This window comes from Aquificaceae bacterium (assembly GCA_037481935.1).
Classification (GTDB): domain Bacteria; phylum Aquificota; class Aquificia; order Aquificales; family Aquificaceae; genus Pampinifervens.
The window spans coordinates 1-53,374 of the sequence record JBBFKQ010000009.1 but is presented as its reverse complement, the minus strand read 5'-3'; the positions used below and the strand labels follow the sequence as shown (position 1 = coordinate 53,374).

At 48.7% G+C, this 53,374-nt stretch carries 68 protein-coding genes and 2 tRNA genes (1 of these 70 cut by a window edge); 46 read left to right on the top strand and 24 right to left on the bottom strand.

Annotation, left to right across the window (positions count from 1 at the left end; genetic code table 11):
• The 9 genes in view from WHS43_08410 to WHS43_08370 are tightly spaced (at most 17 nt apart) and all read left to right on the top strand, a layout consistent with a single transcriptional unit that may run on beyond the window.
• Nucleotides 1-833, top strand: partial view of a hypothetical protein gene (locus WHS43_08410; protein ID MEJ5339659.1) — the 3' portion only. 679 nt of this gene lie to the left of the window's left edge; the window shows 833 of its 1,512 coding nt (coding positions 680-1,512); the start codon falls outside the window, past its left edge; the stop codon is at nt 831-833.
• 17 nt (nt 834-850) lie between these two features.
• On the top strand, nt 851-3,013 hold the full coding sequence (locus WHS43_08405) for a BadF/BadG/BcrA/BcrD ATPase family protein (protein MEJ5339658.1): 2,163 nt from the start codon (nt 851-853) through the stop codon (nt 3,011-3,013).
• Nucleotide 3,014: 1 nt separating this feature from the next.
• The gene (locus WHS43_08400) at nt 3,015-4,106 is read left to right on the top strand and encodes an acyl-CoA dehydratase activase-related protein (protein ID MEJ5339657.1); all 1,092 of its coding nucleotides are present in this window, start codon (nt 3,015-3,017) and stop codon (nt 4,104-4,106) included.
• Between the two features lie 12 nt (nt 4,107-4,118).
• Nucleotides 4,119-5,456: a cation:proton antiporter gene (locus WHS43_08395; GenBank protein ID MEJ5339656.1), complete on the top strand. Its 1,338-nt coding sequence runs from the start codon at nt 4,119-4,121 to the stop codon at nt 5,454-5,456.
• Nucleotides 5,440-5,778, top strand: coding sequence for an NAD(P)-binding protein (locus tag WHS43_08390; GenBank protein MEJ5339655.1), 339 nt, complete (start codon nt 5,440-5,442; stop codon nt 5,776-5,778). The genes WHS43_08395 and WHS43_08390 overlap by 17 nt, the downstream gene beginning before the upstream one ends.
• Nucleotides 5,759-6,415 (top strand): DUF202 domain-containing protein, encoded by a 657-nt coding sequence (locus WHS43_08385; GenBank protein MEJ5339654.1) that lies wholly within the window; start codon nt 5,759-5,761, stop codon nt 6,413-6,415. The genes WHS43_08390 and WHS43_08385 overlap by 20 nt, the downstream gene beginning before the upstream one ends.
• Nucleotides 6,416-6,431: 16 nt before the next feature.
• Entirely contained in the window at nt 6,432-8,138 is a 1,707-nt protein-coding gene (locus tag WHS43_08380) for an FAD-dependent oxidoreductase (protein MEJ5339653.1), read from the top strand.
• Nucleotides 8,138-8,782: a site-2 protease family protein gene (locus WHS43_08375; GenBank protein ID MEJ5339652.1), complete on the top strand. Its 645-nt coding sequence runs from the start codon at nt 8,138-8,140 to the stop codon at nt 8,780-8,782. The genes WHS43_08380 and WHS43_08375 overlap by 1 nt, the downstream gene beginning before the upstream one ends.
• The gene (locus WHS43_08370; GenBank protein MEJ5339651.1) at nt 8,779-9,207 is read left to right on the top strand and encodes a hypothetical protein; all 429 of its coding nucleotides are present in this window, start codon (nt 8,779-8,781) and stop codon (nt 9,205-9,207) included. Before WHS43_08375 ends, WHS43_08370 begins: the two co-directional genes overlap by 4 nt.
• Here the strand turns inward: WHS43_08370 and WHS43_08365 are convergent.
• From WHS43_08365 to miaB, 3 genes are all read right to left on the bottom strand, one after another.
• A complete protein-coding gene (locus tag WHS43_08365; protein ID MEJ5339650.1) occupies nt 9,199-9,681 on the bottom strand; it encodes a bifunctional nuclease family protein in 483 nt (160 codons plus the stop codon). The two genes, WHS43_08370 and WHS43_08365, sit on opposite strands and share 9 nt — an antisense overlap.
• Nucleotides 9,682-9,758: 77 nt before the next feature.
• Nucleotides 9,759-10,124: a DUF29 family protein gene (locus WHS43_08360; protein ID MEJ5339649.1), complete on the bottom strand. Its 366-nt coding sequence runs from the start codon at nt 10,122-10,124 to the stop codon at nt 9,759-9,761.
• Between the two features lie 9 nt (nt 10,125-10,133).
• A complete protein-coding gene (gene miaB / locus WHS43_08355) occupies nt 10,134-11,444 on the bottom strand; it encodes a tRNA (N6-isopentenyl adenosine(37)-C2)-methylthiotransferase MiaB (protein ID MEJ5339648.1) in 1,311 nt (436 codons plus the stop codon).
• Between the two features lie 19 nt (nt 11,445-11,463).
• Between miaB and WHS43_08350 the strand changes: the two genes are divergently transcribed.
• From WHS43_08350 to WHS43_08325, 6 genes are read left to right on the top strand one after another with little or no spacing between them, the layout of a single operon-like run.
• Entirely contained in the window at nt 11,464-12,321 is an 858-nt protein-coding gene (locus WHS43_08350) for a KaiC domain-containing protein (protein ID MEJ5339647.1), read from the top strand.
• Nucleotides 12,318-13,043, top strand: coding sequence for a PP2C family serine/threonine-protein phosphatase (locus WHS43_08345; GenBank protein MEJ5339646.1), 726 nt, complete (start codon nt 12,318-12,320; stop codon nt 13,041-13,043). The genes WHS43_08350 and WHS43_08345 overlap by 4 nt, the downstream gene beginning before the upstream one ends.
• 1 nt (nt 13,044) lies before the next feature.
• On the top strand, nt 13,045-14,301 hold the full coding sequence (gene ahcY / locus WHS43_08340) for an adenosylhomocysteinase (protein ID MEJ5339645.1): 1,257 nt from the start codon (nt 13,045-13,047) through the stop codon (nt 14,299-14,301).
• A 33-nt stretch (nt 14,302-14,334) separates the two neighbouring features.
• A complete protein-coding gene (rpmB, locus tag WHS43_08335) occupies nt 14,335-14,538 on the top strand; it encodes a 50S ribosomal protein L28 (GenBank protein MEJ5339644.1) in 204 nt (67 codons plus the stop codon).
• Nucleotides 14,538-15,701, top strand: a complete 1,164-nt coding sequence (gene aroC, locus WHS43_08330) for a chorismate synthase (GenBank protein ID MEJ5339643.1) — start codon at nt 14,538-14,540, stop codon at nt 15,699-15,701. The genes rpmB and aroC overlap by 1 nt, the downstream gene beginning before the upstream one ends.
• Entirely contained in the window at nt 15,685-16,422 is a 738-nt protein-coding gene (locus WHS43_08325; protein MEJ5339642.1) for an MlaE family lipid ABC transporter permease subunit, read from the top strand. The genes aroC and WHS43_08325 overlap by 17 nt, the downstream gene beginning before the upstream one ends.
• Nucleotides 16,423-16,506: 84 nt before the next feature.
• On the opposite strand, the gene WHS43_08320 is transcribed toward WHS43_08325, so the two are convergent.
• Entirely contained in the window at nt 16,507-16,851 is a 345-nt protein-coding gene (locus WHS43_08320; protein MEJ5339641.1) for a hypothetical protein, read from the bottom strand.
• Between the two features lie 41 nt (nt 16,852-16,892).
• On the opposite strand from WHS43_08320, the gene WHS43_08315 reads away from it, so the two are divergent.
• The gene (locus tag WHS43_08315; protein ID MEJ5339640.1) at nt 16,893-17,711 is read left to right on the top strand and encodes a polyprenyl synthetase family protein; all 819 of its coding nucleotides are present in this window, start codon (nt 16,893-16,895) and stop codon (nt 17,709-17,711) included.
• On the opposite strand, the gene WHS43_08310 is transcribed toward WHS43_08315, so the two are convergent.
• The 9 genes from WHS43_08310 to WHS43_08270 form a co-directional block, all read right to left on the bottom strand.
• Nucleotides 17,672-17,762: transfer RNA gene (locus WHS43_08310), tRNA-Ser, on the bottom strand. The genes WHS43_08315 and WHS43_08310 overlap by 40 nt on opposite strands.
• A 14-nt stretch (nt 17,763-17,776) precedes the next feature.
• Nucleotides 17,777-18,253: an SsrA-binding protein SmpB gene (gene smpB / locus WHS43_08305; protein ID MEJ5339639.1), complete on the bottom strand. Its 477-nt coding sequence runs from the start codon at nt 18,251-18,253 to the stop codon at nt 17,777-17,779.
• A gap of 4 nt (nt 18,254-18,257) precedes the next feature.
• Complete coding sequence (locus WHS43_08300) at nt 18,258-18,737, bottom strand: tetratricopeptide repeat protein (GenBank protein ID MEJ5339638.1); 480 nt, start codon at nt 18,735-18,737, stop codon at nt 18,258-18,260.
• 51 nt (nt 18,738-18,788) lie between these two features.
• Nucleotides 18,789-19,580: a DUF72 domain-containing protein gene (locus tag WHS43_08295; GenBank protein MEJ5339637.1), complete on the bottom strand. Its 792-nt coding sequence runs from the start codon at nt 19,578-19,580 to the stop codon at nt 18,789-18,791.
• Entirely contained in the window at nt 19,577-21,088 is a 1,512-nt protein-coding gene (gene atpA, locus WHS43_08290; protein ID MEJ5339636.1) for a F0F1 ATP synthase subunit alpha, read from the bottom strand. The genes WHS43_08295 and atpA overlap by 4 nt, the downstream gene beginning before the upstream one ends.
• An 11-nt stretch (nt 21,089-21,099) precedes the next feature.
• A complete protein-coding gene (locus WHS43_08285; protein MEJ5339635.1) occupies nt 21,100-21,615 on the bottom strand; it encodes an archaemetzincin family Zn-dependent metalloprotease in 516 nt (171 codons plus the stop codon).
• Nucleotides 21,602-22,573, bottom strand: coding sequence for an endolytic transglycosylase MltG (gene mltG / locus WHS43_08280; GenBank protein MEJ5339634.1), 972 nt, complete (start codon nt 22,571-22,573; stop codon nt 21,602-21,604). Before mltG ends, WHS43_08285 begins: the two co-directional genes overlap by 14 nt.
• Nucleotides 22,570-22,974, bottom strand: a complete 405-nt coding sequence (gene ruvX / locus WHS43_08275) for a Holliday junction resolvase RuvX (GenBank protein MEJ5339633.1) — start codon at nt 22,972-22,974, stop codon at nt 22,570-22,572. Before ruvX ends, mltG begins: the two co-directional genes overlap by 4 nt.
• Nucleotides 22,971-23,156: a DUF2892 domain-containing protein gene (locus tag WHS43_08270; protein ID MEJ5339632.1), complete on the bottom strand. Its 186-nt coding sequence runs from the start codon at nt 23,154-23,156 to the stop codon at nt 22,971-22,973. The genes ruvX and WHS43_08270 overlap by 4 nt, the downstream gene beginning before the upstream one ends.
• Before the next feature lie 71 nt (nt 23,157-23,227).
• Between WHS43_08270 and WHS43_08265 the strand changes: the two genes are divergently transcribed.
• Nucleotides 23,228-23,968 (top strand): SAM-dependent chlorinase/fluorinase, encoded by a 741-nt coding sequence (locus tag WHS43_08265; GenBank protein ID MEJ5339631.1) that lies wholly within the window; start codon nt 23,228-23,230, stop codon nt 23,966-23,968.
• Between the two features lie 20 nt (nt 23,969-23,988).
• Entirely contained in the window at nt 23,989-24,255 is a 267-nt protein-coding gene (locus tag WHS43_08260; protein MEJ5339630.1) for a hypothetical protein, read from the top strand.
• Here the strand turns inward: WHS43_08260 and WHS43_08255 are convergent.
• The 3 genes from WHS43_08255 to WHS43_08245 are packed head-to-tail and all read right to left on the bottom strand — an operon-like array spanning nt 24,248 to nt 25,810.
• The gene (locus WHS43_08255) at nt 24,248-24,991 is read right to left on the bottom strand and encodes an ABC transporter ATP-binding protein (protein MEJ5339629.1); all 744 of its coding nucleotides are present in this window, start codon (nt 24,989-24,991) and stop codon (nt 24,248-24,250) included. The genes WHS43_08260 and WHS43_08255 overlap by 8 nt on opposite strands.
• On the bottom strand, nt 24,984-25,484 hold the full coding sequence (locus WHS43_08250; GenBank protein ID MEJ5339628.1) for an HIT domain-containing protein: 501 nt from the start codon (nt 25,482-25,484) through the stop codon (nt 24,984-24,986). Before WHS43_08250 ends, WHS43_08255 begins: the two co-directional genes overlap by 8 nt.
• Nucleotides 25,481-25,810: a thioredoxin gene (locus WHS43_08245; GenBank protein ID MEJ5339627.1), complete on the bottom strand. Its 330-nt coding sequence runs from the start codon at nt 25,808-25,810 to the stop codon at nt 25,481-25,483. Before WHS43_08245 ends, WHS43_08250 begins: the two co-directional genes overlap by 4 nt.
• Before the next feature lie 68 nt (nt 25,811-25,878).
• On the opposite strand from WHS43_08245, the gene WHS43_08240 reads away from it, so the two are divergent.
• The 26 genes from WHS43_08240 (at nt 25,879) to WHS43_08115 (ending at nt 43,381) form a co-directional block, all read left to right on the top strand.
• Complete coding sequence (locus WHS43_08240) at nt 25,879-26,742, top strand: class I tRNA ligase family protein (protein MEJ5339626.1); 864 nt, start codon at nt 25,879-25,881, stop codon at nt 26,740-26,742.
• A gap of 1 nt (nt 26,743) precedes the next feature.
• Nucleotides 26,744-26,959 (top strand): hypothetical protein, encoded by a 216-nt coding sequence (locus WHS43_08235; protein MEJ5339625.1) that lies wholly within the window; start codon nt 26,744-26,746, stop codon nt 26,957-26,959.
• 79 nt (nt 26,960-27,038) lie between these two features.
• Nucleotides 27,039-27,752, top strand: coding sequence for a carbon monoxide dehydrogenase beta subunit family protein (locus WHS43_08230; GenBank protein ID MEJ5339624.1), 714 nt, complete (start codon nt 27,039-27,041; stop codon nt 27,750-27,752).
• Between the two features lie 16 nt (nt 27,753-27,768).
• Entirely contained in the window at nt 27,769-28,938 is a 1,170-nt protein-coding gene (locus tag WHS43_08225; GenBank protein ID MEJ5339623.1) for a transketolase C-terminal domain-containing protein, read from the top strand.
• A gap of 21 nt (nt 28,939-28,959) precedes the next feature.
• Complete coding sequence (locus WHS43_08220) at nt 28,960-29,826, top strand: thiamine pyrophosphate-dependent enzyme (GenBank protein MEJ5339622.1); 867 nt, start codon at nt 28,960-28,962, stop codon at nt 29,824-29,826.
• Nucleotides 29,823-30,506, top strand: coding sequence for a 2-oxoacid:acceptor oxidoreductase family protein (locus WHS43_08215; GenBank protein MEJ5339621.1), 684 nt, complete (start codon nt 29,823-29,825; stop codon nt 30,504-30,506). Before WHS43_08220 ends, WHS43_08215 begins: the two co-directional genes overlap by 4 nt.
• Before the next feature lie 27 nt (nt 30,507-30,533).
• Nucleotides 30,534-30,758: a ferredoxin oxidoreductase gene (locus WHS43_08210; protein ID MEJ5339620.1), complete on the top strand. Its 225-nt coding sequence runs from the start codon at nt 30,534-30,536 to the stop codon at nt 30,756-30,758.
• Nucleotides 30,759-30,769: 11 nt separating this feature from the next.
• Nucleotides 30,770-31,066 (top strand): hypothetical protein, encoded by a 297-nt coding sequence (locus WHS43_08205; protein MEJ5339619.1) that lies wholly within the window; start codon nt 30,770-30,772, stop codon nt 31,064-31,066.
• A 1-nt stretch (nt 31,067) separates the two neighbouring features.
• Complete coding sequence (locus tag WHS43_08200) at nt 31,068-31,946, top strand: GTP-binding protein (GenBank protein MEJ5339618.1); 879 nt, start codon at nt 31,068-31,070, stop codon at nt 31,944-31,946.
• Nucleotides 31,947-31,964: 18 nt separating this feature from the next.
• Nucleotides 31,965-32,936: a sodium-dependent bicarbonate transport family permease gene (locus WHS43_08195; protein ID MEJ5339617.1), complete on the top strand. Its 972-nt coding sequence runs from the start codon at nt 31,965-31,967 to the stop codon at nt 32,934-32,936.
• Between the two features lie 13 nt (nt 32,937-32,949).
• Entirely contained in the window at nt 32,950-33,234 is a 285-nt protein-coding gene (locus WHS43_08190; GenBank protein MEJ5339616.1) for a P-II family nitrogen regulator, read from the top strand.
• A 98-nt stretch (nt 33,235-33,332) separates the two neighbouring features.
• On the top strand, nt 33,333-33,569 hold the full coding sequence (locus WHS43_08185) for a sulfurtransferase TusA family protein (protein MEJ5339615.1): 237 nt from the start codon (nt 33,333-33,335) through the stop codon (nt 33,567-33,569).
• A 12-nt stretch (nt 33,570-33,581) separates the two neighbouring features.
• Entirely contained in the window at nt 33,582-34,115 is a 534-nt protein-coding gene (locus WHS43_08180; protein ID MEJ5339614.1) for a DsrE/DsrF/DrsH-like family protein, read from the top strand.
• An 11-nt stretch (nt 34,116-34,126) separates the two neighbouring features.
• A complete protein-coding gene (locus WHS43_08175; GenBank protein MEJ5339613.1) occupies nt 34,127-34,543 on the top strand; it encodes a DsrE family protein in 417 nt (138 codons plus the stop codon).
• A 134-nt stretch (nt 34,544-34,677) separates the two neighbouring features.
• The gene (locus tag WHS43_08170; protein MEJ5339612.1) at nt 34,678-35,406 is read left to right on the top strand and encodes a 4Fe-4S dicluster domain-containing protein; all 729 of its coding nucleotides are present in this window, start codon (nt 34,678-34,680) and stop codon (nt 35,404-35,406) included.
• A gap of 48 nt (nt 35,407-35,454) precedes the next feature.
• Nucleotides 35,455-36,807 (top strand): heterodisulfide reductase-related iron-sulfur binding cluster, encoded by a 1,353-nt coding sequence (locus tag WHS43_08165; protein ID MEJ5339611.1) that lies wholly within the window; start codon nt 35,455-35,457, stop codon nt 36,805-36,807.
• A 50-nt stretch (nt 36,808-36,857) separates the two neighbouring features.
• Nucleotides 36,858-37,916, top strand: coding sequence for an FAD-dependent oxidoreductase (locus tag WHS43_08160; protein MEJ5339610.1), 1,059 nt, complete (start codon nt 36,858-36,860; stop codon nt 37,914-37,916).
• On the top strand, nt 37,913-38,647 hold the full coding sequence (locus WHS43_08155) for a hypothetical protein (protein ID MEJ5339609.1): 735 nt from the start codon (nt 37,913-37,915) through the stop codon (nt 38,645-38,647). The genes WHS43_08160 and WHS43_08155 overlap by 4 nt, the downstream gene beginning before the upstream one ends.
• 2 nt (nt 38,648-38,649) lie before the next feature.
• Entirely contained in the window at nt 38,650-39,408 is a 759-nt protein-coding gene (locus WHS43_08150; GenBank protein MEJ5339608.1) for a 4Fe-4S dicluster domain-containing protein, read from the top strand.
• A gap of 11 nt (nt 39,409-39,419) precedes the next feature.
• The gene (locus WHS43_08145) at nt 39,420-40,379 is read left to right on the top strand and encodes a CoB--CoM heterodisulfide reductase iron-sulfur subunit B family protein (protein ID MEJ5339607.1); all 960 of its coding nucleotides are present in this window, start codon (nt 39,420-39,422) and stop codon (nt 40,377-40,379) included.
• 9 nt (nt 40,380-40,388) lie between these two features.
• Nucleotides 40,389-40,868, top strand: coding sequence for a glycine cleavage system protein H (locus WHS43_08140; protein MEJ5339606.1), 480 nt, complete (start codon nt 40,389-40,391; stop codon nt 40,866-40,868).
• Nucleotides 40,868-41,125 carry a thioredoxin family protein gene (locus WHS43_08135; protein ID MEJ5339605.1) on the top strand — a complete coding sequence of 86 codons (258 nt, stop codon included), beginning with the start codon at nt 40,868-40,870 and terminating at the stop codon, nt 41,123-41,125. The genes WHS43_08140 and WHS43_08135 overlap by 1 nt, the downstream gene beginning before the upstream one ends.
• Nucleotides 41,122-41,511 carry a DsrE family protein gene (locus tag WHS43_08130; protein ID MEJ5339604.1) on the top strand — a complete coding sequence of 130 codons (390 nt, stop codon included), beginning with the start codon at nt 41,122-41,124 and terminating at the stop codon, nt 41,509-41,511. Before WHS43_08135 ends, WHS43_08130 begins: the two co-directional genes overlap by 4 nt.
• Nucleotides 41,512-41,535: 24 nt before the next feature.
• Nucleotides 41,536-41,982: a glycine cleavage system protein H gene (locus WHS43_08125; protein ID MEJ5339603.1), complete on the top strand. Its 447-nt coding sequence runs from the start codon at nt 41,536-41,538 to the stop codon at nt 41,980-41,982.
• Nucleotides 41,982-42,992, top strand: a complete 1,011-nt coding sequence (locus tag WHS43_08120; GenBank protein MEJ5339602.1) for a radical SAM protein — start codon at nt 41,982-41,984, stop codon at nt 42,990-42,992. The genes WHS43_08125 and WHS43_08120 overlap by 1 nt, the downstream gene beginning before the upstream one ends.
• A gap of 11 nt (nt 42,993-43,003) precedes the next feature.
• A complete protein-coding gene (locus WHS43_08115) occupies nt 43,004-43,381 on the top strand; it encodes a DUF2203 domain-containing protein (protein ID MEJ5339601.1) in 378 nt (125 codons plus the stop codon).
• On the opposite strand, the gene dcd is transcribed toward WHS43_08115, so the two are convergent.
• Both dcd and WHS43_08105 read right to left on the bottom strand, forming a co-directional pair.
• Nucleotides 43,372-43,941 (bottom strand): dCTP deaminase, encoded by a 570-nt coding sequence (dcd, locus tag WHS43_08110; GenBank protein MEJ5339600.1) that lies wholly within the window; start codon nt 43,939-43,941, stop codon nt 43,372-43,374. The two genes, WHS43_08115 and dcd, sit on opposite strands and share 10 nt — an antisense overlap.
• Nucleotides 43,915-43,997: transfer RNA gene (locus WHS43_08105), tRNA-Leu, on the bottom strand. The genes dcd and WHS43_08105 overlap by 27 nt, the downstream gene beginning before the upstream one ends.
• 35 nt (nt 43,998-44,032) lie before the next feature.
• Here WHS43_08105 and thrC point away from each other — a divergent pair.
• Nucleotides 44,033-45,091 carry a threonine synthase gene (thrC, locus tag WHS43_08100; protein ID MEJ5339599.1) on the top strand — a complete coding sequence of 353 codons (1,059 nt, stop codon included), beginning with the start codon at nt 44,033-44,035 and terminating at the stop codon, nt 45,089-45,091.
• Nucleotides 45,088-45,735, top strand: coding sequence for an L-threonylcarbamoyladenylate synthase (locus WHS43_08095; protein ID MEJ5339598.1), 648 nt, complete (start codon nt 45,088-45,090; stop codon nt 45,733-45,735). The genes thrC and WHS43_08095 overlap by 4 nt, the downstream gene beginning before the upstream one ends.
• Here the strand turns inward: WHS43_08095 and secA are convergent.
• From secA to WHS43_08065, 6 genes are all read right to left on the bottom strand, one after another.
• Nucleotides 45,701-48,502 (bottom strand): preprotein translocase subunit SecA, encoded by a 2,802-nt coding sequence (gene secA, locus WHS43_08090; protein MEJ5339597.1) that lies wholly within the window; start codon nt 48,500-48,502, stop codon nt 45,701-45,703. The two genes, WHS43_08095 and secA, sit on opposite strands and share 35 nt — an antisense overlap.
• 101 nt (nt 48,503-48,603) lie before the next feature.
• Nucleotides 48,604-50,676 (bottom strand): ferrous iron transport protein B, encoded by a 2,073-nt coding sequence (gene feoB, locus WHS43_08085; protein ID MEJ5339596.1) that lies wholly within the window; start codon nt 50,674-50,676, stop codon nt 48,604-48,606.
• Nucleotides 50,673-50,885, bottom strand: coding sequence for a FeoA family protein (locus tag WHS43_08080; GenBank protein ID MEJ5339595.1), 213 nt, complete (start codon nt 50,883-50,885; stop codon nt 50,673-50,675). The genes feoB and WHS43_08080 overlap by 4 nt, the downstream gene beginning before the upstream one ends.
• Nucleotides 50,886-50,954: 69 nt before the next feature.
• Complete coding sequence (rph, locus tag WHS43_08075; GenBank protein MEJ5339594.1) at nt 50,955-51,716, bottom strand: ribonuclease PH; 762 nt, start codon at nt 51,714-51,716, stop codon at nt 50,955-50,957.
• Nucleotides 51,713-53,134: a F0F1 ATP synthase subunit beta gene (atpD, locus tag WHS43_08070; GenBank protein MEJ5339593.1), complete on the bottom strand. Its 1,422-nt coding sequence runs from the start codon at nt 53,132-53,134 to the stop codon at nt 51,713-51,715. The genes rph and atpD overlap by 4 nt, the downstream gene beginning before the upstream one ends.
• A 41-nt stretch (nt 53,135-53,175) precedes the next feature.
• Nucleotides 53,176-53,374: M48 family metallopeptidase (locus WHS43_08065; GenBank protein ID MEJ5339592.1), on the bottom strand; the 199-nt coding region annotated here is incomplete at its 5' end.

Below are 53,374 nucleotides of genomic sequence, written 5' to 3'. Positions count from 1 at the left end.
ATTTCGTGGATGCCCTGAAAGAAGTGAGAAGGCTATGGGATGAGGTTGAAGTGGACAGGCTGAGAGTAAAGCCAAGGGTGAAGATAACAGGTGAATTCTGGCTGCAGACCCACGAAGGGGATGGCAACTATAACATGAAAAGATGGCTTGAAAAGGAAGGGGCGGAGGTCATACCTCCACCTGTGGCAGTATGGATGGACTATCTGATAAACATGGAACTTTTCAAACTGGAAGACGCAAAGGGCTTTGTGAAAAAGTATTATCTTAAAAAGTTTGCAGTAGAAAGCATAGCAAGGCTTTACAGAATGGTCTACAACAAGCTCAGAAAAGCCCTGAACAACATACCGAACCCCATGCCAGACCAGAGAAAGCTCAAAGACCTTGCAAGGCCTTACTTCCACTACAGACTCACAGGTGGTGAGGGTCACATGCTTATCGGCAAAGCCCTTTATGCTTACAAAAATAAACAGGCGCACATGATATGTGAGCTTTCCCCTTACGGATGTCTTCCCAACACCATGTCTGTTGGCGCAATGGCAAAGGTGCTCGGAGATTATCCGGACCTTCTTTATGCACCCATTGAAGTAAAGGGTGATGCAGAGGTGCATGCCTACTCAAGGTGTCAGATGATACTCACCGAGGCAAAGAGAAGGGCAAAGGAGGAATTTGAACAGGTGCTGGAAAAGACTGGTCTGACAGTAGAGGAAATAAGGAATTTTGAGGAAGACCATCCGGAGCTAAGGAAAGCAACCTACAGAGTGCCCCACTACGGCTATGCAGGCACTGCCAGCAACTACGCGATGCATGTGGCAAAGCTGATGGGAAAGATATAGTTCTAAGGAGGTAAGGCATGCTTTTGCTTGGAATAGATGTGGGTAGCACCACTTGCAAGTATGTGCTGACTGACAAAGAAGGCAACATACTTGACAGAGCCTATGAGAGGCACAACACAAAGCAGGCTGAAAAGGTTCTTGAGTTCCTGCTCAGACTTGAGGGGAGTTTTGGTTTAAAACCCGGGAGGGACAGGGTCTATATTACCGGTTCAGGTGGTGGCTTTTTAGGAGAGCTCATGGGTGCCCGCTTTGTGCAGGAGGTGGTTGCGGTTGCCACCGCGGTGGAAAGGCTCCATCCTGATGTGAGGTTTGTAAGCGAGATAGGTGGGGAGGATATGAAGACCATATTCATAAAGGAACAGGAGGGAAAGAAGAACAGACAGGTTTACATGCAGAATGTGTGTGCGGGTGGAACGGGAACTTTTGTAGAAAAGTCTGCCAGAAAGCTGGGCATTCAGCCTGAAGTCCTATCACAGATGGGCTACGAGGGTTATACCCTTCACAGGATAAGCTCCAAGTGCGGCATATTTGCGGAGGCGGATGTGAACTCTCTCGTCAAGGCAGGCGTTCCCACAGAAGAGATAATAGCCTCCCTTTTTGAAGCAGTTGTTTACCAGAATCTTTCCCAGCTTACCAAGGGGAACACACCTCTTCCAAAGGTTCTTCTGCTGGGAGGTCCAAACCTATTTTTCAGAGGTCTTCAGGAGGCATGGAGGGTGCATCTTCAAAAGCTGTGGAAGGAAAGAGGTGTGGGAGACTTCAGCAGGGAGGAGATGGAAGAGCTTGTTTTTGTGCCCGAAAATTCCCTCTATTATGCTGCTCTGGGATGTATTTTTACAGCTCTTGAGGAGGAAGGAGAAGTTTATAGAGGCAAGGAAAAACTTCTCTGGTGGGTAGAAGAGGGCCAGTATGAACAAAAGCTCAAGGAGGGCAAAGGAGGGCTTGCCTCCTCTGCAGAGGAGCTTCTCGAGTTCAAGAAAAAATATTCCTATGTGGTGGAGAACAAGATTGTGCCAAAGCGGGTGGAGGAAGTCATAATAGGCTGTGACTTTGGCTCTACCACTGCAAAGGCGGTCTGTATCACACCTGAGAAGGAGATAGTCTTTTCCTGCTATAGCCTGAGTAAAGGAAACCCCATAGAGGATGCAAAGGAGATATTCAGACAGATAAAGGAATATCTTGGTAGTGGCAGGGTGCTTGCCCTTGGACTTACGGGATACGGTAAAGACCTTTTAAAGGATGTGCTGGGTGCGGATGTGGCAGTGGTGGAGACGGTTGCACATGCCACTGCAGGGCTTCACTTCTTCCCAGATGCAGACTGCATATGCGATGTGGGTGGGGTTGATGTGAAAATCATGCTCCTGCGTAATGGTTCTGTTGTGGATTTCAGGCTCAACTCCCAGTGCTCTTCTGGAAACGGTGCCTTCCTGCAGGGCGTGGCGGAGAGGTTCAGCATTCCCCTTTCAGAGATAGCGGACAGGGCCTTTTCTGCAAAGGCCATGCCTGGCTTTACCATGGGATGCGGTGTATTCCTTCAGAGCGATATAGTAAATCAGCAGAGGAAGGGTTGGAAGGCGGAGGAAATTCTGGCAGGACTCTGTTATGTGCTTCCCCTGAACGTGTGGGTCTACGCGGGCAACATAAACAATCTGGCGCATGTTGGTAGAAAGTTTATCCTTCAGGGCGGCACACACAGAAACCTTGCAGTGGTAAAATCCCAGATAGACTTTATAAAGTCAAAGGTGCCAGAAGCGGAAGTCTATGTGCATCCCTACTCCGGTGAGGCGGGAGCCATAGGCGCAGCCCTTGTTGCCCTTGAATATTACCAGAAACATGGAAATACCTCCTTCAGAGGCTTTGACAAGGTAGAAAAACTCACATACAGGGCAAGCACATCAAAGGAGACAGTTTGCAACTGGTGTCCTGTTAACTGCCAGAGGAGCTTTATAGATGTCTACATCGGTGAGGGTGAGGGAAGACCATGGAGCAAAGTGCCACTTCAGCCCGGCTGGGTAAGGCTCATAGTCAACAACGCTTGCCCCAAAGGGCTAGTGGAGGACGAAAGAGAGCTCAAAGTAGTAAAGGAAAAAATGGAGAGGGTAAAAAATGAGTTTCCTAACATCGCTGACCTTGTTAAGAAGGAGGCCTTCAGGGTTCCGAGAGGACAGAAAGTCCATTAAGGTGGGTATTCCCAGATTTCTCAATGTCTGGGGAACCCATCAGTTCTGGGTGGGCTTTTTCAACGCCTTAGGTGTGGGTAAGATAGTTTTCAGCTCTGAAACCTCAGAGGAACAATACAGGGAATACGGCAAGGGCAGGATAACCATGGACTCCTGCTACCCGGTGAAAGCTCTGGCTGGACATATGGGCGAGCTTCTTCACAGGGACATAAACCTTCTCTTTGTCCCCATGATTTACTCTCTGCCTTCCTTTCTAAAGGGCCATGTGGTTGATACTCTATCCTGCACGCGCGTTATGATGAGCGTGGAGAACCTCAAGGCTGGTTTTCTGAGGGAAAAGGATGAGTTTTCCCAGAGAGGTATAAAGTTTGTCTCACCCTTTGTTCCCTTTGCGGAGCCTGAAATTCTTCCCAAGTATCTCTGGGAATCCCTCAAAGAATATATACCAGGGCTGTCCCTCGAAGAGACGGCAAAGGCTGTGAAAGAGGGTTTTAAAGCTCTCGATACCTTTGAGGGAAAAATGAGGGAGAAGAGCCTTGAGATAATGAAATGGTGCGTGAAAAACAAAAGGCCTGCTCTTCTTGTGCTTGCCAGACCATATCACATGGACCCTGGAATAGGGCATGAAATAGACGGAGAGTTCCAGCCCTACGGATATCCAGTGCTTTGGTACAACTACCTCCCCCTCCATGACTGGCTTCTTGACTGGCTTTTTGGAGACGAGATAAGGGCAGGCATTATAAAAAGCCCCTTTGACATCTCTGACGTATGGACATCCTCATACAGCTCCAACACCAACGAGATAATATGGGGTGCCAAGTTTGCCGCCAGGTTTCCCTGGATTACCGGGGTTATAAGACTCTCAAGCTACGAGTGCGGTATGGACCAGCCCACTTTCACACCCGTTCAGAAAATAGTGGAAAGTTCTGGAACCCTCTTTTTCAAGTTTGGTGAGCTGGACGAGACCAAACCAGCAGGTAGCGTAAAGATAAGGGTGGAGACAATAGTTTACTATCTGGAGAAGTATTCTCAGGAGATAGTAAGGAAAAAGCTTATCAGGCTTAAGCCTGTCCCCTCAGAACTTCTGACCTAAAATAAATATAGGATGCCCTCTCTTTTAACCAGCACCTACTTTGAATTTGCCTTCATCCTTCTTCTGGCTGTCGTCCTGGGTATTCATGGTCTGATACTTCGCCAGCCACTTATCATTACCTACATTGTCCTCGGTATTCTTCTCGGTCCTTCTGGTCTTGGACTTGTCAGGGCGCAGGATACGGTGGACATACTGGCTCAGGTGGGCGTGGCTGTGCTTCTTTTTCTCGTGGGGCTTGAGCTGAACCCACAGTATGTAAAAAGGCTCGGAGGTGTGGCAGTAGCTACGGGCTTAGGGCAGATAGTATTTACAAGCGTTTTAGGGTTTTTTATTATACTCCTTCTTGGTAAAGACTGGGTAACATCACTTTACCTTGCCATAGCCCTTACCTTTTCTTCTACCGTCATAATCGTCAAGCTACTTTCTGACAAAAAAGAAGTAGATACTCTTCACGGCAGAATAGCCATAGGCTTCCTTATAGTTCAGGACATAGCAGTCATAATAGCTCTTGTTGTTATGAGTGCCTTTGGCACTGGCTCGGGAGATGAGAGTATAACAGGCATATTGCTTATGGTAATTCTAAAGCTTTCTGGTCTTGCCCTTTTTGTGTATGTTTTCATGAAATACATAGCAGATAGACTTCTCAGACTCATGGCGGGCTCGCTGGAGCTACTGCTTCTTTTTGCCATCGCATGGTCTGTGAGCCTTGCAGCAGTTGGAGAGTATTTAGAACTTTCCAAGGAACTGGGAGCTTTTCTTGCGGGTTTTTCCCTGTCTGCAACCCACTTCAGGGATGCAATAAGTGCAAGACTTACCCCCATAAGGGATTTTCTACTCCTCTTCTTCTTCATAGACCTTGGCACCAAGTTTGACCTTTCTGTTATACGCGCAGACTGGCACATAGCTCTTATCCTTTCCCTCTTTGTCCTCCTAGGAAACCCCCTTATAGTTATGGTCATCATGGGGCTTATGGGATACAGAAAAAAGACGGGCTTTCTGGCAGGGCTCACGGTTGCACAGTTAAGCGTGTTTTCTATAATCTTTGTAGCCATGGGTATGTCTCTCGGGCACGTGGGCATGGATGCCCTCAGTATAACCACCATGGTGGGACTAATCACCATTGCCCTCTCCACATACATGATACTCTATTCTCAAAGGCTCTATAGGTGGCTTGAGCCCTTTCTTCATGTTTTTGAGAAGAGAACACCTCATGGGGAGCTCAGGTTTGAAAAGCTATTTTCTGAGGAGAGACCTGTGGATGTTATCATATTTGGTCTTGGAAGACTGGGGGCGGAGCTTCTGGAACACTGCAGAAACATGGGCATAAAGCGCTATTGGTCTGGACTATAATCCATCAAGGGTAGCAGAGCTCAGAGAAAAGGGGCTTCCTGCCTACTTTGGGTCTGCAGAGGATAGAGAGGCGGTGGCAGAACTTCCTATCCACAGAGCGGCTCTGGTAGTCATAACTGTGCCTTCCTTGGAAGACATAAAAGCTCTTGTCAGTATTCTCCGGGAGATAGGATACGATGCCAAGATAATGGCAGTGGCTCGTTCACAGAAGGATGCTGTGGAGCTAGAAAGGCTTGGCATATACCGTGTTATAAATCCTTATTATTTTGCCTTTGAGGAAATAGTAAAAGAGTTTGTAAGCCATGCTGGTGCTAAAGGGTAAACTGCCCTCTGCAAAGGATGCACGCATTTACATGTCTATAGAAAGAACATATCTGGGATACATGAGGCTTGCCCTTTATACACTCTCCTTTGGCGTTGTGCTCAGAAAACTGGAAACGATTGCGCTTTTCACGCAGAAAATACACGTTTCCGTGCTACTTGATTGGGTAGCTATAGTATCAGCAGTTGCGGGTGTGCTCCTTATAGTTGCAGGTATGCTGAGCTTCTACTTCGACATAGAATACATAGAAGGAGGTATTTCTGTGCATCCAAAAGAGGTTACGGACCCGAGAATCTACATGGCGGCTGAGAGGACCTTTCTTGCATGGGTAAGAACAGCCATAGCTCTTATCGTCTTTGGCTTCGTTATAGAAAAGTTTGAGTTCTTTCTGCTTCAGCTTGAAAAGGTATTCAATATCCACCTTGCACAGGAGCATCACAGTCTGGTGGGCATAGGTGTTTTCGTTATTGTTGTAGGTCTGCTAACCCTTATACTGGGAACTCTAAACTTCTACAGAACCATAAGGCAGGTTGACAGGGGCTTTTACAGAACTCACACATGGCTTTACAAAGCCTATGGACTGGTTATATTTATAGCCTGTCTTGTGCTCACCTTCTATGTGCTGAGGATAATATAGGTTAAAATTTAAAGCCATGAGAAGCTACCATGTTGTTGTTGTTGGTGCAGGCGGAGCCGGGCTTCGCACTGCCATAGAGTGTGCAAGAGACCCCTCCATAAGGGTTGCTGTAGTCTCCAAGGTCTACCCCACGCGCTCCCATACGGGCGCAGCACAGGGAGGGCTGAACGCAGCTCTTGGCAATGCAATCCCTCAGGACAGTCCGGAAGCCCACGCCTTTGACACTATAAAGGGCTCAGACTTCCTCGCAGACCAGGATGCTGTCTACTTTATGTGCAGAAATGCCCCGGATGTGGTCTACGAGCTTGACCGCTGGGGTGTTCCCTTTTCAAGGATGGAGGATGGCAGGATTGCCCAGAGACCCTTCGGTGGAGCTTCCTTTCCCAGAACTGTATACTCTGCAGACAGAACTGGGCATGTGCTTCTGCATACCCTCTTTGAACAGGCTCTTGCAAGGGAGAACATAGACTTCTTTAATGAGTTTTTCCTTCTTGACCTTATCCACAACGGGCAGAGGGTAAAGGGTGTTTCCCTTTATGATATAAAGAACGGAGAGGTGGTGAACTTAAGAGCCAAGGCTGTGGTCCTTGCCACAGGAGGCTTTGCACGCATATACTGGCAGAGGAGCACCAACGCCATAGGCAACACGGGAGATGGTGTGGCGGTTGCCCTGCTCAACGGTATGCCGCTAAAGGACATAGAGTTTATCCAGTTCCACCCCACAGGTCTTGCAAAAACTGGCATACTTCTTTCAGAGGCCTGTAGAGGAGAGGGTGGATATCTCATAAACAAACTGGGTGAACGCTTTATGGCAAGGTATGCTCCGGAAAAGATGGAGCTTGCTCCAAGGGATATGGTCTCGAGGGCGATTGAGTATGAGATAAAGGAGGGAAGAGGTTTTGGAGAAGGCACCTCTGCCTATGTGCTCCTTGACCTGAGGCACCTCGGAGAGGAAAAGATTAAGGAGAGGCTTCCTCAGGTGCGTCAGCTTGCCATAGACTTTGAGGGTGTGGACCCAGTTTACGACCCTGTGCCCATAAGACCTACCGCCCACTACTGCATGGGTGGAATTCACGTGGAGAACTACATGACCTCTTCTACACCCCTTGAGGGGCTATATGCAGTGGGTGAATGCGCCTGTGTGTCAGTGCACGGTGCCAACAGGCTGGGCGGCAATTCCCTTATAGAGCTTCTTGTCTTTGGCAAGTTCTGCGGAATATCCGCAAGAGAGTACGCAAGGCAGGTAGATTTCCCTGAACTATCGCCCGGTGAAGAGTCAAAGGGCAGGGAGTTCATAGAAAACCTTATGAAAAGGGAGGGCTATGAGAGGCTTGCGGATGTGAGAAAAAGGATGGGTGAGGTTACCTGGGGGAAGATGGGTATATTCAGGGATGAGAAGTCTCTGACCTCTGCCTACGAGGAGCTTTCCGAGCTTCTTGAACGCTGGGAAAGGATTCCAGTGGTTGATAAAAGCAAAGTTTTCAACACAAATCTTATAGAACTCCTTGAACTCAGAAACATGCTTCACCTCGGGAGGGCAGTTGCCTATTGTGCCCTTCAAAGAAGAGAGTCACGGGGCGGGCACTACAGAGAGGACTATCCTGAAAGGGACGATGAGAACTTTCTAAAGCACACCCTTGTGTGGCAGGAGGGCGATGAGCTGAAGATAGACTACATGGAAGTAAAAATAACCCACCACCAGCCAGCGGAGAGGAAGTATTGATGGACTTACAGACTGCAGTGGTGGCTCTGCCAGCACTTATGATGGCGGTTATACTCCATGAATACGCTCATGGTTGGGTTGCCTACAGGATGGGGGACCCAACCGCCAAGGAGTTTGGCAGGCTTACCCTTAACCCCATACCTCATATAGACCTTCTTGGCACCATAATCCTCCCCGGCATGCTCATGCTCATAGGCTCGCCCATACTCTTCGGCTGGGCAAAGCCAGTTCCCATAAACCCCCTCAGGTTCAGAGACCTGAGAGTGGGAACCTTCTTTGTCTCCATAGCGGGCATTGTGATGAACATCTGGCTGGCTCTTGTCTTTGCCCTTCTCTACAGGTTGATAAGGGATGGTTATCTAAACTTTATGGGTGATGCGGTTCTTATTCCCCTTGCCCTTTTCTCCGCTCATGCGGTCCTCATAAACCTTGTGCTTGCCTTTTTTAACGCCATACCCATACCACCTCTTGATGGGAGCAGGGCAGTTATGAGCTTTTTCTCCGTAAGATACTGGGAGCTCTTTTACAGGTTTGAAATGTATGGCTTTCTTATAATAACTCTTCTTCTCTTCACGGGCGTGCTGGGAAGGGTCATATTTCCTCCCATTCTTTTCCTCTGGAACTATCTTTTAGGTAGAATATGAGGTCATGGGTTTACTACATAGAGCTTACTGGATACTACCGGGAAGGGAGCAGGGAAAGTGTATCTGCGGTCTATGTGGTGGCTCTGCCAGAAGATAAACCCCTGAACCCGGTTGATATGGAATGCTACGCTTCTGAGTATGCACCTGCAAAGCTGGCAATAGAGCATGGTATGGCTTATGCTGTGGGCTTTGATGAAAGAATAGAAAACCTTCAGACCTACGACCTCATGGGCTACCGGGAGGATATGGAGCTTTACATCTTTAGAGAAGGTCTGAGCTTTCAGGAGGGTCTTGAAAGGGTCTACAGGCTGTTATACGAAAACCTGAAGAAGGATGGGCTTGTAGGTGTGGAGCCCATCGTAGACGTGGGAAGCCCCCCAAGAGAGCTCATGGTAGAGTGTCTGAAGAGAGCTATCTCAGCTTAGCCCCTTCTCAAAGTCTTCGGGTTTTATGTTCTCAAGCCATTCTTTGAGTTTTTCCTTTTCCTCTTCCTCCTCAGGCTTTGGCACTTTGGATTTTTCCAGCACTTCCTCCTCCACAAACAATGGAGCATCAAACCTGAGGGCAAGGTTTATGGCGTCGCTTGGCCTTGAGTCTATAACTATTAGGTTGTTACCCTGTATGAGATGAAGCTCTGCGTAGTATGTGCTGTCTTTCAGGTCGTTTATTACCACCTTTTCCAGCCTTGCTCCCATGTTCTCAATTATATTCTTGGTAAGCTCGTAAGTCATTGGCCTTGGAGGTTCCACATTCTGAAGCTGACGCACTATGCTGTCCGCCTCAAATATACCAATCCATATGGGAAGCAAAACCTCCTCGTTATCTTTTGCCTTCAGCACCACTATGGGCATCTGAGATACAGGGTCAAGGGTAACTCCATGCACCACCATCTCAATCATGGCAGACCTCCATTTATAAATTTATTCTTCACGCCTCTCTACAGCAACCTCAGTTAGTTCAGTTTTCCACATCCACTTTAGCCTTTGTGCCTTATTTCCTTCCTCAGGTCTCTTGTCATCGTCTCCTCATAAGTGTAAGGGCCTTTTTCAGGAATAATAGCTATGAGGTCATCTCTATCTATGTCCCTTAGCCATATTCCTATTCTGTCCACCGCATCTTTCCATGCAATTGACAAGTATTCGGGCAATTTCTTCTTCAGGCTCGGGTATCTCCTGAAGAGACTGTTTATCTCTGCTCTGGCTTCCTCTAAGCTTCTTATCCAGCTCAGCCCACCCTTTTCTTCACCAGCCTGAGTATATCTTCGGAGATTGTCCCATTTATACATGTATTCCAGAGTCCTTGCAAGCTGGCTTATGCAGGCGTTGAGGTCTGACCTTGCCATACCTTGTGCCTATCCTATTACCTCCACAGGCTCACATTCCATGCTGAAGGGCCTTGAACTTATGACTCTGACCTTTACGGTCTTTCCGAGAATCTCCTCAGAACCCGGTAGAGTAGCCCACCTGTTGGTTCTTGTTCTCCCTGTTAGTCTGCCATCCTCGTAGCCTTCAATAAGCACTTCCTGCTCTGTCCCCTCATAGGATTTTGCAATATCAGAAAGTATCCTTTTCTGAAGCTCCAGAAGCCTTGACATCCTCTGAGTTTTTATCTCATCGGATACCTGTCCTTTCATGGAGTATGCTGGAGTGTCAGGCCTTGGAGAGTATTTGAAGGAGAAAACCTGTTCAAACCTTACCTTTTCCAGCACATCAAGGGTCTCTTCAAAGTCCTCTTCAGTTTCTGTGGGAAATCCCACTATGATATCGGTGGAAAAGGTTATACCCTTTACATAATGCTTGAGCATGTCAATTTTTTCAAGGTATTCTTCCTTCGTGTAGCCTCTGTCCATGAGCTTGAGAATCCTTGTGGAGCCCGCCTGCACAGGCAGGTGTATGTGCTCGCACACCTGTGGGATTTCTCCCATGGCTCTTGCTATGTTTTCTTTCAGGTCTTTTGGATGTCCAGTGGTAAACCTTATTCTTTCAACGCCCGGCACCTCTGCCACCCTGTAGAGGAGCTCCTCAAAGGGAACTCCAAGGTCTTGACCCCAGGCGGTCACGTTCTGACCAAGAAGGTGAATTTCTTTCACTCCATCTTTCACCAAGGAGCTGACTTCTAAAAGAATGCTATCCAGACTCCTTGACCTCTGTCTTCCTCTTGTCTTTGGCACAACGCAGTAGGTGCAGTTCTTATCGCACCCCTTCATCACAGTCACATATGCACAGAACTGGTTATCTCTGACTGTATCATATTCCCAGAGCCTGTCCTCGTCCTCTGGGGGATTTTCCAGAATAGCTATGGCTCTGTATCCAGCCTGTGCCTGCTGGATGAGCTCTGGTAGCTGATGCATGTTGAAGCTGGAGAACATCAAGTCCACCACAGGAGCCTTCTGCACTAGCTCCTCCCCCATCCTCTGGGCAAGGCATCCGCACACGCCTATAAGAGCTTTTGGGTTTTTCTCCTTTATCTTCCTGTATTCTCCGAGGTGAGAGTAGACCTTCTGGTCTGGCTTTTCCCTTATGGTGCACGTGTTTATAAGGATTATGTCCGCATCTTCCCAGCTCAGGGCCGGCTCGTAGCCCATAGTCTGCAGGATACCTCTGAGCCTTTCCGAGTCGTTGAAGTTCATCTGGCATCCAAAGGTTTTTATAAAGTATTTCATGGTGTTAAAATTTAGTCCAATGGAAGAAAGAAAGCCAGAGGTGGTGGAAGAAAGCATCTGGGTTGCAGGTGAGGCTGTAAAGAAAGCTCCCAAGCTCTATGGAGTGCCCACGGGCGTTGAGGGGCTTGATGAGCTTTTCTTCACCTCAGAACTTCATGATGGAAAGCCTGTGAAGAAGCCCCTTGGGGGCATACCTGCCTACTCGGTCACCAACATAACAGGAGTCTCCGATACGGGAAAGAGCCTGATGGCAGAACAGTATACGGTAATGCAGGCAAGCAGAGGAGAGCCGGTAGCCTTCATAACTGTGGAGGCACCAGCGCATTTCACCATCGCTGGTATAAATGAAAGGGCAAAAGCCATGGGTATTGATTTTGAGCGGGTAGAAGACCGCATAATCCTCATAGATGCAGCAAGTCACAGCAGGCTCAGAGAAAACATTCCCGACCTTCTTGCCACACTTGCCCATGTGATAAAAACTTACAGGGTAAAGCATACGGTTATAGATTCTGTGACAGGACTTTATGAAGCCAGAGAGATGCAGGCAAGGGTTGTGGTGCGTCAGCTATTTAACTTTATGAAAAAGTGGTATCAGACTGCCCTCTTTATTTCTCAGAAAAGGAGCGGGCATGAGGAGCTTACCGCTGAGGCAGCTGGGGGCTACGCCATAAGCCACATAGTGGATTGCTCCATGGTGCTTTCCAAGGACATAGTCCTCTCGCAGGCACAGTCAAAACTTTACAGAAAGCCTATAGGAGAGATAGTCAGGTTCTTCCGCATAGATGGATGCAGGCTGTGTGGACACGATACCAGAACCCACTTTATGGAGATAACTGAGCTGGGGCTTGTCAAAATTGGACCCCCACTCAGTGGATGAGGCTAAAGGTCTGCTATTTTACACACAGGGGATACAGGTCCAAAAACGAAGATGCCCTGCTCATTGATGGGCTTGTCCTTCAGGAAGAGCTTATGGAAGAGGTTGAATGCATTTCTTTTTTTGGTGGTGGACTCTTTGCCGTGGCTGACGGACTTGGTGGACACAGAGGTGGGGAGTTGGCAAGTAAAATGCTTCTTGAAAGGCTTGCGGAAAGGAAACCGCAGAGCAGGGGCGAGCTTTTTGACACCCTGAGAACTGCGAGGGACAGGCTTGAAGACTTTGCAAGGGGGAGCCCTATCTACTATGGACTCGGCGCTGCAGTGGCCGGGCTAATAATTCTTGAAGAGAAGGCTCTTGTCTTCAACGTGGGGGACTGCAGAGTTTACGGTATTGAGGTGGACAGAGTCATCAGGCTCACACAGGACCATACAGAGGCAGAGGAGCTCGTCAAAGCTGGCTTCCTTGACCCTCGGAGAGCAAAGCACGACCCCAGAAGGAACTTTCTCACATCTGCTATAATAGGAAGCCCAGACTTTAAAGATTTTGAGGTTTTTACGAAGGAGGTGTATGATTACAGACACTATCTCATATGCTCAGATGGTGTCTGGGAGCCTCTGGAAGAAGAAGAGCTCCTGTTGCCACCAGACAACATGGTAGAAGCGCTTCTGCAGAAGGGTGGCGATGACAACATGAGCTTTATAAACATACGAGTGGAGGTATAAAATGGACTACCATGTGAAGGACCTGAGCCTTGCTGAGCTCGGGAAAAACAGGATTGAATGGGCGGAGAAAGATATGCCCGTTCTCAGGAGCATAAGGGAGAGCTTTTCAGAGGAAAAGCCCTTTAGGGGTGTCCGCATATCTGCCTGCCTTCATGTGACCACAGAGACCGCCAACCTCCTCATAACCCTCAGGGAAGGTGGAGCGGAAGTATATCTGACTGCCTCAAACCCACTTTCCACCCAGGATGATGTGGCCGCAGCTCTCGTGAAATTTTTTGACATCCCCGTCTTTGCCATAAAGGGGGAAGACACAGAAACCTATTACATGCACCTTCGGGAGGTTATAAGTAGAGAGCCTCACATAGTTATAGATGACGGTGCAGACCTTATATCCACCCTTCACAGAGAGTTTCCAGAGCTTTCAAAGAAGGTCTACGGAGGCATGGAGGAGACTACAACTGGTGTAATAAGGCTAAGAGCCATGGCTCAGCAGGGAGTGCTTGAGTTTCCCATAATAGCGGTAAACGATGCCTACACAAAGCACATGTTTGACAACCGCTATGGTACAGGACAGTCCACCATAGACGCCATAATGAGGGCAACCAACAGGCTGATCGCAGGTTCTTACTTTGTGGTGGCAGGCTACGGCTGGTGTGGGAAGGGGGTAGCCCAGAGGGCGAGGGGCATGGGTGCAACGGTCATAGTCTGCGAGGTGGACCCCATAAAAGCCCTTGAGGCAAAGATGGATGGCTTTCTGGTGATGCCCATGTCTGAAGCCTGCAGGCTGGGAGACTTTTTTGTAACTGTGACGGGCAACACCTCTGTAATAAGAGAAGAACACTTTGAAAAGATGAAGGACGGAGCCATAGTTTCCAACGCCGGACACTTTAACGTGGAAATAGACATACAGGCTCTGGAGGAGCTGAGCATGGGCAAGAGGGAAATAAGACCCTTTGTGGAAGAATACACTCTCAAGGACGGTAGAAGGGTATACCTTCTTGCCCAGGGCAGGCTTGTAAACCTTGCCAGTGCAGAGGGACATCCGGCGTCGGTCATGGACATGAGCTTTGCCAATCAGGCACTTTCTGCGGAGTATATCCTTAAAAACCACCAGAACCTTAACAGAGACGTTTACAGAGTCCCCGAAGAAATAGATAGAAAGGTGGCAGAGCTCAAGCTCAGGAGTATGGGCGTTGAGATAGACAGGCTGACAGAGGAGCAGGTCAGATACCTGTCCTCCTGGGAATTTGGCACTTAGTTTATAATATTGTCCTTTCAAAGGAGGTTTACTATGGCAAGCTGTTATGTTTGCGGAAAAACCACAAAGTTTGGTAAGAGTGTGACCTTCTCTGCGGAGCAGAACTCAAGAACCTTCAAGCCAAACCTTCAGAGGGTAAGAGTGGTGCTCCCGGATGGCTCTGTGAAGAGAGTCTACGTATGCGCCAAGTGCCTTAAGGCAGGTAAGGTCGTCAAAGCAGTTGTCGTCAGAGGCTGATGCCCATTAGATTTCTGACTGCAGGTGAATCACACGGTAGGGGGTTAGTCTGCATTCTTGAGGGCATCCCTGCCAATCTTTCCCTTTCTTCTGAATACATAAACAGAGAGCTTCAGAGAAGGCAGAGAGGCTATGGCAGGGGTGGGAGGATGAAGATAGAAAGCGACAGAGTTGAGTTTCTTTCAGGTCTGCGCTTTGGCAAAACTCTGGGAAGCCCAATATCTATGGTCATATGGAACAGGGACTGGGAAAACTGGTCTGAAAAGATGGCATACGAGGGTGAGCCTCCGGAGAGCGTGGTTCCTTTCACCAGACCCAGACCGGGGCATGCAGACCTTGTGGGGGGTATAAAATACAACCAGAGGGACCTCAGAAACATACTGGAAAGAGCCTCCGCAAGGGAAACTGCAGCAAGGGTTGCGGTGGGAGCGGTATGCAAGAGGTTTCTTGAGGAATTTGGCATAAAGATAGGAAGCTATGTGGTGTGCGTAGGGGGGCTAAAGCCGGAGATTAAAGAAGAAGAGCTTCTGAAGAGGCATGAGCTTGCGGAGAGCTCTGAGGTGCGTTTTCCAGACCCATCAAAGGATGAGGATTTCAGAAGGTTGATTGATAAGGCAAGAGAAAGGGGGGAGAGCCTCGGAGGCATCTTTGAGGTCTTTGCGGTGGGTGTGCCACCTGGCCTTGGAAGCCACGTACAGTGGGACAAGAGGCTTGACGGCAGAATAGCACAGGCTATGATGAGCATACAGGCTATAAAGGGTGTGGAAATAGGTGGTGGTTTTGAGCTGGCGGAGAGGTTTGGCTCTGAGGTTCACGATGAGATTGGTTGGTCAGAGGACAGAGGATACTTCCGGTATACCAACAACCTCGGCGGGACAGAAGGGGGAATAACGAACGGCATGCCCCTTGTGGTTCGCTGTGCCATGAAGCCCATACCAACCCTCACAAAACCTCTCAGGAGCGTGGACATAGGGACAAAGGAGGGGGTAAAGGCTGGAAAGGAAAGAAGCGACGTGGTGGCAGTTCCTGCCGCCTCCGTGGTGGGAGAAGCCATGCTTGCCATAGTGCTGGCGGATGCTCTCCTTGAAAAACTGGGTGGTGACTTCATGGAAGAGCTGAAGGAGAGGTTTGAGAGGTATCTCCAGCATGTCAAAAGTTTTTGAAGAGGTGGGAAGGGCTACGCTTCTTACCCTCTGGGGGCTGTACTTTATCTTCAGAAAACCTCCAAGGCTTAGACACTTCATAAAACAGCTTGCTTACCTTGCCTCTGAGACTGTGCCAGTAGTTGTTATAACTTCTCTCTTCTCTGGCGGCGTCATAGCCCTTCAGACCTACAGCACCTTTCATCGCTTTAACGCAGAGTTCCTAATAGGTGCGGTGGTTGCCATATCCATGGGAAGAGAGCTGGGACCTGTGCTCGCCTCTCTGATGGTGGTGGCAAGGGTGGGTTCTGCAATGACCGCCAACATAGGCACCATGAGAATTACCGAACAGATAGACGCCCTTGAGGTGATGGGTATAAACCCAAGGAGCTATCTTATCTCCCCGAGGCTCTTTGCCGGCATTGTGGGAGTTCCCATGCTGGTGGTAATTGCGGACCTTTCGGGTATATTCGGGGGGTGGTTTGTGGCGGTAAAGCTCTTTGGAGTGAACGAGTATCTCTTCTGGGAGAAGATGAAGGACCTGGCAGAGCTCTATGACTTTATAGGCGGTCTCTACAAGGCGGTCTTTTTTGGTTTTATCATCTCTGCAGTCAGTTGCTACTTTGGCTACTACACAAAGGGTGGCACAGAAGGTGTTGGAAGGGCAACCACAAACAGTGTGGTAACCTCTTCTATGCTGATACTTGTATCTGACTATTTTCTGACTGCCCTTATATTCTGAAGCCTGCAGATAGGGAGAGGCAGGTTTGCACTCACATAACCTTAAGAAGGGAAACACACTGAGAAGGGATTATTACGAGAGCAACTATTTTTCTCTACTCCTGTCAATCAGTAAATTCACCAGCATATTCATAAGTGTGTCAAACCTCTGGTTCAGGTGTCTTATTTCTGCCTTTAGCTCCTCGTAGTGTCTTTCTTCCTTCTCCTCAATCCTGTGGATTTGCGAAAGCAACTCGTCCCTTACGCTTATTATCAGAGTGAAAAGCTCCTGCTTGTCCTTTTCCTGCTTCTCCTCAAGGCGGAAAATGTGGCCAAGAAGCTCCTGCTTGTCCTTTTCCTGCTTCTCCAGTATTGCAGAAGTTCTTTCATCCACTATGTTGTAAATAAGTTCAAGAGTTATCTTCTTTACGGTGCTTTTTATCCACTCCATTGCTTATTCACCTCTTATAATTTTATTCCGTAAAGCTTGAGATGAAAAGCCTTGCTCTTTGGAAAGCAAACATAGAAAGCAGACTCAGAGAGCTTCTCAGACCCTTTGAACCTCTGATTTTTTACGAAGCCATGTCCTATTACCTCTTTCAGGAAGGGAAACGCATAAGACCCCTCTTCCTGTGTGCAGTCTGCGACGCACTCGGAGGAAACATAGAAGATGCCATTACCGTGGGCTGTGCTGTAGAGATGGTTCACAACTACTCCCTTATCCACGACGACCTTCCCGCTCTTGACAACGACAGCGTAAGAAGGGGTAAACCTACCTGTCATGTGGTTTTCGGTGAGGACCTTGCCATTCTGGCAGGAGATGCCCTTCTTACCCTTGCCTTTGAGGTGTTATCCAGAAAGGAAAATTTCTACAGCCTTGGGGAAGGTGAGCTTTTGCTCCTGGTCAGAGAGCTTGCAAAGGATTCGGGCTTTGAAGGTATGGTGGGCGGGCAGGTGATGGATATAAGAAAACTTTCCTCTCAGGAAGAGATAAGCCTCAAAAAAACTGCAAGACTCTTTTCTTTCTCTTTCAAGGCTGGTGGTGTAGTGGCAAAAAGGTCAGACCTTCTCCAGAAACTCCATGAGCTGGGGCTAAAGGTGGGATTGCTCTTTCAGATGGTGGATGACTGGAAGGATAAGGACGGTTTTTACTACCTGCACGGGGAAGCTCTGTGGGAAAGGATAGAGCTTCTGGGAGAGCAGTGCATACGTGTGGCTGAGCATGTGGGCGTGGAGACTGGAGAGTTTCTGAAACTCTTAGAGCTTGTTCTTGGCGGAGGGGGAGGGATTCGAACCCCCGGTGGGCTGTGAACCCACTGGTGATTTCAAATCACCCGCCTTCGTCCACTCGGCCACCCCTCCTGAAGGGATAAATATTATAGCTTTATCTTTCCTTCCTTCAACTCCCTTCTTAGCTGTCTCTCAAGGTCTCTCTGTCGGAGTTCCTCTCTCCTGTCGTAAGACTTTTTACCTCTGGCGAGGGCTATCTCCACCTTTGCCTTCCCATTCTTGAAGTAAATCCTGAGCGGTATAAGAGTATAGCCCTTTTCCTTTACCTTTCCCATAAGCCTGAGTATTTCCCTTTTGTGAAGCAGGAGTTTTCTGTTTCTCAGTGGGTCAGGGGGCTTTATGGTAGCGTAGCGATAAGGGGCTATGTAAAGGTTGTAGAGCCAGGCTTCTCCATCCTGAATCCTCACAAAACTGTCTTTAAAGGATACAGTCTGCCTGTTTCTCAGAGCCTTTACCTCAGGACCTTCAAGAACTATGCCGGCTTCGTAGGTTTCCAGTATTTCATACTCTGCCTTTGCCTCCTTATTATAGGCCACTGTAAGCTCTCCCCTTTGCTTTGCCATACTATCAGTTTAACATAGCCAGTATCTGGTGTCTGAGCACATGGGCTGGTCTGTAGTCTGGTGCTACCCTTACTGCGTTTTCCGCCTCCAGCAGGGCATCCTTAAACTGTCCCTTCATCAGATAAATCCTTGCAAGGTTCATATGGGGATACTGCCTTGGCTCATACCTTGGTGCGATTATGGCTCTTCTGAGCCACGGGATTGCCTCATCCAGCCTTCCCATAGCCATAAGGTATGAACCTATGTCGTTGTATGGATTTCCAAACTCCGGGTCTATCTCTATAGCCTTCAGGCACAGGTCTATGGCAGTCTCAAGTTCTCCAAGCATGCTGTAGGCCCAGCCCATGTAGGTGTATGCTTCTGCAGTAGGCTGAATATCTATGGACTGCTGATATAACTCGATTGCCTGCTGTATATTCCCGGCCATATGCTCCTGAAGAGCCTTCTCTAAAAGCTCCTTTGCGTCCCTGCTTATTTCCCTCATGGTAGAATTAAATATAGGCCTGTTAAAAAATTTGACAAGACAGGACTAAAATCACTCCCATTCCCTTTCTCTCAGAGAACTCTGGAGGTTTCTGGGTATCTCTACCCTCAGACCAAAGAGCAGTTTGAGCTGAAGGGCATTGAGCACCGCCTGAGCCCTTACTGTGTTGTTGAAGAAGATATAGGTGTCCCTTTCCCCCAGTTTTTTAACCTTTTCCTTTATCTTCTTAAGCTCATCAAGGGAATAGGTGTAGTCGTATAGATGTTCAGGGTCTCTCCCGTGAAGTCTCACGTAGTTTATGGCACCCACACCAACCCATGGACCCACCAGAAACCTGCCTCCCTTCGGTGCGTCAGAGTTAACCAGAGAAAATCCAAGCTCTTCAACAAGTTGGTAAAAGTCCGCTTTTCTAAAGCTCCTGTTTCTGACCTCAAGGACCTTCTGCACACCTCTGAAATCTTCCGAAAGCCTTCTCAGGTAATGAAGATTCTCCTCTCTATAGCCAAAGCTTTCTGGGAACTGAAAGAGAATGGCTATGAACCTGTCTTCTTCAAAGATAGGCTCTATGGCGTGGAGAAACTTCTTAACGTCATCCTGAGTGTAGTTTTTAAAATGGGTAAAGCTTCTGTGGGCCTTGAAGGCAAACCTGAGGCTTGATGTTCTTGAAAGCATACTTCTTACCGTTCCCCTGCTGGGGAAGGCATAGAAGGATGAGTTTATCTCAACCACTTCAAAATACTGGGCGTAAAACCTTATGTAATCCTCCCTTTTTAAAAGGGGAGGGTAGAACCCTCCCACCCAGTCTCTGTAAAAAAAGCCACTACAGCCTATGTATACCCTCAAGGAATGAACTTGGACTTGAAGTCCTTAAGGGCTTCCTCTATTTTTGCCTTGAGCTGGTCATCAAGAGCTTTCTTTTCCCTTATCTCCTTGAGAAGCTCTGCTCTCTCTCTGTCAAGGTAGGTGTATAGCTCCTTTTCAAACTTTCTTACAGATTCGACCGGAAGGTCATCAAGGTATCCGTTGGTGCCTGCGTATATGGCTATTATCTGCTTTTCTACGGGTATGGGGCTGTAGGGCTCCTGTTTGAGAAGCTCCACAAGCCTGAGACCTCTGTTTATGGTCTGCTGGGTTGCCTTGTCAAGCTCTGAGGCGAATTGAACGAAAGCCTCAAGCTCTCTAAACTGAGCGAGGTCAAGTCTGAGTGTTCCGGCCACCTGCTTCATCGCCTTTATCTGAGCTGCACCTCCAACCCTTGAAACAGAAAGACCCACGTTTATGGCAGGTCTTATGCCCTTGTTAAAGAGGTCTGGCTCAAGGTAAATCTGACCGTCTGTTATGGATATGACGTTGGTGGGAATGTATGCTGCCACGTCGCCAGCCTTTGTCTCTATAACTGGAAGGGCAGTAAGAGAACCAGCACCCATCTCGTCGTTGAGCTTGGCAGCACGCTCTAAAAGCCTTGAATGCAGGTAGAAGACGTCTCCCGGATATGCCTCCCTTCCAGGTGGCCTTCTCATCAGGAGAGAGAGCTGTCTGTATGCCTCTGCGTGCTTGGAAAGGTCATCGTAGATGATTAGGGCATGCTTGCCGTTGTCCCTGAAATACTCCCCAATGGTGCATCCCACAAAGGGAGCAAGGTATTGAAGTGAAGCTGGGTCTGTGGCGGATGCCACTACCACGCATGTGTATTCCATGGCACCACTTCTCTCAAGAAGCTCTATGATTCTTGCTGTAGTTGACCTTTTCTGACCAATTGCCACATATATGCAGTAGACGTCCGTGTCCTTCTGGTTAAGTATGGTGTCTATACATATGGTTGTTCTTCCCGTTGACCTGTCGCCAATGATGAGCTCCCTCTGACCCCTTCCTATGGGTATCATGGCGTCTATTGCCTTTATGCCCGTCTGGAGTGGCTCATGAACGGACTTTCTCTTTACAACTCCCGGGGCTATCTTCTCCACAGGAGAGCGGTATTCATACTTTATAGGTCCCTTACCATCAAGGGGATTTCCTAGAGGGTCAATAACTCTACCTATGAGCCCCTCGCCCACCGGAGCATCAAGTATCCTCCCCGTTCTTCTAACTATAGAACCTTCCCTTATACCGCTCTCGCTACCAAGGACTATGATACCCACGTTGTCCTCTTCAAGGTTAAAGGCCAGGCCCATGGTTCCGCCTTCAAACTCCACAAGCTCGTTAGCCATAACATTGTCAAGTCCGTAAGCCCTCGCCACACCATCACCCACGTAGTAAACAACACCAACCTCTTCCATCTTTGCCGATGCTTCAAAACCCTTTATCTGTTCCTTCAGGAGCCCAAGAGCTTCTTCGTAGGTTATGGTTGCCATAACAAACCTCCTTATGGTTTTGGAAGTATTTTACTACAATTTTCACAGAAAAACCTGCTCTTAGCGTCAACCTCCCACAGACTATTGGAAAAGCTCATGACACATTTCCTGTCCTTACAGTGCATCAGACCAAAGGTATGACCGAGCTCGTGGTTTACCTCTTTAAAGACCCTATCAAAGAAGAGTCTTTCTTCCTTGCTCTGAAGTCTAAAGGTGTTCACCAGAGCACAACTTCCTCCCAGCTGGGCAAGGCCAAATATAAAGTTCAGTCCCTCTTCATACACGTCAAAGGGGATAAGGGCTATAAGCTTTAGCATATCACGATAATAAACCCTTGATAAAAAACCCAGAAGTGTGCCACCGTGATACTGTCCCCTCTGAGGATTGTAGCCAAGCCTCGGTGGGATTGTAAGGTGAGAAAAGCGGACTTCGAAGCCGAACACTTCTCTTATGTTCTTCGCAACTGCCAGTATGAGCCTCTTTTCAACGCCGAAGCCGGCAAGATATATATACCTACCTCCTTGCACTTCTGTATTCCCTCACTCTTCTGTTGTGTTCCTGAAGGGTTCTGCTGAAATGGTGTCCACCCAAGCCGTCGGCCACAAAGTATAGGTAATCAACCCTTTCGGGTTCAAGAGCAGCCTTCAGAGATTCAAGCCCGGGGTTGCATATGGGTGAGGGCGGAAGACCAAAGTAAACATAGGTGTTGTAAGCATCTTCAATCTTCAGGTCCTTCAGCGTCAGACGCCCGTTCCAGAGGTTTCTCCTTTTGAGTGCATAAATTACGGTAGGGTCTATCTGTAGCTTCATGCCTTTTTTCAGTCTGTTGTGTATTACTGCAGATACGAGGGGTCTCTCCTCTGGTTTTGCGGTTTCCTTCTCTATCATGGAGGCTATTGCCACCCACTCTTCAAGTGTTAAACCTCTTTCTGAGAGCCTTTCCCTCAATCCTTCTGTTTTCTTAAGAAAGTTTTTATGCATAACTTCTATTACCCTGAGCGGGTGTGTATTTTTTGAGAAAAAATAGGTATCAGGAAATAAAAAACCCTCCATGGTGCCAGCCTTTAATCCATATTTTCTTGCAACCTCCTCAGACATGGCGTATTTTAAGAAGTCTTCTGAGGCGCATATGCGGTTTTCTTCAAGAAGCTCTGCTATGTCGTAGAGGTCAGACCCTTCTGGCACAGTTATCCTGTAGACCTTTTTAAGACCTTTGCTGAGCTTCTCGTATATATCCCATGGAAAGACAAGCCCCCTAAACTCGTATTCCCCAGCTTCAAGCCTTTTTTTGTAGATACCGTGCAAAAGAAGGAAAGACAGGGGGTTTCTCAAAAGACCCTCTCTGTAGAACTGAAGGGCTATGTCCGTTGTTGAAGTGCCGTAGGCTATCTCCACGGTCTTTTCCTCCGTCTTCACTGGCAGAAGGGAGTAAAGGACAAAAAGGGCCACCATAAGGACCGGGAAGAAAAATTTCAGGTATCTCATAGGCTTTCCATATACTCTAAAAGTATGACGTAAGCAGACAGACTGTCTTTTATTTTCTTTTTCTTTTCAGGCCTGAAGCCCTCCATCATCCTGTAAGCCTCTTTTGTGGTGTATCTTTCGTCCCAGAGTATCACCTCCACACCTGCCGGTAGCAGGCTTTTCAATTTCTCTGAGAATTCTCTTGCCTCCCCCGCTCTCTGTCCTTCCTTTCCCAGAGGTGTGAGGGGAAGGCCTACGAGAATAAGATATACGCCGTGTTCCTTTACCTTGCTGACAATTGACTGAAGGGTTTTTTCACCTTTGTTTTCTATGCTCTCTAAGGGTAAGGCTATACCCAGCCCTGTATCACCAAGAGCAAGACCTATTCTTTTACTGCCATAATCTATGGCAAGAACCTTCAACCTGTCTTTATGCCCACCACCCTGTAAAGGGGGCAGAAGCCTATGACAGAAGTTCCTATGAACACTATCCCCAGTATACCCAGTATCCACCAGGCGCCACCCTTAGTAAAGGCAAGATACAGAAACACAAGCCCCAGCACTATCCTAATGGCCCTATCCCATGTTGCCATGTTCTTTTCCATGGTTTGCACCTCCTTGGCTGTATATTTTAACCCAATCAGTAAAATAATAGGCTATGAAGGGTCCTGTGGCAATGCTGACGGACTTTGGCCTTAAAGATGGCTTTGTGGGAGCCATGAAGGGGGTAATATTGAGTATAAACCCCGAGGTTCAGCTCGTTGACCTGAGCCATCAGGTAGAGCCTTTTAACATACTCCACGGTGCCCTGCTTCTGAAAGCTCACTTTTCCTACTTTCCGGCTGGGACGATTTTTCTGTGTGTTGTAGACCCGGGCGTCGGCTCTGAGAGGCTTCCCCTTGTGGTTGTGTCTGGGAGCTATACCTTTGTTGGACCATACAACGGGCTTTTTGACCTGGCCCTCAGAAGCATAGGGGAAACACCAAGGGCTTTCAGGATTGAGAAGTTCACCCTTCCAAGGATAAACGAGACCTTTCACGGTAGAGATGTGTTTGCACCAGTGGCTGCTTGGCTAAGCAGAGGCGTAGCTCCAGAAGAGGTGGGAAGCCCTACAGATTACAGGTTTAAACTGCAGTGGCAAGAACCCGAGGACAGAGGGGATGAAATCCTCGGAAGTATAGTTTATTTTGACAGCTTTGGCAACGCTATAACCAACATTCCCTGCGGCAGGTATGTGGAGGGCTACTTCAGGGGCGAGAGGTTAAGGGTGGTTTCTTACTTCCTTGAGGCTGAGATGGGAAAACCCGCCTTAGTATGCGGTAGCTTTCGCCTCATGGAGATATTCTTGCCTATGGATAATCTCAGGGAAAGGCTTGGGGTTCACACTGGTGAGGAGGTAATGTTGAAAAAACTCTGAATTTTTCCGATAATATACTCATGATTGACAGGGTAGAGATTCAGAGAATACTTGGCAATGTAACGGAGCTTGAGGAGAGGAAAAAGAGGCAGGTTCAGGAGAAAGAGGAAAACAATCAGGGCATCAGCGTTGAAATATCTCAGAGGCTTACTGGTGGTGAAGCGGTGAACTACGAAGACCTGAGCAAAAAAGTGGAAAGTATAAGGTCTCAGCTGCAGAAGAATGCCTACGAAGTCTCTCCAGAAAAGATACTGCAGGGTCTTGAAAAGTTCCTTTCCTCTAAATAGCCCTCAGGAGCTCCATTGTATATGGATGTTTTGGATTGTCAAAGATGTTCCAGACATCTCCTTCCTCCACCACAACACCGTCCTTTAACACCATAACCCTGTCTGCCACTTCTGCCACAACGCCAAAATCGTGAGTTACCAGTATTACACTCCTGCCCTCCTCCTTCATATCCCTGAAAAGCCTGAGTATTCTGCTCTGCACTGAAACATCAAGGGCAGTGGTTGGCTCATCAGCAAGCACAAGCTCGGGGTTGCAAAGGGTGGCTATGGCTATGCACACCCTCTGCTTTAGCCCTCCAGAGAGATGATGTGGATAGCTCTGGTATACTCTTTCTGCATCTTTTATACCAGCCTTTCTGAGGGCTTCAAGGGCTTTCTCTTTTGCACCCCACTTTCCAAAGTGGGCTACATAGGCCTCCTCCACCTGAAGCCCCACCTTAAAGAGTGGGTCAAGGTAAACGGAGGGCTCCTGAAAGACTATGGATATGTGTCTTCCTCTTATCCTTCTGTATTCCCTCTCGGACAGTCCTAGGAGCTCCTTTCCTCTGAATTTTATTGAACCCTGGAGCCTGGCCCCCTCTGGTAGAAGTCCCATTATAGAATAGAGTATGGTGGTTTTCCCAGACCCAGATTCACCTACAATACACAGCACTTCCCCCTCCTTAACTTCAAAGCTGATACCCTTCAGAACATGATTCTCCCCATACCACAGGTTCAGATTTTTTACTTCAAGCATTTATCAGCCTTTCAAAGACGGGTTTTATCCTGTCGTAGAGCTCGTAAAGGTCCTGAGATATAACCTTTACTCCACCCACAGAAGCCATAAAGTTGGTATCACCGCTCCATCTGGGAACTATGTGCAGGTGTATGTGAGTTTCCAGCCCTGCGCCTCCAGCCCTTCCCAGATTGTAGCCTACGTTAAAGCCCTGAGGCTTTATCACCTCCCTGAGTGCCATAAGGCATACTCTGGTAAGCCTGTGAATCTCAAGAGATGTATCCTCATCGAGAAGCAGGTAATCACCTATATGCTCAATAGGTGCTATCATGAGATGCCCCGCGTTATAGGGATACTTGTTGAATATAACAAAGGACCGGGTGCCCCTATATAGCACAAGGTAGTCTCTCAGCTTTTCTTCCTTCTGTGAGGCTGCCTGACATAGGAAGCATCCCTCCTGCTCATCCACCTTTTCCACATAGTGGCTTCTCCAGGGAGCCCAGAGTATTTTCATAGCCTCAGAAGTCTCCTTATTGCCCTTTCCACATCCTCTTCCTCTGGAGTGTAGTCGTGCCTATCCAGCTCCATGGTGTCCCTGAAGTAGAGAACTGCAGGAAAGCTGAAGACGCCAAGGTCTTCCGCGCTTGTGTGCTTGCTCACGTCAAGCCAGTAAAAGTTTATCTTATCCCCGTAAAGCTTCTGAAACTTTAAAAGTCTTTCGTAAAAGGCCTGATTCTGCGGATTATCTGGCACTGTAAGAAGCACCACCGCAGGTTTTTCTCCCGCCATTGCCTTTTCATAGAAATCTCTGTCTGTGAGCTCCTCAAAGCCTTCAAACATGTCAACCTCCTGATAGGTTTATTATAGACCATATAACTTTCCCGGTCCTGGGATGCTAATATTATTCTATGAAGGTTATGGACTTTCTCAGGCAGAAGAACATATCCATAGGGGACAACTTCCAGCTACTTCTGGATGCACTGGGATTGCGTAGAGAGGACTATGTGAAGGCTGTGGAGCAGGAGATTGGAGAGCCTGCCAAGATGTCCAAGTCAAAGGGAAATACCGTTGACCCGGAGGAGGCAGTGCAGAAATACGGAGCAGACACGGTGAGGCTCTACATACTCTTCGCTGGACCCGTGGAAAAGGACTTTGAATGGACGGAGGAGGGAGTGCAGGGTGCCTACAGGTTTCTGAGAAGGCTCTGGAACCTCTTTCACCAGCACCTTGAAGGTATGAGAGAAGCTGGGTATAGCAGAGAGGACTTTGTGAGCCTTGCGGGAAAAAGTAAGGATATAAGACACAGGACCCACCAGACTCTCAAGAAATACCTTTCAAGCATGGAAGACCTTTCCTTCAACACATCCATAGCCAGCATAATGGAGCTTCTGAATGTGCTTCAGGACTTTCAACCCTCTGAAGGTCTGGACTACAAGGTGCTCAGAGAGTCCTTTGAGATTATCCTTTTCATGCTATATCCCATAACTCCTCACATATGCGAGGAGCTATGGCAGAGGCTAGGCTACGACAGGCTCATGGCCTTTTACCCCTTTCCACAGCCAGACGAGAAGGCCCTTATACTTGAAGAAATAGAGATTCCGGTGCAGGTAAACGGAAAGTTGAGGGCAGTGGTAAGGGTGCCGTTAAACGCAGAAGAGTCGGCAGTGAAAGAGCTTGCTCTCAGAGACCCGAGAGTGAGCCAGTGGCTCGATGGTAAAGAGGTCAAAAAGGTGATATACATAAAGAACAAACTTCTCAATCTGGTGGTCTGACATGGAAAACCTGATAAACCTGTTCCTTTTCTTGGGGAAGCTCCTGCTCCTGATGCTCCTTGTAGGTCTACCCCTTCTCCTTATAATAATCTTCATAGCGGACAGAGTTTACAGGAAAGTTGGTCCAAAATATGAAGAACTCAGAGATAAAAGGATAAGAGAGCTGGAAGAGAAAGAGAAGGAGCGTGGAGATGAGGGGAGGAGGAAAAAGCTATGATTATTATCATATAAATTCCCCTTGACAGCTTTTAAGCTCATGCTAATTTTTTGATAACCCATTCATAAGGAGGTAAGGCATGCCGATGGAAGTTTTGCCAGGACCCGCTGGCTATATACCAACCCCTGCAGCCTTTGAAGGTGTCGAACTTCCACCACCAGGAAAAGCACTGCTCTACGGAAAGATAGTGGATGAAGAGACTGCCATGAGAGAGGCTGCAAAGGCAATGCTCACAAGGAGAAACCCCACCATATTCCCTGGCCCTCTGGTTCTCTGGGGCTGGAACGCCGGAGCCATGGAAAAGGCAAAGGCTGTTCTTGAGCTATCTATGGAAATACCCAACTGCAGGATAATACCCATGCCCGACTATAGACCAAAGTATCCCAAGATAGACCCCGAGGCCGAGATAAACCCCAACCATCCAAACCTAACCATACTTCACAACAAGATAGAAGCCTGTATATTTGTAGGCGTCCACTGCCATTACGCAAACCTTTCTCTCAGGATGATAAGGGCTGGGACAAACTGCTTTACCATAGCCCTGTGTGCAGAGATGGGGCATGAGGATGCCATGGTTTCTCTCAGGGACCAGCATGCAGATGAAATAAGGCGATTCAGAGATGTGCTTGTTAAGGTAAGAGAAGAGCTTGGTATAAAGTGGGAGCCAAAGCTCCCTCCAGAAAACCCCTCACTTCCAAAGGAAGAATACCAAACCCTTTCCGTTCTGGATTATGGAGAGTATTCTTACCTTTTAATCCCCAGAAGGGGAGAGCATGTGACAGAAAGCGAATAAAAACGGAGGTAGTGTCATGCCAGAACAGAGAGTTGTAGATGCAGATTACCTTCTTTTAGAGGCACCGAGAGAAAGAAAGTTCATCACCGGTGCCCAGGCGATGGCTGAGGCAGTCAAGCGTGCCAACGTGGATGTTGCCATAGCATACCCAATCACCCCCCAGTCTGAGGTCATGCACCTTGTGGGTGATATATGGGCACAGGGATACATAAAGGACTACTACAGGGCTGAGGAAGAATACGGTGCCATGTCCGCCATAGCGGGTGCAGTGAGGGGTGGTGCAAGGGCATTTTCCGCCACATCCGGTCCCGGACTTCTCAGGGGTCTTGAAGCCATAGCTTCCTGGCCCGGTCACAGGATACCTGCGGTGCTTGGTGTTCTTACAAGGGTTGTAAACGCTCCTCTTTCCATACAGCCTGACAATGTGGAGATTTCTTACCTTCTCAACTGCGGTATGGTTGTCCTGCACGCAGAAAATCAGCAGGATGTTTTTGATTTCACCCTTGCCAGCTTTATCATATCTGAGATGGTTGATGTTTACATACCTATAGCCGTCTGCACCGAGGGCTTCTTTGTCACCCACGCCAAAGGCTACGTGAACATGACCCCCGAGGACATGAAACTGCCCCCCAGAGACCCCTACAAGGCACCAGTGCCTCCCACAGACTGTGAGATACCACCAGCAAGGATACAGAGGGATGCTCCAGTCCAGAAGTCCAACTTCATGAGCTATCTTATACATGCGGTCTGGCAGCAGGAGATATGGGCTTCCAACATAAGGGCTATGAAATATATATACAAATACCTTGGAGGACCCATAGAGGTGATAAACCCGGACGCAGAGGTCTTTGTGGTTGCCTCCGGTTGTGCTGCCGCTCAGGGAAGGGAAGCGGTGCGTTATGCCCAGCTTGAGGGTCTCAATGTGGGTCTTGTAAAGGTCAAGTCCATAAGACCCTTCCCGGAGAAGGAGATAAGACAGGTGCTTTCAAAGGCAAAGGCTATAATAGTGCCAGAGCACAACATAGTGGGATGGCTTGCCAAGGAGGTAAAGGCTGCCATTCCCAACAGTGACAGCGTGATAGGCGGACCAAGGGTCTACGGTGGTATGACGCTGCCGGTGGAGCTCATAATGGAAAAGATCTATCAGGCCCTTGGTATAAAGAAGGAAAAGAAGGTTGTTGTATAAAAACTTCAAGGAGGTGTAAAGATGGGTCTGGAGTATGTAAGAATTTCACCAGGCTTTGAGAAATATATGCCCAAAGACTACGTGGACCTGGTCCAGTACGGGCAGTTTGGAAAAGAGATAGACGTCCAGCAGCTGGGACAGTTCAAGGAGTTGGTGGAAGAGCACCCCATGTGTGCAGGGTGCTTCATGGCTTACTTCATAAGGGTCTTCTATGCAGCACTTCCAAAGCCAGAGGACACCATAGTCATAGGCACCGCCGGATGCGCAAGGCTTTCCCTCTCTCAGGCGGCGGTCCCCTTCATATACGGAAACTACGGAGACACCAATGCGGTTGCCTCAGGTCTCAAGAGGGCCCTCAGTATAAGGTTCCCCGACAAGGAAAAGGATGTGGTGGTCATAGCTGGTGATGGAGGACTGATTGACATAGGCTTTGGTATGACCATGCACTCCTGGTTCAGAAGGGAGAAGTTTACCACCATTATGGTGGACAACGAGGTCTATGGAAACACGGGAGGTCAGGAGAGTGGTATGTCTCCAAAGGGCGTTCAGCTCAAGATGGCTCCAAAAGGAAAGCAGTTTGACAAGATAAACGCAGTGGAGCTTGCCAAGACCGCAGGCTGTGTCTATGTGGCAAAGCTTTCTCCCACAAATCCCAAGAGAATCGCAAAAACCGTGAGGAGGGCAATCCTCGCCGCAAGGCACTTTGGGCCTACCTTCATACATGCCTACACTTCCTGCAACATAGAGTATTCCATACCCACTGAGAAGGTTCTTGAGGATGCCAGGAAGAGGGAAAAGCAGGACTTTGGCTTTTATGAATGGATGACGGAGGAGGTTAAGGAGTTCTTTGAAGAGATTGAAAGGAAGCCCGAGGAGGTTAAAGCATGAAAAGGTATAACATACGCATAGCAGGCGTCGGTGGGCAGGGGGTGGTTACCTCCGCCCACATACTTGGTAATGCCATGTCTGCGGCTGGCAAATATGCCACCCTTGTTCCCTTCTTTGGCTCTGAAAAGAGAATGGCACCTGTGGAAGCCTACGTGAGGGTCTCCGACCAGCCCATCTATGAGGTGGGTGAGGTGGTCTATCCCAATGTTATAATGATTTATCATCCCCAGGTCATAACCCATGGAAAGTCCTACACCATGCCCTTCTATTCAGGACTTAAGGAAAATGGCCTTGCCATAATAAACACAGATGTGGATATAATACCTGAAGAAGACTGGAAGATACTGAGCGACCTGAACACAAGGGTCTACATGTTCCCCGCAACAAAGATAGCTCTGGACATAGCCGGCACAGAACTTGCCACTAATATGGCAATGATAGGTCTCTTTTTCGGAATAACCCGAATCGTGGGCTTTGAACATATTGAGCAGGCAGTAAGAGAAAGGTTCCTCGGAAATACCTTTGTGGCTTCTGGTGGAACCACCGCCCTTGACAGCGCCATAGAGAAGAAGTTCAAGAAAAAGATGGAGCTTCTTGAAAAGAACATGCAGGTCATAAGGGAAGCCTTCAAGATAGCGGAGGAAAGGGGCTGGGTGGAAGAAGAAGCTCTTACGGGTTAAATTAATCTATAAGGAGGCAAGGCAGGTATGTACTATGTGGCAGATGTAAAGGAAGCGGACTGTGCTAAGTATAACTGCAAACAGTGCGTGCTCTTCTGTCCAGAACCCAACACTCTCATGTATCATGACTCCAAGCATGTGGCATGGGTAAACTACTCAAGATGTAAGGGATGTGCCATATGCGTTTATGTGTGTTCCGACCTTCTTAAGAGAAACTGCATAGAAATGGTCATGGTAACCGCCGGAGATTGAGGAGGTGGAGTATGAACTTAGAGGACAAGTTTAACCTTCTTGCGGAAGAAGTTAAGAAGAGTATGGCAAACCCCGACCTTGACATTGAGCTGTGCTTTCCCAATGAAGTGGACCAGGGCTGTGAGGTCAAGAGCTATCCCTACCTCAGGGTGAAGTATGTGGTAGAGGGGCACGATGTGTATGAAAAGGAGATAGACATTGACCCCATGTATTGGGAGAAGGATGTAAAAGACCTTGCAGGTCTTGTTACCTTTCAGATACAGCAGTTCATGGAGGAGATAGACTCTGTGGAATACGGCGGAGAGTAAAATGCTCCCTGCCTTTGTAATAACCGGATTTCTTGGAAGTGGTAAGACTACCCTTCTTGTCAATTCAGCGAGGGAGCATTTTCAGGGAAAAAGGGTGGCGGTCATAGTTAACGAACTGGGTGAGGTGGGTGTGGACGGTAAGGTCCTCAAAAATGCATACTCTGAGGTGCTTGAGCTTCCAGAGGGCTGCATATGCTGTTCCCTTCATTCTGAGTTTGAGAAGGCAATTAAGGAAATAAGAGAAAAGTATGACCCCCAGCTGCTTTTGGTGGAGACCTCTGGTGGGGCGGTGCCCTTTCCCATAATCCTGAGCCTTCAGGCACTGGGTTGCAGCGTGGATGGAGTTATTTGCCTTGTAGACTGCTGGAGCTTTGAAAAGTACAGGGAAGATAGCACTGCAAGGTATCAGATAGGCGGTTCAAACGTGATAGTGCTGAACAAAACAGACCTGGTGGAAGAAAAAAGAGTATTGGAGATAGAAAGGGAAGTGCTGGATATCTGGAGGCTTTACAGACCGGTTAACTCTTTTACGGGAGAACCCTTCTACACAAGGGTGAGACTCTATAGAGCAGTATACGGCAGGCTTCCTGAGGAAGTATTCTCAGGTGCATATACGATTCCTGAGCTCAAGAACATAGCCACAGAACATGGGCACAGTCACCACCATAGAGTTATAAACCTGATTGAACCCGTGGATTACGAAGAGCTTGAAAAGAGATTAAAAAGCCTGCCTGAGAACATAATAAGGGCAAAGGGAATAGTTAGGCTAAAGCACTATCCTTTCCCCGTTGCGGTAAACTATTCCTTTGGATACATAGATAACCCGATAGAAGTCAAAGGCTACGACGGGCCCTCCTTTCTGGTGCTTATAGAAAACTAATTTTCTGGAGGGTAAAAGATGGGTTTTGAACTGCTTTTGCAGAACATACTCAATCCGCCTGTTCTCATGTTCCTCCTCGGGCTTGGTGCCATCCTCCTCAGGACAGAGCTTGAAGTGCCACAGCCTCTACCAAAGCTCTTTTCCCTTTATCTTCTTATAGCAATAGGTCTTCATGGTGGCTACGAACTTTCCAAGAGCGGCATAACCTTTGAAGTGCTCAAAGTGCTCCTGCTTGCCATGTTCATGGCGGTTGCAGTGCCCGTATACGCCTTTTTCATTCTCAGGCTAAGGCTTGATGTTTACAACGCCGTTGCCATAGCGGCCACTTACGGCTCCATAAGTGCGGTTACCTTCATTACCGCTGGTTCTTTTCTAAACAGCCTCGGGCAGAGCTATGGTGGCTACATGGTGGCCGCCATGACCCTTATGGAGTCCCCCGCCATAGTCATAGGACTTGTGCTTCTTACTCTCTTTGCCAGAAGAAACAGCAACACGGGGGTAAACTGGGGTGAGGTTCTGAGAGAAGCCTTTCTCAACCCCTCTGTCTACATACTCATGGGAACCCTTCTTATAGGCTTTCTCACAGGTGAAAAGGGCTGGAAAGCCATGGATCCGCTGTTTGGAGTCCTGTTTAAGGGCATGCTTGCCTTTTTCTTGCTTGATATGGGTATAGTGGCCGGTCGCAGGATTGGTGAGATTAGAAAAGTTGGGCTTTTCCTCATAGCCTTTGGTGTGCTTCTTCCTGTGTTCAACGCCCTTGTGGGAATATTTCTTGCGAAAACCTTTGGTCTGGCAAAGGGGGATGCCTTTATGTTTTCCATCCTGTGTGCAAGTGCTTCTTACATAGCAGTTCCCGCCGCCATGAGGCTATCGGTGCCCGAGGCAAACCCCAGCCTTTATGTTACCATGTCCCTTGCCATAACTTTCCCCTTTAACATAGCAGTAGGCATACCACTATATTACTTTCTAATAAACCATCTATGGGGGTAAGAAGATGAAGCCTATGAAAAAGGTTGAGGTGGTGATTGACAGCATATACCTTAGCAGGGTGCTTGATGTGCTGGAGAAGGCAGGAGTTTCCGGTTATACGGTTATAAAGGATGCCCTGGGAAAGGGAGAAAGGGGTATAATGGCAGGCGATGAGCTTACAGACGTGTTCAAAAACAGCTATGTGTTTACAGTATGCTCCGAAGAGGTGGCACAGAAGATAGCGGAGAGTCTGAGACCGCTACTGAAAAAGGTTGGAGGAGCATGCCTCATATCTGATGTGCTCTGGCTCACGCACTGATATAAGGAAAACTTATAATCTTTATCATAATTACTAATGGCATACACTCTATGCGAGACTTATAATATGAGGATAATCTTACACAGGAGGTGTTTAAAATGGCAACCATAACACCAGATAAGACCCTTGACGCATCTGGTCTTAACTGTCCTCTTCCAGTTCTCAAAACAAAAAAGGCTATTGAGGAGCTTCAATCTGGACAGATACTTGAAGTTATAACCACAGACCCGGGGGCAAAGGCTGACATACCAGCCTTCTGCAACAGAACGGGACATCAGCTTCTTGAAACGGTGGAAGAGGGAGGAAAGATAATCTTCTACCTCAAGAAGAAATAAGGAGGGAAACATATGGTTACAGAAAGACTTGCCATAATAGCCACAAAGGGCACCCTCGACATGGCATACCCACCCCTTATCCTTGCCTCAACCGCAGCCTCCCTTGGCATAGAGACGGCAATATTCTTTACCTTTTACGGTCTAAACATCATACACAGGAAGAAGATGCACGAACTCAAGATTGCACCCATAGGGAACCCCGCCATGCCAATGGCTTTCCCTCCCTCCATGCAGAACCCCGTAACAAATGCCATATCTTCCATATTTCCAGGACCTCCTCAGATTATGGGCGTAATTCCTGGAATGACAGACCTCATGAGTTTTATGATGAAAAAGACCATAAAAGAGCACGGTGTGGCGGACATACCTGAGCTTGTAGAGGTCTGCAAGGAAGCGGAGGTAAAGCTCATACCCTGTCAGATGACCATGGAGCTTTTTGGATATAAATATGAAGACCTCATAGAAGGTCTTGAGCCACCCGCAGGCGCTGCCACCTTCATGAACTACGTGCTTGAGGCAGACAAGCCCATGATAATCTTCGTCTAAGGAGGATAGATATGGCATACGAGAAAGTGCTCTTCTACATCCTGACGGTGCCCTTCTTTGAAAGGGCAGAGCCGACCACCGGCGAGCTTATAAACCCACAGGCGGGTGCTCCCTTCTTCCTTGCCACCGCCGCCACCACCATGGACTACGAGGTTGAGATGGTTATAACCTCAGAAGCTGGCTTTCTGCTTATGAGAGACAATGCCAAAAAGGTAAAGGTTCGTCCAGGGGTGGAACAGACCATCTATGACTTCATAAAGATGGCAAAGGATGCTGGTGTGAAGATATACCTTTGCGTGCCATCCCTTGACCTGACGGAAATATACAAAAAAGAAGATGTGAACCCGGAACTCTGCGATGGCATAATAGGTGGTGCAGCCTTTCTTGACAAGCTCATGAGCGGCGAGTATGCAGTTCTCACCCTTTAATTCTGTTTCCACCTCCCCCTTTTTTGAGTATGCACTCATAAGTTTATCCTTATATATACATAAGCAAAATTTAATTGACTTTTATCATGTGCATAATACCTTTATAGAAGGAAGAAACCTTAAGGAGGTTTACCATGGATGGACATATTTATGGATATAACCTCCCCATATCGGAGAAAACCAAGGCAGTGCCTTGGGAGGAAAAGGTCCGTATAGTGGAGGAGGTAAAGTCTGACTTTCGTTTTAAGGAATACATCTTTGGCTGTCTTAACTGTGGCGTATGCACCGCATCCTGTCCTTCCAACAGGTTCTTTGATTACTCTCCCAGAGAAATAGTGCAGAGGTTTCTGGAAGAGGATGTGGAAGTCCTGTATGATATGATGCACGAATACATCTGGGCATGCTCTCAGTGCTTTACCTGCTGGATAAGGTGCCCCTTTGTGAACAACCCAGGTGGTCTTGTAGCAATAATGAGAGAAGTGGCGGTGCGTAACGCTTTTGAGGCAACCAAAGACCTCCTCAAGCCCTACGGAAGGGTGCTTCTCAAAGTCATGACCACAGGAAACCAGCTCTCTGCAGACATGCTCCAGCCCGACTTCTTCCCCGACTGGGGTCCAAAGATGGCAGACAACATGGAAAACCTCAGAGCCAAAAGGCTTGCCATACCCTTTGATGTGGGTAAGTCTGTAAAGACCGCATGGGAAGTATCCCTTGAGACGGCAGTGGAGATGTATACCATATGGAGAGAGACGGGTATATTTGAAATGCTGGAAAAGCTCGACCCCAACCTCTACAACGTCATAATGGACATTGTGGAGGAAAACGAGGAAAGGTATGAGGAGCTTTATGAGGAAGAAGAGTAAGCTAATCAAAGGGGTTGATGCCCCGAAAAAACCTAAGGAGGTGTAATCATGGCAAAACATGGCTTTGGACATAACAGCCCGGGAGGTCTTCTGAGATATCCAGAACAGCCCCCCTTCCCACTCAAAGAATACAGCGCCCACTACGACCACATCTTTGAGATGATGGAAGAGCTTGAGGCAAAGGGCGAAATACTCATACACAGGATAACCGAAGAGCACCAGCCCATAGAGGTCTTCACAAGGACAGGAAGGATAAAAACCATCCCTACCAATAAGCTCTGGCATCACAAGTCCTGTGGTCAGTGCGGAAACATACCCGGATATCCTGCCTCTGTTTTTTGGTTCATGAACAAGTTCGGACTTGACTACCTGAATGAACCTCACCAGACCTCATGCACCGCATGGAACTATCACGGCTCTGGCACTTCCAACCCTGTTGCCCTTGCGGCGGTATGGCTCAGAAATATGCACCAGGCATGGAAGACCGGATACTATCCCCTCATTCATTGCGGAACCTCTTTTGGTTCATACAAGGAAACGAGAGAACAGCTTATAATGAACAAGGAGCTCAGAGACGCCGTAAAGCCAATCCTGAAAAAGCTCGGAAGGCTCACAGAGGATGGGAGAATAGTTATACCCCAGGAGGTGGTCCACTACTCCGAATGGGTTCACGCCATGAGATACAAGATTGCAGACCTCTACCAGAAGGAGGGTAAGCCAAAGGGCATAGATGTTTCCAACGTAAGGGTTGCCATCCACAACGCCTGCCACACCTACAAGATGATTGCTGACGACTACCCCTATGACCCGGAGGTTTACAACGGACAGAGGCCTGCAGCATCTGCGGCGGTTGTCAAAGCCCTTGGTGCGCAGGTGGTGGACTATTCCACATGGTATGACTGCTGTGGCTTTGGCTTCAGGCACATACTGACCGAGAGGGAGTTTACCAGGTCCTTTGCCATACAGAGGAAGCTCAAAGTTATCGCAGAGGAGATAAAGGCAGACCTCATAGTGACCCATGACACGGGTTGCACCACCACCTTTGAGAAGAACCAGTGGATAGGAAAGGCCCATGGCATGTATCACCCTGTGGCAGTCATGTCTGACGTTATGTTTGCAGCCCTCGCCTGCGGTGCACATCCCTTCAAGATAGTCCAGCTATACTGGAACTGCTCCGATTACGAGAGACTCCTTGAGAAAATGGGAATAACCAACTGGAGAGAGCTCAGGAAAGAGTGGGAAGACACCGTCAAATACATAGCAGACCTGGAAAAGGCCGGTAAATACGACGAGCTCATGGAATTCTTCAAGGAATACGACCTTTATGAGCCTTACAGCAGGACTTCCACAGGTAAGCCAAAGGCTTCTGCAACTGCAAACATGCCACTTTTCAAGTCCTAAGCTTTCTCTGGGGGCTCTGCCCCCATAAGAACAACTAAAGGAGGTTTAACATGGCTAAGAGCGTGCTGGTAGTTGGAGGTGGTCCTGCAGGACTCGCGGCGGCCAGAACTCTGGGAAGGCTCGGAGTATCCACTATCTTGGTGGAAAAGGACAGTCAGCTGGGTGGGAATCCTATCAAAAACCACTACCACACCTTAATCCCCAGAAAGCTAAAACCCTCCCAGGTGATAGGTCCTTACATAAAGGATGTGGAGCAAAACCCCAATGTGAAGGTTCTTCTCAACACGGAGCTGACCGCCTGCGAAGGCGAGCCCGGAGAATACAGGGTGACCCTCTCCAACGGAGAAAAGCATGAGGTGGGTGCCATAGTGGTTGCCACCGGCTTTGAGCACTTTGACCCAAGAAGGAAAGGTGAGCTCGGCTACGGGCTGTATCCAGATGTTATAACGAACCTTGAGCTTGAAAGGATGTTCTCTCAGGAAGGCAAGCTCTACAGACCCTCCAACGGACAGCTTCCAAGAAGGGTTGCTTTTGTTTTCTGTGTGGGCTCAAGGGACAGACAGCTGGGTGTGACCAACGTTCACTGCTGCAGGTATGGTTGTGCACTGTCTGGTCTTCAGGGTATGGAAATAAGGGAGCACTACCCTGATGTGGACGTTTTCTGTTATTACATGGACGTGAGAACCTACGGCACATGGGAATACCCCTTCTACTGGGCTCCTCAGGAGCAGTTTGGTGTCAGGTATGTGAGGGGAAGGATTGCGGAAATCACATACAGCCCTGCAGACGGAAGGCTCAGGGTAAAGCATGAGGACACCATAGTTCAGAGACCTGCAGAGGTTCCCATGGACCTTGTGGTGCTTGTGCTTGGAATGGAGCCATCCCCCGGAACCAAGAAGGTCGCCAAGATTCTGGGGCTTGCCCAGGACCCTGATAGCCAGTTCCTCATACCCTCTGAAGAGTCTGGCTCCAACATCATATCCAACAAGCCAGGCATTTTCATAGCAGGTGCCTGTAAGGGTCCCATAGACATAGAGTCTTCCTTCTCCGAAGGTGAGGCAGCAGCTGCGGAGGCGGCAGCATTCCTGGGTGCAAAGGTGATGGTATGAAGAAGCCTGTCATTCTTGATGACTTTCTTGTCAGGGACTACCTGATAAAGATACTGGGAGAAGGCGAGGACTTCGTTCAGGAATTTTACAAGGACCTCCTCGCCAAATCCCTCCTCTTCCAGCAGGCTTTCAGCAAGGAGAGGCTCCCATCCCTTACAGAGGAGGACATTGACCTAATTCTGGAAAAGATATTCCCCGCAAGAAGAAAAAGGCAGAAGATAATCCAAGAAACGGGCATTGACAGGCTCAAAAGAGCCATAAGCGACCTCCTCTACGGAAAGGCTCAGAGCTGGGAAGAGAGGGTGGAGAAGTTTGTAAAAGAGATAAGGGGTGTGGACAGGAAGTCTGCAAGGGATATAGCCAGTGAGATACTTCACTTTACCTTTCCTGAGCAGTATGTGCTGTGGACAAGCTGGATATGGGACCCAGAGAGCGAGAGTGGTGCGGTGGTCTTTCTAAAGGAAGAGCCCCCAAAGAGGAGCATGTATGGGGAAACTTACGAGGAGTTTGAGCTCATATACAAGCAGGTTCAGGAAAAGCTTCTGGACTTTGGTATAAAGGTAAAGGGGTATCTCTTTGTGGACATATTCCTTGCCATGATATACGCCACCTATGTGGACTACATGACCCTGTCCACCATGCACAGTGCCAAGGGCTTCTTCCCCCCTGCCGGGGTTATGGCAAGAAGACTGCTTGGTGTTATAAGAAATGAAGACCTTCTGGAGGTATAACCATGGCAATACACGAGCGTAGCCTTGTAGAGCCGGAGAGAATTTTGAGGAAAGAAAGGCTTGTTATTGACGGCGTTGATGTCTCTGGGGACTGGAACCTGATAATCCTCCCCAGGGTGATAAACGATTATGACCTTGACTTTGCCAAGGATGTTATGAATTCTCCCGATGGCAAAACCATAACCCAGTGCTACCAGTGCTCCTACTGCACTGCCTCTTGCCCCGTCCACAACTACTGGGATGAGAGATACAATCCAAGACACTTCATATACCTTGCAAGGCTGGGTATGATAGATGAGCTTCAGAAGCGTGCGGATGTTATGTGGAGGTGTGTCTCCTGCCACAAATGCACGCACAGATGTCCAAAGGGTGTGCTCGTTGAGGAGGTGCTCAAGGCAATACTCAGAGCGATGGCGAAGAAGGGGCTTGTGGAGGAATATCCCTCCAAGAAGTTTGACAAGTTCTTCACCGAGTCCGTTCTTGAATATGGAAGGATAGAGGATGGAGAGTTGCTCTTTGGATGGATAGAAAAGCAGGGATACAGGGTTTTCAAAGACCCCATACTCAAAAAGCCCATACCCTTCATAGGTGAAACTCCAGAGTGGCTAAAGCAGTTAACTGTAAAGCCCCTCAAATCCATGAACATAGGCTTCCTGGTCCTGAACGCCAAGCACATGCTCTTCCATCCAAGAACAAAGAACTGGAGCAAGTTCAAGCAGGTCCTGCGCAAAGTGATGCAGGAAGAAGGTGCATTACACTAAGGAGGTTTAACATGGGTGTGATAGGTAAAAGAGTTGCATACTATCCTGGCTGTTCCCTTGAAGGTGCAGCAAGGTCTTATGATGTATCTACAAGAATAGTGGCAAAGGAGCTCGGCCTTGAGCTTGACTACCTTGAAGACTACAACTGCTGTGGTGCCATGGAGTCCAAGAACGTGACCTTTATGGGCACCATGCTCCTGAATGCCAGAAACATGTCTCTTGCAAGAAGACAGGGCCACAATGTAATAGTGGCTCCCTGCAACGGATGCTCCTTTTCCCTTCAGAGGGCAGAATACTTTCTTGAAACGGATAGAGCTGTCTATGACAGGGTCAATGCCCTTCTGAGAGAGGGTGGTGTGGACCCCCTTGACCAGATACCCCAGACCTACCACATACTGGAGTGGTTCTACCACGAAGCGGGGCCACAGAAGGTGAAGGAGAGGACAAGAAAGCCCCTCAGGGGCCTTAAGGTTGCCAACTACTACGGATGTCTCTACACAAGGCCTCACTTCTACGCAAGAACCTATGCCCACGCAGGCGGTCAGGATGAGGAGGCAAGACCAAGGAAAAGGGAGACGGCAGATGACGACGAACATCCATATTACATGAATGCCCTTCTCGAAGCCGCAGGTGCCACAAGCGTAGAGTTTGAGCCCATGCACACGCAGTGCTGTGGAGGACCTCACTCCCTCTCTGATGAATTGGTCTCAGAGAAGTTCGTGATGATGATACTACAGACCGCAAAACGCAACGGTGCGGACATAATAGCCACAGAATGTCCTCTATGTCATGCATCACTTGAGATGTATCGCCACAGGCTCATGATGAAGGGTGTGCCGGATGTGGATGTGCCTGCCGCATACTTTACGCAGCTCCTCGGGCTTGCCTTTGGCTACAGTGTGGGTGATGTAAAGCTTAAGGACAACCTTTCAGACCCTATCCCTGTTCTCAAAAAGCTCGGACTTGCATAGGAGTAGAGCATGGGCGTGGTGCAGGGGTTGGAAAGCGAAAGAGAATGGGAATACAATGGGTGTGTTGTTCCCCTTGACCTTTATTACGAGATAGAGACACAGACCTGGTTGAAGGTGAACGAAGATGGAACTGTTACCATGGGCCTTACGGATGTTGGTCAGGTCAGGGCTGGAAGGCTCCTGCACGCCCGTATAAAGAATGTGGGTAAGGTGGTGCAGAAAGGGAAGCCTGTGGCATCCCTTGAAAGTGGCAAATGGGCGGGTCCTATAAACGCCCTTGTTGAGGGCGAGGTGGTGGAGAGAAACGAAAAGGTGCTGGAGCAGCCCGATATAATAAATTACGACCCTTATGGGGAAGGCTGGATTGTGAAGATGAAACCACTTGACCTTCATAGGGACATAAAAGACCTCCTCTATGGCAGAGATGCCATAGAAGAAATGAGAAAATACATTGATGAATGGGATATAATCTGTATGAGGTGCACATGATGGCAGCGAGAGATAAGCATGTTATCCTGCTTGTTTCACAGTGGTGTGCCACGTGCCCCGATGCAGATGCCCTCTGGAGGAAGCTTCAGGCAGAGTATGGCTTTAAATACGAGGTGCTTGATGTGGCACAGCCGGAGGGCAGAATGTGGGCAAAAAAGCTCATAGTAAGAGCTGTCCCCTCCACCATAATAGATGGTAAGCTTGCCTTTGTGGGTGTCCCTGAGGAGGCTGAAGCCAGGAGGGCTGTGGAGGCATGAAGGTAATAATTCTCATGACAAGCGGTCCGAGAACTCCCTGGAGATGTGCATCACCATTTTATATTGCAGCCCTCATGGCCGCCAACGAGGCGGAGGTGGAGGTGTTTTTCAACATGGACGGCACAAGGCTTCTCAAGAAGGGTGTTGCAGAGAGGATACTTCCGGCCGAACCCAACTGCCTTTCTCCAAACGGTAAAAAGCTAAAAAGTGTTTATGACTTTATGAAGGATGCCAAGCAGGCGGGGGTTAAGTTCTACTCCTGCAAGCAGGCGATAGACTCACTGGGCTACAAGCCCGAGGACCTTATACCGGAGCTGGATGGGGTATTTCCAGCCAGCGAGTTTGCCCTCAGGGCAATGGAAGCTGATAAGGTGCTAACCTTTTAAAATTTCTATAAAGGAGGGTAAAGCATGGCAACAGTCAACGGCTGCAACATACCTGAGGACCTTCTCTATGACGTGGACCCGGAGGCAAACGCCTTCACCTGGGCAAAGGACAACGGGGATGGCACTTACACGGTGGGTCTGACCTCCGTGGCAGCGGCCATGGCAGGAAGGCTTGTGGCCTATACGCCCAAGAAGGCTGGAAAGGTCATAGAAAGACGCAAGAGCATCGCAACCATTGAGAGTGGTAAATGGGTTGGACCAGTGCCTACTCCCCTCACGGGAGAGGTGGTGGAAGTAAATGAGGCCCTCAAGGGCAACCCCGCACTTGCCAATGACGACCCTTATGGTGCTGGATGGATAGCAAAAATAAAGCCCACAAACCCTGAAGAGGTCAACAGCCTTCTGAAAGGCCAGGCCGCTGTGGATGCCCTTACAAAGGTTATCAACGAGAAGGGTATAAAGTGCGGATAATGAACTTCAGGGGTGGAGCGACCCACCCCTCCCTTGAAGATGTAGAGCTTGACACAAGCCTCCTTGAGGAGCTCTCTGAGGGCTTTGAGCTAAGGTTGAAAAATTTTGGCAGAGATATACACTTTCACAGCCCCGGTTTTAAGCACTACGAGGTGGAAGACTTTTCTATAAAGACTGGTCCAAAGTTTGTGGACATATCCATAACTGGCAAAAACTGCGAGCTCATGTGTGACCACTGTGCCTCAAAGATACTCTGGCACATGATACCTGCCACAAGCCCTGAGGAGCTCTGGAAAGTGGCAAACGAGCTCAAGGATAAAGGAGTCGATGGACTTCTCATATCCGGAGGTTCTAACAGGGATGGTGTGGTGGAGCTCTATCCTTTTTTAAATACTATGAAGAGGATAAGGGAAGAGCTGGGTATGTTTGTGAGCTGTCATGTGGGTTTAGTTGACAGAGAGCTTGCAGAGGGACTGAGAGAGGCTCAGGTGGATGCGGTCCTCCTTGATATAATAGGAGACGACCAGACCATAGCAGAGGTCTACAAACTGCCCCACAAGAGCACAAAAGATTATGAGGAGTCCCTCAGGCTTCTTAAGGAAGCAGGCCACAACATAGTTCCTCATGTGATAATAGGGCTACACTACGGACAGATAAGGGGTGAATACAGAGCCATAGACATGATTGCCCAGTTTGACCCATCAGCCCTTGTTATCGTGGTTGTTATGCCCTACTACGGGAAGGCTCGCTTCCAGCTTCTTCCTCCACCAAAGCCTGAGGAGAGTGCAAAAGTTCTGCTTCATGCAAGAAAAGCTCTTCCAAAAAGACCTGTGGTAGTGGGATGTGCAAGGCCTGCAGGTCAGGAAAGGGTAAGGCTTGACCTATACGCCCTTCATGCGGGAGTGAATGGCATAACCTTTCCGGCGGAAGGTATTTTCACATACGCAAAGAGTCTGGGATTGAACCCGGTGGTATCACCAAACTGTTGCTCTACTGTGTTTTTGCACTAAATTTATCAGCCATGAAAGTCTTTGACATTGATACTGCAAGAGACCTTATAGCGGTCATAAAGCCCATAGTTGAGGAAATAAACTTAAAGAGGGAAGAGCTCTATTCCTGTGTGGCAAAACTTGAAGAAGAAGGGGATGAGCTTGAAAAGCTCTACTTGCAGAGCCATATAAATGACCTTGACATGGACATAAGACGGCTCTTCCAGAAGATAGAGGCTCTGGGTGGCGTTATAAAGGGTGTGGACCCCATACTGGTGGACTTTCTGTCTTTTCATCAGAACCGCTACATATGGCTCTGCTGGAAGGAGGATGAGGATACCCTCATGTTCTGGCACGAGCTAGATGAAGGCTTTGCGGGCAGGAAGCCCATTGACCAGCTTTATGAATAAAAATCCATATAAACCCTTGAAGGGGTAGCACCCTTCTGCCCCTGATACTTGCCCCTGTAAGGTTTCTCTGCTCTCTGGTCTAGCCTCGCAAGCACAATCTGGCATATACGAACGCCCCTGTATATGCGTATGGGACAGTTGTTGGCGTTGTATAGCTCAAGGGTTATCTGTCCTTCAAAACCTGCGTCCACCCAGCCTGCATTCTCTATAAAGAGCCCAAGCCTGCCAAGAGAAGACCTGCCCTCCACGAAGGCAGTTATGTCCTCGGGAAGTTTAATGTATTCTTCTGTGGTGGCGAGCAGAAAAGCCTTTGGGGGTATGAGAAAGCCCTCTTCAGGAATGCTCAGCTTTTCCACGGGTATGTGTGGGCTCCTGAGGTCTATGCATTCTGACCTGTAGAAAAGTACCTCCCCACCCAGAGTAAGGTCCACAGAGGATGCCTGCACGTTCTCCTCCCTGTAGGGCTCTACCATTAACCTGCCTTCTCTTATGAGCTCCTTTATGCTTTTGTCGCTCAGTATCATGGTCCTGTGTGGGGGTGGAGGGACTCGAACCCTCACGGCTTTGGGCCGGCGGATTTTAAGTCCGCTGCGTCTGCCAGTTCCGCCACACCCCCTGCAGGTATTAAATTATAATATTTCCCTCAGAGTTATGAGCTACTGGCGAGGCATAATACACAGATACAGGGAGTTCCTGCCCGTAGGTGAAAGCACGCCCGTGATAACACTGTGCGAGGGAAATACTCCGTTAATTCATGCAGAAAACCTTGCAAAAGCTATTGGCTTCAGGGGGGAGATATTCCTAAAGTATGAGGGCCTAAATCCCACGGGTTCTTTCAAGGACAGGGGGATGACCGTTGCCATCTCAAAGGCTGTGGAGGCCGGGAAAAGAGCTGTTATATGCGCCTCAACGGGCAACACCTCAGCTTCAGCAGCTGCCTACGCTGCAAAGGCAGGTCTGAAAGCCTTTGTATTACTTCCTAAGGGTGCAGTTGCCCTTGGAAAACTCTCTCAGGCCGTTATATATGGTGCGAGGGTTATAGCCATTCAGGGAAACTTTGACGATGCCCTCTATATAGTAAGAAAAATAGGGGAGCTATTGCCAGTGGAAATCGTCAACTCTGTAAATCCCTTCAGGATAGAGGGGCAGAAAACGGGAGCCTTTGAAGTGTGCGATGCCCTTGGCAGGGCTCCGGACTATCACTTCATCCCTGTGGGAAATGCGGGCAACATAACCGCCTACTGGAAAGGATATAAGGAATACCACAAAGCAGGGAAGATTACGGAGCTGCCAAGGATGATGGGCTGGCAGGCGGAAGGCTCTGCGCCCATAGTAAAGGGCTACCCCATAAAGAACCCACAGACCATAGCAACCGCCATAAGGATAGGAAACCCTTACAGCTGGCAACCAGCCCTTCAGGCGGTTCGTGAATCTGGCGGATTGATAGATGCGGTCAGTGATGAGGAAATACTTCATGCCTACAAGCTGACGGCCTCGAGGGAGGGCATATTCTGCGAGCCTGCTTCTGCCGCCTCTGTTGCAGGGCTTATAAAGCTTACAAGAGAGGGATTTTTCAGGGGTGGTGAGGTGGTGGTCTGCACCCTTACGGGAAACGGTCTCAAAGACCCCGACACTGCCATAAAGGTCTGCGAACAGCCGGTAACCCTTCCGCCAGATTTGGAAAGGGTTGCGGAGTTCATACAGGTATGAGGGTGTTGCCACTGAACCAGGAAGCTTTCTCAGAAACCGCTGAAGTCCTCGCAGGTGGTGGTATAGTATGCTTTCCCACGGATACCATATACGGTCTGCTGGCGGTTGCTCTGAACAGGAAGGCGGTGGAGAGGCTCTATTCCTTCAGAAGACCCTCTGGAAGACCTTTCCTCCTTCTAATACCCGATACTTGCTGGCTTGATTACCTCAAGCTCAGGCATGGAAGGATACACCTGCGTCTTATGAAGGAGTTTAACGCCACCTTTCTCTTTTACAAGAAAAACTCCATACCCCTCTATCTGACAAGAGGGAGAAAGAGTCTTGCGGTAAGATTACCCAGGCCAAACAGTTATGTCTCTGGTCTGTTCTCCTTAATAGACCAGGCTCTTGTAGCTCCGAGCGCCAACCCCGAGGGTATGAGGCCGGCGGTAAGGGTTGAGGAAGCTATGGATTACTTTGGTGATAAGGTGGACCTGTATGTGGACGGTGGAAAGATAGAGGGGAAACCTTCTACCATTGTCAGGTTCCTGCATCCAGGGGGTCTCAGATGTGTGAGAGAAGGAAACATACCCTTCATGCAAATACTTGAAGCCTACAGAAGGCTGAAGACTATCTCTTCCTCCTTGCCTGAAGACGCTCCTTGAGAGTTTTTCTCTTTGGACCTTTCTGGCTCTGGTCAGACTTGCCTTCGGCTCCACTAAAAACTGCCATGCTCAGAAGCTTTTCCCTTTCCTGTTCCTCTTTTTTGAGCTCTTCTTCCACTTCTTCCTGTGTTCTGACCTGCATGTGCATTATGTCTGAGAGGGTCCTCTCTCTGAACCTTGAGAGCATATCCTCAAAAAGGTAGAAGGCTTCCTTCTTGTATTCCACCAGTGGGTCCTTCGAGGCGTAGCCCCTCAGGTATATGCTCTCTCTGAGCCTGTCCATGGTATGCAGGTGCTCCCTCCAGAGATGGTCAAGGTTGGAGAGCATGACGATTTTTGCAAGCTCTCTGAAGATATCTTCACCCAGCTCTTGCTTTCTTCCGAATATAATCTCAAGAACTCTCTGGGAAAGCTGGTTTACGAGGTCTTCCCTGTCTCTTGCTGGAGGCACTTCCACCTCTCTTCCGGTGAGCTCTCTCAGGTAGTCTCTGAGGGGCTCCAGTTCCCAGAGCTCTGGCTCTTCCTCTTTTATGAGTTCTTCCACCTTCTGGGCTACAAGGTCCTGAACAAACTCCTGAAGGTATTCCTCCAGGCCCCTAGATTCAAGAAGGTCTCTCCTTATGGAATATACCGTAAGCCTCTGGGTGTTCATAACCAGGTCATACTCAAGAAGTCTCTTTCTAATCTGGAAGTTCTGGGCTTCCACTCTCTTCTGGGCGTTCTGTATTGCTTTTGTTACCATACCGCTCTCTATGGGCTCTCCCTCAGGAATTTTTAGAAGCTCCATAAGCTTTTTAACCCGGTCTCCGCCAAATATCCTCATGAGGTCATCTTCAAGGGAAAGCACAAAGCGGGACTCTCCTGGGTCCCCCTGTCTTCCAGCCCTTCCCCTGAGCTGGTTGTCTATACGCCTTGATTCGTGCCTTTCCGTGCCTATGACAAGCAAACCTCCCAGCTCCACCACCCTTTTCTTCTCCTCCTCCGTTATCCTGTATGCCTTTTCCAGTGCTTCCTTCCACTCTTCCTCTGTTGCCTCCTCTATAGCCTTGCCCTTCGCCCTTAGCATCTCTTTTGCAAGATATTCAGGGTTTCCGCCAAGAAGTATGTCCGTTCCCCTTCCTGCCATATTGGTGGAGATGGTAACTGCGCCCAGTCTTCCCGCCTGAGCGATTATCTCTGCCTCCCTCTCATGCTGTTTGGCATTTAGCACATTGTGAGGAATCTTTTCTTTTTGTAAAAGCCTTGAGAGATGTTCAGAATCTTCTATGGAGACGGTTCCTACCAGTATTGGTCTGCCCTTTGCATGCTCTTCCTTGATTAAATCCACCACAGCCTGCCATTTTTCTCCCTTTGTCTTGAAAACCATATCGGGATGGTCCTTTCTCCTCATGGGTCTGTGGGTTGGGACAACCACCACCTCAAGACCGTATATTTCTTTAAACTCCAGTGCCTCTGTTTCTGCGGTGCCTGTCATACCTGAGAGCTTCCTGTAGAGCTTGAAGTAGTTCTGGAAGGTTATGCTGGCAAGTGTCTGGTTTTCTTTCTGTATGGGAACGCCTTCCTTTACCTCTATTGCCTGATGTAGACCATCACTCCAGCGCCTGCCCGGAAGCACCCTTCCGGTGAACTCATCCACTATAAGAATCTCGCCATCCCTCACTATGTAGTGCACGTCCTTCTTGAAAAGGCTGTGAGCCCTGAGAGCCTGATTTACCGCATGAAGAAGGTCTATATGCCTTATGTCGTAGAGGTTTTCTATTCCAAGAAGCTCCTCCACCTTCCTTATGCCCTGCTCTGTAAGCTGCACGGTTCTGTTCTTTTCATCTACCGTGAAGTCTTCATCCTTTACCAGTTTTCTCACCACCTCATCCGCCCTGTAATAGACGGAAGTGTCCATCTCCGCAGGACCAGATATTATAAGGGGCGTCCTTGCCTCATCTATGAGTATGGAGTCCACCTCGTCCACTATGGCAAAGTTGTGACCTCTTACCTGAACTATTTCTTCTGCTGAGAAGGCCATGTTGTCCCTCAGGTAGTCAAAGCCAAACTCGTTGTTGGTGCCGTAGGTTATGCTGCACTGGTAAGCCTCCCTTCTGGTGCAGGGCACCAGCTTGGTGTAGAAGGCCTTCTTTGCCTGAACACTTATAAGCTCTGAGGGCAGAGTTTCCTCAAAGTAGCCCTTTGGCCACACCCTCCAGTCTTCTTCCACTGCCCTGTCTGCAAGCTCTGGGTCTGCCCACTGGACTCTGTAGGAGCTATAATCGGAGTTTATAACACCCACATCAAGGCCGAGAAAGAGATAGATGGGCCCCATCCACTGGGCATCCCTTCTGGCCAGGTAGTCGTTGACAGTAACCACGTGCACACCCTCTTCTGTCATGGCATTTGCTGCAACTGCAGAGGTAGCCACAAGGGTCTTGCCCTCACCGGTTTTCATCTCTGCAATCTTACCCTCATGAAGCACAAGACCACCTATCAGCTGCACATCAAAGAACCTCAGACCCAGAGTCCTCTTTCCTGCTTCTCTCACAAGGGCAAAGGCAAGCTCTACCTCTTCTGTTATTTTCCCCTCCATTATCTTTTGCTTTATGTCTTCATCCTGCAGAATTCTCTGGCGAAGTTCATGGGCCATAAGCCTGAGCTCCCTGTTCGAAAGCTCATCCAGCTCTTCTTCTCTGTGTCTTATCCTCTGAACGACCTTCTTTAACCTCTTTACCTCGCGCTCGCTCTTTGTGCCCAGAAGTTTTTTCACAAGCCATTCTATCATAGCATTAAAATTATAACCGCAAGGTCATTGGCAGCAGCCTCTGTTTTTCCTCCACCTTCTCCACCAGAGATATGAGAGAAGGGCAGTAATCAGAAGGACCGTCAGATACTCCACAGCATGCCCCCCAGTCTGTATGCGAGGAAGCCAAAAAACCAGCCAGCTATGAGGCTGTAAAGGAGAAAGAGAAGGGCAAACCCCTTTCCGGCTTCCCTCCACATGACAGCAACTGTGCCGAGGCATGAGGTATAAAGAAGCAGGAAAACCATGAAAGCAAGGGCGGATGCGGGAGATAGGCTTTTTGCTATTAGAGCCCTCAGACTGTCCGTTCCTTCCTCCTCTACCTCAAAGGCTTTTGGCACAGGTTTGAACACATTAAGAACTGCATCCCTGAAGGCATTTCCAAGCCCGATAGTCTGCTCTTTCAGAGCCTCCGAGAGGATAAACTCCTTCTCTTCCTTCTCCGCCTCTGCAGAATATATGGTGCCCATGGAACTGAGCACTATCTCTCTGGCGAGAAAGGCAGGTATCAGGGAGGTGGCAATCCTCCAGTCCTCAAGGCCCAGTGGTTTGAAGAGGGGTGCTATGGTTTTGCCTGCCTGCGCAGCAAGGCTTTCGGAGGGGTTTTTAACACCTGGGGGAAGGTTGAGGAGAAGCCATATAAAAACTGACGCCGCAAATATGAGAGTGCCGGCTCTGTAGAGAAAATCCCTCACATAGACCCACACAATCCTGAATAGAAGCCTGAAAGTGGGAAGTCTGTAAGGCGGCAGCTCCATGACAAAATGGTATAGGCTCCCTTTAAAGAAGGTCTTTCTCAGCAGGAAGGCGGTTATAAGAGCAACCAGAACACCAAGAAGGTAGAGGAAAAATATAACAGTGGCCGGGTTCTTGAAAAAGAGCACTGCAAAAAAGGAGAAGACCACAAGCCTTGCTGGACAGCTCATGAAGGGTATCATGGCTATTACCAGCAGTTTGTCCCTTTTTGTCTCAAGTGCCTTGGTGGCAACTATGGCAGGCACATTACAACCAAAGCCCAGAAGAAGGGGGACAAGGCTTTTCCCATGAAGCCCCAGCCTGTGCATGAACCTGTCCATAAGAAAGGCAACTCTGGGAAGGTATCCAGAAAACTCCATCAGCGCCAGCAGGAAGTATATGACGGCAATGAGGGGAACAAAGGTAAGAACGAAGCCCACTCCACCCACCACCGCTTCAGAAAAGAGTTTCTGAAGCCATTCGCTTACCCCAAGGGCTGCCATGCCCGCAGAGACCAGAGGGGCAACAAAACCATTTACAAAGCCATCCACCCAGTCCATGAAGGGCGCAGAAAAATCAAAGGAAACCTTAAAGAGAAGAAACATAAGCAGGAGGAAGATGGGGATACCAAAAACTGGATGCAAGAGCACCTTATCCAGAGAGTCTGTTATGTCCCTTGCGGTAAGGAGCTTTTTTTCAATCACTTCTCTGTAGAGCCCATGGGCCATTGCATACCTTTCATCCTTTATCAGGTCATGAACTTCTTTTCCCAGGGCCCTTTTTATACTTTCCCTTAGCTCCTTAAAGTCTTCTCTCTGGAGGAGTTTCCTTATTAGCTCTGCCTTTGTTTCGTCTTCCCTTTCTCTGACTTTCTGGAGGAACTCCTCCAGCTCTTTGCTGTATCTTATGACTTTTGGTCTCTCCTTTAAGCTGAAAACCTCCACTATGTTGGGAAGCAGAGCTTTTACGCCCTCACCAGTCCTTCCGTTGGTTCTGAGAACTCTCACCCCGAGCAGTTCAGAGAGCCACCGGTCATTTACCTCTATGCCCAGTTTCTGGGCTTCGTCTGTCATGTTGAGGACGATGATAAGGGGAATTTCATGCTCAAGGAGCTCTACCGTCAGGAGCAGGTCTCTTTCCATGTTGGGGGTTTCTATGATATTGAGTATCAGGTCTGGTTTTTCCTGTCTTATGTAATTGTATGCCACCCATTCGTCCTCTGAGATGGGCTCAAGGGTGTATATGCCGGGAAGGTCCACAAGGCTTATCTCGTAATCCCAGAACCTTACCTTTCCCTCTCTTTTTTCAACGGTTACCCCTGGCCAGTTGCCCACCTTGAGGCTTGTGCCTGCAAGATGGTTAAGAATGCTCGTCTTTCCTACGTTGGGATTGCCCGCAAGGGCCACCCTTATGCTTTTCATTGAACTTCTATACCCTTTGCCAGGTCTCTACTTATGACTATTCTTGAGTTGTCCACCTTTAGAAGAAGGTTTCTTCCAGTTTTCTGCAGAAGGGATATCCTTCTGCCCTTCCTGAGGCCCATGGCTTTCACCTTTTCCAGGACCTCTTCCTTACCGCTGAGACCAAGTATTACCACTTCCTGCCCTGGCTTGACCTCTTCCAGGTTCATACCACACCTCCTGAAAAAAATCTGGAAATTAATATACAATCCCAAAATTCTTTTGTCAAGAAAAAGGAACTAAAGCCTTGCCTCTTTTATGTTCTTTCTTCTGAATAATCCTCCCTGCACATCAAAGAAGGCCTTCTGGAGCTCCACCAGTTGTTCCACTCCTGCAAGACCGAGAGTGAGCATCCTGTCAAATTCTTCCCTTGTGAAAGAGTGCTCTTCACCAAGAGCCTGTATCTCTGATATTCTGCCAGAGCCTGTGGCCACAAGGTTCATGTCTACTTCTGCCTCTGAATCCTCCTCAAAGTTAAGGTCAAGAAGTATCTGGCCCTTTACTATGCCAACACTCACCGCAGCCACAAAGTCCTTTATAGGAGTTGAGCTTATGCTTCCCTCCTCGTAGAGCCTTATGACTGCGTCCACCAGGGCCACAAAGGCGCCTGTTATGGAAGCAGTTCTCGTTCCTCCGTCCGCCTGTATTACATCGCAGTCAATCCAGAAAGTCCTCTCTCCTACCTTTGTGAGGTCAAGGGCGGTTCGCATAGCTCTTCCTATCATCCTCTGTATTTCGTGCGTTCTGCCTCCGATTCTTCCCTGAACCGATTCGCGTATGTTTCTTGTCTGGGTTGACCTGGGAAGCATGGAGTATTCTGCAGTTATCCAGCCCTGACCTTTACCCTTTAAAAAGGGGGGGACGCTATCTTGCAGAGAGACGGTGCATATAACCTTTGTGTTTCCGAACTCCACAAGCACAGAGCCCTCGGGATGCTTGAGGTAATCCCTTATTATCCTTACAGGTCTTAGCTCCCCGGGCTTTCTTCCGTCAGACCTCAAACCTTTGCTCCCAGAGCTCTGGCTTTCTCCACAGCCTCTTCTATGGTGCCCACCATGTAAAAGGCCATTTCAGGAAGATGGTCGTAGTTGCCCGTGAGAATCTCTTTGAAGCTCCTTATGTTGTCCTCCAGCTTTACGTATTTGCCGGGCATGCCGGTGAACTGCTCTGCCACGTGGAAGGGCTGTGCCAGAAACCTCTGAATCCTCCTTGCCCTGTTGACGATTGCCTTGTCCTCTTCTGAGAGCTCTTCCATACCCAGTATGGCTATTATTTCCTGAAGCTCCTTGTATCTCTGCAGTATTCTCTTGACCTCCGATGCCACTCTGTAGTGCTCTTCTCCCACGAACTCCGGTGCCAGATACTTGGAGGTGGACTCAAGAGGGTCAACTGCCGGGTATATACCCAGCTCTGCAAGCCTTCTTGCAAGCACTGTGGTGGCATCAAGGTGAGCAAAGACCGAATAGGGTGCAGGGTCCGTTATGTCGTCTGCGGGCACGTATACTGCCTGTATGGAGGTAAGAGACCCCTTCTTTGTGGAGGTTATCCTCTCCTGCACCTCACCCACGTCCGTGTTGAGGGTGGGCTGGTATCCCACTGCAGAGGGAAGTCTTCCAAGGAGCGTGGAGACTTCAGAGCCTGCCTGCACGAACCTGAATATGTTGTCTATAAAGACAAGAACGTCCTGACCCTCCACATCCCTGAAGTATTCAGCCATGGTAATGCCCGTCTGTGCCACCCTGAATCGCACGCCGGGAGGCTCGTTCATCTGCCCGTAGACCATGACCGTGTAGGGAAGGACCCCAGATTCCTTCATCTCGTGCCAGAGGTCGTTTCCTTCTCTGGTTCTCTCTCCCACGCCTATGACCACTGAGAATCCCTTGTGGAACTTGGCTATGTTGTGTATGAGCTCCTGCATCAGCACTGTCTTGCCCACTCCAGCACCACCAAAGAGCCCCACCTTTCCACCCTTCACATAGGGCTCAAGGAGGTCAACCACCTTTATACCCGTCTCAAGTATCTCCACCTTTGTGGACTGCTCTTCCAGGGGTGGAGGTTCTCTGAACATGGGCCAGAACTCTTCTGCATTTACGGGTCCTGCTTCATCTATGGGCTGACCTACCACATTGAATATCCTTCCAAGGGTTGGCCTGCCAACAGGCACCTTTATGGGTCCGCCCAAGTATTCCACCTCCTGACCCCTCACCAGTCCATCGGTGGCACCCATTGCCACGCATCTGACCCTGCTCTCTCCTATGTGCTGAGCCACTTCAAGGAAGAGCTCCTCTTCCGCCCAGTTTCCCCTGTCGTCTATGAACTTCCTCCTTGTCTTTAGACCGTGCCTGACGGGTGGAAGGTTCTTTTCAGAAAACTCCACGTCAATGACCGCACCTATCACCTGCACTATTCTTCCTTTCATAACAGCCTCCTTGAGGGTTTGAAAATATTATAGCATTATTCTTATAGGCTTTTGAGGTATGCCTTCAGCATATGCTTGAAAAGCTTGCCGTGGTCTGGATACCTCAGGTGGAGAAGCTCATGCACTATCACATAGGAAACCTTTTCCCTGTCTTCTTCCAAAAGAGACACATCAAAGGTGAGCCTTCCCCTTGAGGAACAGCTTGCCAGCTTCCTCTTCATCTTTCTGAAATGCACCGAC

What these genes read in the sequence shown, in the direction of transcription:
- secA (MEJ5339597.1), bottom strand. Translation starts at nt 48,502, where the DNA reads ATGATAGAATGGCTTGTGAAAAAACTTCTGGGCACAAAGAGCGAGCGC.
- WHS43_08405 (MEJ5339658.1), top strand. Translation starts at nt 851, where the DNA reads ATGCTTTTGCTTGGAATAGATGTGGGTAGCACCACTTGCAAGTATGTG.
- WHS43_08080 (MEJ5339595.1), bottom strand. Translation starts at nt 50,885, where the DNA reads ATGAACCTGGAAGAGGTCAAGCCAGGGCAGGAAGTGGTAATACTTGGT.
- WHS43_08230 (MEJ5339624.1), top strand. Translation starts at nt 27,039, where the DNA reads ATGCCGATGGAAGTTTTGCCAGGACCCGCTGGCTATATACCAACCCCT.
- WHS43_08235 (MEJ5339625.1), top strand. Translation starts at nt 26,744, where the DNA reads ATGGAAAACCTGATAAACCTGTTCCTTTTCTTGGGGAAGCTCCTGCTC.
- WHS43_08190 (MEJ5339616.1), top strand. Translation starts at nt 32,950, where the DNA reads ATGAAAAAGGTTGAGGTGGTGATTGACAGCATATACCTTAGCAGGGTG.
- WHS43_08240 (MEJ5339626.1), top strand. Translation starts at nt 25,879, where the DNA reads ATGAAGGTTATGGACTTTCTCAGGCAGAAGAACATATCCATAGGGGAC.
- WHS43_08145 (MEJ5339607.1), top strand. Translation starts at nt 39,420, where the DNA reads ATGGGTGTGATAGGTAAAAGAGTTGCATACTATCCTGGCTGTTCCCTT.
- thrC (MEJ5339599.1), top strand. Translation starts at nt 44,033, where the DNA reads ATGAGCTACTGGCGAGGCATAATACACAGATACAGGGAGTTCCTGCCC.
- WHS43_08125 (MEJ5339603.1), top strand. Translation starts at nt 41,536, where the DNA reads ATGGCAACAGTCAACGGCTGCAACATACCTGAGGACCTTCTCTATGAC.
- WHS43_08120 (MEJ5339602.1), top strand. Translation starts at nt 41,982, where the DNA reads ATGAACTTCAGGGGTGGAGCGACCCACCCCTCCCTTGAAGATGTAGAG.
- WHS43_08380 (MEJ5339653.1), top strand. Translation starts at nt 6,432, where the DNA reads ATGAGAAGCTACCATGTTGTTGTTGTTGGTGCAGGCGGAGCCGGGCTT.
- WHS43_08225 (MEJ5339623.1), top strand. Translation starts at nt 27,769, where the DNA reads ATGCCAGAACAGAGAGTTGTAGATGCAGATTACCTTCTTTTAGAGGCA.
- rpmB (MEJ5339644.1), top strand. Translation starts at nt 14,335, where the DNA reads ATGGCAAGCTGTTATGTTTGCGGAAAAACCACAAAGTTTGGTAAGAGT.
- smpB (MEJ5339639.1), bottom strand. Translation starts at nt 18,253, where the DNA reads ATGGCAAAGCAAAGGGGAGAGCTTACAGTGGCCTATAATAAGGAGGCA.
- WHS43_08300 (MEJ5339638.1), bottom strand. Translation starts at nt 18,737, where the DNA reads ATGAGGGAAATAAGCAGGGACGCAAAGGAGCTTTTAGAGAAGGCTCTT.
- WHS43_08270 (MEJ5339632.1), bottom strand. Translation starts at nt 23,156, where the DNA reads ATGGAAAAGAACATGGCAACATGGGATAGGGCCATTAGGATAGTGCTG.
- WHS43_08360 (MEJ5339649.1), bottom strand. Translation starts at nt 10,124, where the DNA reads ATGGCAAGGTCAGACCTCAACGCCTGCATAAGCCAGCTTGCAAGGACT.
- mltG (MEJ5339634.1), bottom strand. Translation starts at nt 22,573, where the DNA reads ATGAGATACCTGAAATTTTTCTTCCCGGTCCTTATGGTGGCCCTTTTT.
- WHS43_08150 (MEJ5339608.1), top strand. Translation starts at nt 38,650, where the DNA reads ATGGCAATACACGAGCGTAGCCTTGTAGAGCCGGAGAGAATTTTGAGG.
- WHS43_08320 (MEJ5339641.1), bottom strand. Translation starts at nt 16,851, where the DNA reads ATGGAGTGGATAAAAAGCACCGTAAAGAAGATAACTCTTGAACTTATT.
- WHS43_08095 (MEJ5339598.1), top strand. Translation starts at nt 45,088, where the DNA reads ATGAGGGTGTTGCCACTGAACCAGGAAGCTTTCTCAGAAACCGCTGAA.
- aroC (MEJ5339643.1), top strand. Translation starts at nt 14,538, where the DNA reads ATGCCCATTAGATTTCTGACTGCAGGTGAATCACACGGTAGGGGGTTA.
- WHS43_08315 (MEJ5339640.1), top strand. Translation starts at nt 16,893, where the DNA reads ATGAAAAGCCTTGCTCTTTGGAAAGCAAACATAGAAAGCAGACTCAGA.
- WHS43_08115 (MEJ5339601.1), top strand. Translation starts at nt 43,004, where the DNA reads ATGAAAGTCTTTGACATTGATACTGCAAGAGACCTTATAGCGGTCATA.
- WHS43_08325 (MEJ5339642.1), top strand. Translation starts at nt 15,685, where the DNA reads ATGTCAAAAGTTTTTGAAGAGGTGGGAAGGGCTACGCTTCTTACCCTC.
- WHS43_08345 (MEJ5339646.1), top strand. Translation starts at nt 12,318, where the DNA reads ATGAGGCTAAAGGTCTGCTATTTTACACACAGGGGATACAGGTCCAAA.
- feoB (MEJ5339596.1), bottom strand. Translation starts at nt 50,676, where the DNA reads ATGAAAAGCATAAGGGTGGCCCTTGCGGGCAATCCCAACGTAGGAAAG.
- WHS43_08210 (MEJ5339620.1), top strand. Translation starts at nt 30,534, where the DNA reads ATGTACTATGTGGCAGATGTAAAGGAAGCGGACTGTGCTAAGTATAAC.
- WHS43_08265 (MEJ5339631.1), top strand. Translation starts at nt 23,228, where the DNA reads ATGCTGACGGACTTTGGCCTTAAAGATGGCTTTGTGGGAGCCATGAAG.
- WHS43_08165 (MEJ5339611.1), top strand. Translation starts at nt 35,455, where the DNA reads ATGGCAAAACATGGCTTTGGACATAACAGCCCGGGAGGTCTTCTGAGA.
- WHS43_08205 (MEJ5339619.1), top strand. Translation starts at nt 30,770, where the DNA reads ATGAACTTAGAGGACAAGTTTAACCTTCTTGCGGAAGAAGTTAAGAAG.
- WHS43_08255 (MEJ5339629.1), bottom strand. Translation starts at nt 24,991, where the DNA reads ATGCTTGAAGTAAAAAATCTGAACCTGTGGTATGGGGAGAATCATGTT.
- WHS43_08385 (MEJ5339654.1), top strand. Translation starts at nt 5,759, where the DNA reads ATGCTGGTGCTAAAGGGTAAACTGCCCTCTGCAAAGGATGCACGCATT.
- atpA (MEJ5339636.1), bottom strand. Translation starts at nt 21,088, where the DNA reads ATGGCAACCATAACCTACGAAGAAGCTCTTGGGCTCCTGAAGGAACAG.
- WHS43_08170 (MEJ5339612.1), top strand. Translation starts at nt 34,678, where the DNA reads ATGGATGGACATATTTATGGATATAACCTCCCCATATCGGAGAAAACC.
- WHS43_08365 (MEJ5339650.1), bottom strand. Translation starts at nt 9,681, where the DNA reads ATGATTGAGATGGTGGTGCATGGAGTTACCCTTGACCCTGTATCTCAG.
- WHS43_08130 (MEJ5339604.1), top strand. Translation starts at nt 41,122, where the DNA reads ATGAAGGTAATAATTCTCATGACAAGCGGTCCGAGAACTCCCTGGAGA.
- WHS43_08135 (MEJ5339605.1), top strand. Translation starts at nt 40,868, where the DNA reads ATGGCAGCGAGAGATAAGCATGTTATCCTGCTTGTTTCACAGTGGTGT.
- WHS43_08140 (MEJ5339606.1), top strand. Translation starts at nt 40,389, where the DNA reads ATGGGCGTGGTGCAGGGGTTGGAAAGCGAAAGAGAATGGGAATACAAT.
- WHS43_08180 (MEJ5339614.1), top strand. Translation starts at nt 33,582, where the DNA reads ATGGTTACAGAAAGACTTGCCATAATAGCCACAAAGGGCACCCTCGAC.
- WHS43_08350 (MEJ5339647.1), top strand. Translation starts at nt 11,464, where the DNA reads ATGGAAGAAAGAAAGCCAGAGGTGGTGGAAGAAAGCATCTGGGTTGCA.
- WHS43_08200 (MEJ5339618.1), top strand. Translation starts at nt 31,068, where the DNA reads ATGCTCCCTGCCTTTGTAATAACCGGATTTCTTGGAAGTGGTAAGACT.
- WHS43_08370 (MEJ5339651.1), top strand. Translation starts at nt 8,779, where the DNA reads ATGAGGTCATGGGTTTACTACATAGAGCTTACTGGATACTACCGGGAA.
- WHS43_08375 (MEJ5339652.1), top strand. Translation starts at nt 8,138, where the DNA reads ATGGACTTACAGACTGCAGTGGTGGCTCTGCCAGCACTTATGATGGCG.
- WHS43_08215 (MEJ5339621.1), top strand. Translation starts at nt 29,823, where the DNA reads ATGAAAAGGTATAACATACGCATAGCAGGCGTCGGTGGGCAGGGGGTG.
- WHS43_08195 (MEJ5339617.1), top strand. Translation starts at nt 31,965, where the DNA reads ATGGGTTTTGAACTGCTTTTGCAGAACATACTCAATCCGCCTGTTCTC.
- WHS43_08250 (MEJ5339628.1), bottom strand. Translation starts at nt 25,484, where the DNA reads ATGAAAATACTCTGGGCTCCCTGGAGAAGCCACTATGTGGAAAAGGTG.
- WHS43_08160 (MEJ5339610.1), top strand. Translation starts at nt 36,858, where the DNA reads ATGGCTAAGAGCGTGCTGGTAGTTGGAGGTGGTCCTGCAGGACTCGCG.
- WHS43_08395 (MEJ5339656.1), top strand. Translation starts at nt 4,119, where the DNA reads ATGCCCTCTCTTTTAACCAGCACCTACTTTGAATTTGCCTTCATCCTT.
- atpD (MEJ5339593.1), bottom strand. Translation starts at nt 53,134, where the DNA reads ATGAAAGGAAGAATAGTGCAGGTGATAGGTGCGGTCATTGACGTGGAG.
- WHS43_08245 (MEJ5339627.1), bottom strand. Translation starts at nt 25,810, where the DNA reads ATGTTTGAAGGCTTTGAGGAGCTCACAGACAGAGATTTCTATGAAAAG.
- WHS43_08155 (MEJ5339609.1), top strand. Translation starts at nt 37,913, where the DNA reads ATGAAGAAGCCTGTCATTCTTGATGACTTTCTTGTCAGGGACTACCTG.
- WHS43_08185 (MEJ5339615.1), top strand. Translation starts at nt 33,333, where the DNA reads ATGGCAACCATAACACCAGATAAGACCCTTGACGCATCTGGTCTTAAC.
- WHS43_08260 (MEJ5339630.1), top strand. Translation starts at nt 23,989, where the DNA reads ATGATTGACAGGGTAGAGATTCAGAGAATACTTGGCAATGTAACGGAG.
- ahcY (MEJ5339645.1), top strand. Translation starts at nt 13,045, where the DNA reads ATGGACTACCATGTGAAGGACCTGAGCCTTGCTGAGCTCGGGAAAAAC.
- miaB (MEJ5339648.1), bottom strand. Translation starts at nt 11,444, where the DNA reads ATGAAATACTTTATAAAAACCTTTGGATGCCAGATGAACTTCAACGAC.
- WHS43_08220 (MEJ5339622.1), top strand. Translation starts at nt 28,960, where the DNA reads ATGGGTCTGGAGTATGTAAGAATTTCACCAGGCTTTGAGAAATATATG.
- WHS43_08175 (MEJ5339613.1), top strand. Translation starts at nt 34,127, where the DNA reads ATGGCATACGAGAAAGTGCTCTTCTACATCCTGACGGTGCCCTTCTTT.